Here is a 51,558-nt window from a genome sequence, read left to right as displayed (position 1 = left end):
TGAGCCAGGATCAAACTCTCCATAAAAAGAAATTTGATTAGCTCAAATTGTTTTGCTGGCATCATGTTTGATGTCCAAAATTTTGTTTCGTTCACCAACTCGAGGTTAGCTAGTAAAAACTTTATTGATTACGTTTTGCTTGTTCAGTTTTCAAGGTTCATTTTGCCGCTGCTTTTCTCAACAGCAACTTTTACATAATACCATGTCGTCCACTAGATGTCAACAACTAATTTTCATTTGATTTAATTGTTTTTCAGTAGCTGTCTTAACGACTTGTATAATACTACACTCTTAATTTTAAAAGGTCAACACTTTTTCTAAAAAAACTTTATAATTTTTCACTTCATTGAGAATCTTCCTATATAATGATTAAGAAAACAATTTATTATTAGACTCACAATCTGACGTTAATTTAATGTTTTATTGTTATCTATAATATAATTTTATCATAATCTCTATTAAAAAATTAATTGTTTTTCACTAAAAACAAAAAACTCGGTATAGAAACCGAGTTTTTAAAATGGGAAGAAAAATGGAATTGCTAGCACCATGACAACAAACATAATAATCTGTAATGGCATTCCAATCTTCACAAAATCCATAAATTTATAACCGCCAGCTGTCATCACAAGCGCATTTGTTGGGGAAGCAATTGGTGTGACAAACGCCATACTCGCTGCTACAGCAACAGCAATCATAAATGTCGTGGGACTTGCTTCCATTGCAATCGCGGCATTCATAGCGATTGGTGCGAACAAGACCGCAGTCGCCGTATTACTAATAAACTGTCCAAAAATAGCTGTTAAAATATATACGCCAACTAGTACTCCATACGGTCCATAATCTCCAAGTGCATTAATGATACCATCAGATAAAATAACCATACCACCTGTTTTCTCCAATGCAGTCGCCATCGGAAGCATTGCAGCTACAAGCACAATACTTTCAAAATTCATATTGCTGTATGCGTCTTCCATATTTCGCAAACAACCTGTTAATATCATCAATACGGCACCAATCATAACGGAAATTACAGCAGGGAAAATTTCAAAAGCCATTAACACAATCATTAAAAGCATAATGACACCAGCAATACCAGCTTTACCCGTTGCTGCTGCGACACTCGCATGCTCTTTCGGCTGACCAACAACAACGACATCCTGCGTTTCCCTTGCAAGTAATAAAATTTCATCCCATGCACCTTGCACTAAAATGGCATCGCCAAATTTCAATTTATGCGTCACCATATCTTGTAGTTTATAGCCGCCTCTACGATTAATGCCAATTATATTAAGATTATATTTTTCTCGAAAGCCTAGGGTGCTAACAGTCTTATTAATAAAGCTCGAATTTGGCGTTAATAATACTTCAGCAATACCAAGATGCTTTGATACCAATTCATCAGCCTCTCCTTCGACTAATTCCTGCATCTCTAGACTATAATCCAAAGCAAAGCGACGAATATTTTCTTCCTCACCTTGGACATACAATTCATCTTTGGCATGTATCACACTCGTTGGACCTGCCATTTCCTGATATGTCATCGGTAAAAAATTAATGCCTTCTTGAGATCGTCGGTGAATTTTCATCATACAAAGCGCATATTTGGCCGGAAGCTTTAATTCTGCTAATGTTGCGTCAATAATCGACGAATCCTCTGGGACAAACACTTTAAACAAACGATTGTTTAAATCATACTGCTTAATAATTTTCTTTGGAGATAGTTTATAGTCAGCTTTTGTTTGTGTACGATTTTTTTCATTTGGTAAAAGAATATTGCGCACGAGTACTAAATAGATAATACCGACTATCATTCCTACAATACCGATGGGTGTCACTTCGAAAAATCCTAACTTATTATAGCCTCTATCTACTAATAACTGACTGACAATTAAATTTGTTGGTGAGGCAATTAATGTCATAAGCCCAGAAAGACTCGCAACATAAGAAAGTGGTAGCAAGAATTTCGAAGGACTTTCCTTCATACTAATGGCAATACTAACAACGATCGGCATCATTAAAGCTACAGTACCTGTATTACTCATAAAGGCACCTACCGTCCCTACAATAATGAGCAATAGCACAAATAACTTCAGCTCACTATCACCTGACCATTTCAACAATAATCGCCCTGCCATCCCCGCAAGTCCCGTGCGTAAAATTCCTGCGCCCACAACGAACAACCCTGCAATCATTAAAACTACAGAGTTCGAAAAGCCAGCAAGCGCCTCTGTTGGCGTTAAAATATCTGTAATGACGAATGCTAGTAGTGACACAATCGCAACGAGATCCGCTCGTACTTTATTTGTCACAAATGCAATAATTGTCGCTCCTAAAATAAAAAATGTTAATGTAAGCTGCACTTCTAAGAATTCCTTTCTAACATTAATCATTACGCTAGATGATACACACAACCTTTTGTATATCATTTAGATTTATTATATCTTACCCAAACCTGTAAATGAGAAAGTTCACGATCTTTTCAAAATAAAAGACTCCTCCTTATAACGTGAGATTGATTTTCGTTCCAACTGGGCGCTTTCCTGAGGGCGTCCGATGAGCCGCTTCGCTGCAGGGTCTCATCCGTGACGCTAATCCCCAAGGAGTCGCCCAGTCTCCACTACAATCAACAATTTATCGACGAAAAAACATAAAATAATGCGTATCATTAAACTAATGTTGATCTCCACTCCGAGTTGGTGCTTTCTGCACAAGCTAATCCCGCAGGAGTCGCTACTCTCCGTGAAAAATCAACAGCCCCTCATAATTTATTTAAAAATCCTAAATTGCAACGGGATATGTTTGATAGTTTTCGCGCAAGGAAAGCATAAAAGTTTCTTTCAATACGCTACATGACGAGGTCTCCTCAATAAATTACCATACCGCTTTTTAAAACAAATAGCTTTTACCTACAGTTTGAAGCGCAGTTTAAAACCACACTCTATTATCATGTATCGCCCATACCTAGATTATTTTTGATAAAGATTATGCTCTTTAATATAGTCATAACAAGCGTCAGGCAGTAGATATTTGGGTTCACCGCCCATTGCGAATTCTTCTCGAATATAGGTAGAGCTAATTTCCATCGCTAAGCCTTTGTCAATCAAATGAAATCTTCCATCATCATGATTCCTCAATATTGGAGAACGACTAATTGTTGATAACATATCAATCCCATGCCTTGCCATTACAATAAATTTGTTCTCATCTACTAACACTTCTCCTTTTTTCCACAATCCTGCGCCAATATCAACTAATAAATCAGCTCCCATAATAAAATGAATGTCATCATTAGGGTGCTGTTCTCTAAAATATTTCATCGTATCATATGTGTAAATGTTCCAGCCTTCTTGCTCCATTTCATATGAATCTGCAATAAAACGCTCATCCTTAGTAATAGCCAGCTGCAGCATATTCCATCGATGAGTATTTTCTGTTTTTATTTCCTTGTCCTTTCGTTTATTTGAGCAAGGTAAAAAAATTACTTTATCTAATTTGCAACGATGCGCGACTGTGCTCGCGGTCCAAAGATGAACATTTGTAATCGGATCAAAGGACGATCCGTAAATTCCTATTCTCGCCATCTCTATCCCTCCGTTCTTCTTCTCCTTTTGGTTCTCCATTTATCATCTTTACAACTTTTTCTTTAATAATTAAATCGACGGGATACTTTTCTGGATTCATTGTTCGTTTATACTTACTCCATAGTAGATGTAAATTCTCTTCTATATATACCATCACCAAAACGTGTGGTTGATTTCCGTTCCGACTGGGCGCTTTCCTGGGGGCGTCCGATGAGCCGCTTCGCTGCGCTGCAGGGTCTCATCTGTGACGCTGATCCCCGAGGAGTCGCCCAGTCTCCACTCCAATCAACTATTTACATAGTAGAAGTTTTAACAAAAGTCATCCTCAACTTTTGGTGATGAACCATGGATTTCCTTAAGTGTCGGTTCTTTGTAAAGAATAGATCCATTTACTACAATGTCTTGCTGTAATTCTTTCGCTGTAAAATTCTTCACGAATTTGCTGATATAAGTATGAACAGGGTGAAACATTTTCAAGCGCTTTTCCTCTTGCGGGTTTTCATTGTCTAACGCAATATAATCCCTTCAATTTAAAAAGCATAAACAAGGCACCTCTGCCTTATTTATGCTTTTCGTATTATTCAATTCACTAGCTGATTTTTCAAAAGAATACCATCCTGTACGACAACTCGCCCATTTTTAATTACAGTATTCGTATGATTCATGCCATAGAAATATTGTAACTGCTTATAATTGGCAACATCCAATATAATGACGTCAGCTTGTTTGCCCGCTTCAAGAGAGCCAATTTGATGCCCACGATTAAGTGCATATGCAGCATTAATAGTAGTCGCCGTTAACACTTCCTCTAGTGTCATGCCCATATGCATACAAGCTAAATTCATAATAAAGGGCAGACTCATCGTTGGAGATGAGCCAGGATTAAAGTCAGTTGATATAGCAACAGGTACCCCTTCATCAATCATGAGGCGTCCCCTTGCAAATGGCGCACGTAAGAAGAATGCCGTTCCAGGTAGCAGCACTGCAATCGTCCCGGCTTCAGCCATTTTTTGTATACCCTCATCCGAAGCAACTAATAAATGCTCCGCCGAAATTGCCCCTACTTCCGCGGCAAGCTCTGCTCCCTTATAAGGCTCAATTTCATCTGCATGAATTTTCGGTGTTAACCCCAACGCTTTTCCCGCCTCTAAAATGCGTTGTGATTGCTCTGGCGTAAATACACCTTTTTCACAAAATACATCATTGAATTCTGCAAGATTTAGCTCAGCTACTTTCGGCAACATGTCATGAATGACTACATCCACAAATTCATCCTCACGACCCTTATAATCACGTGGCACCGCATGCGCCCCCATAAAGGTACTAACGACATCAATGTCATGTGTGGCTTGCAGTTCCTTAGCTACCTCAAGCTGTTTCTTTTCAGTTTCCCAATCCAAACCATAGCCAGATTTTGCTTCAACTGTTGTGACACCATGCTTTAAAAACACATCTAAATGATTCATCGTTTTTCTATATAAATCACCAAAGCTAGTTTCTCGAGTCCGCTTTGTTGTGGCATGAATCCCACCACCCGCATTCATAATTTCCATGTATGTGGAACCATTGAGTCGCATATTAAACTCCTGCTCACGTGTTCCTCCATGAACTAAATGCGTATGACAATCAACGAGACCTGGCATAACAACCTTACCTGAGGCGTCAATAACCTCAGCCACCTTGACAAGTTTAGGGAAGTCCACTTCTAGCTGCGCAATGGGCCCTACTGCTATAATGCTATTGCCCTCCATTAAAACACTGCCATTTTCCAGCACCGCAATTTCACGCATTTGTTCTTTTGTACGAGGACCTTGTACGGCACTTTTTAACGTGATCACTTCATTGGCATTTTTGATTAAAATTGTCACTTCGCATCATCCTTTAACATTGGTATACGCACACCTTTGTTCTTTGCTGTATTAATAGCAATTTCATAGCCAGCATCTGCGTGACGCACAACGCCCATTCCTGGATCGGAAATTAACACTCGTGCAATCTTCTCTGCCGCTAACTCAGAACCATCCGCTACTAGCACTTGACCAGCATGCTGAGAATAACCCATACCTACACCACCACCGTGATGAACACTTACCCAGCTGGCACCACTTGCTGTATTGACAAGCGCATTTAGAATCGGCCAGTCTGATACTGCATCAGAGCCATCAAGCATACCCTCTGTTTCACGATTTGGCGATGCAACTGAGCCTGAGTCTAGATGATCTCGACCAAAGACAATCGGCCCTGATAGCTCACCATTAGCAACCATTTCATTAACCTTCAATGCAAAACGATGACGATCACCATAGCCTAACCAGCAAATTCGTGCCGGTAACCCTTGCCATTTCACCATTTTTTGCGCCATATCAATCCAGTTCACAAGACCTTCATCTTCAGCAAACATCTCTTTTGCAAGTGCATCTGTTTTATAAATATCCTCAGGGTTACCCGAAAGTGCAGCCCAACGGAATGGTCCTTTCCCCTCACAGAATAATGGACGAATGTACGCCGGAACAAAGCCAGGGAAGTCAAAGGCATTCGTTACACCCATCTCTTTGGCATAAGCACGAATGTTATTACCGTAATCAAATACTTCTGCGCCCGCCTGTTGGAAGTCAAGCATTGTACGAACATGCTCAGCCATCGTCTCTTTTGCTCTTCGCTCATACGTTTTTACATCACTTTTACGCAGTTCAAGCGCTTCCCCAAATGTCATACCATTTGGAACATAACCATTTATCGGATCATGAGCAGATGTTTGGTCAGTTACAAAATCAGGGATAATTCCTCGATTCAATAGCTCACGATTAACATCCGCACAGTTGCCAACAAGACCAATCGACGCAGGCTCTTTTTGGTCACGTAGTTTATTGACTAATTCAATAGCTTCATCTACTGTCTCCACAAGATAATCACAGTAGCCCTCTTTTATTTTACGTTCAATTCGAGCACGATCTACTTCGACGACTAAAATGACAGCACCAGCCATTTTCCCAGCTAAAGGCTGTGCACCACTCATACCACCCATACCACCTGTAAGGATGAATTTACCGCGTAAATCTGCTGTGCCAAATACTTTTTTACCTGCCTCTACGAATGATAAATACGTTCCTTGTAAAATGCCTTGTGCGCCAATATAAATCCAGCTACCAGCCGTCATTTGACCGTACATCATTAAATCACGGTCCTCCAACTCATAGAAATGCTCCCAATTTGCCCACGCTGGCACTAAATTAGAATTTGCAATCAATACACGTGGCGAATGTTCATGTGTACGGAATACAGCTACCGGTTTTCCTGATTGAATAAGAAGTGTTTCATCATTCTCTAATTCTTTTAATGACGCAATAATTTGCTCATAGCTCTCCCAATTACGCGCCGCTTTACCGATACCTCCGTAAACGATTAGTTCATCTGGATTTTCTGCTACTTCAGGATCTAAATTGTTCATTAACATACGCATTGCAGCTTCCTGCGTCCAACCTTTACATGTTAATTCATTCCCACGTGGTGCACGAATATTTGTTTTAACTACCATTAAAAACACACTCCTTTAAAATAGTAAAAATGCTATTGGTGTTACGATGATTAACGTTAATACGACACGCTCAAACCAAATGAGTAAAATTTGGCGCAATGTCAATGGAATTTCAGATGATAAAATAAGCGGAATAACGGCTGAAAAGAACAGAACTGCCGATATCGATACGACCGCCACAATAAATTTCGTCACAAGTGCTGCCTGTGTGACAACAAGTGCTGGTAAAAATACTTCTGCTAACGATAATGACAGCGCTTTCGCTGCTAAATATGGTTCTGGAACTTGTAACACATATGTGAATGGTACAAAAATATACGCAAGCCAATCAAAAATTGGTGTATATGTTGCAAGTACAAGCCCTAGCAGACCGATTGATAGAATCGATGGAATAACACCCATCGCCATAATGAAGCCATCCTTTAAATTCGCCCATAAAACTTTAGATAAAGGTGGATTTTGCTCAACTGCATCCATCGCTTGACGCCATGCTTCTTTAAAACGGTCCTTCTTTACAATCTTTTCCGGCATCGGCGTCGCGCCCTTATAGTATTCATCCTTCATTGAACGAAGTGGATAAATACGCGCTGTTAACGCAGTGACCACAAATGTTACAACGAGCGACACCCAGAAAAACGCATTCCAATGCTGCATAATATCCAGCGTACTCGCAATGACAACCATAAACGTTGCAGATACAGTCGAGAAACCTGTTGCAATAATCGCGGCTTCCTTCGCTGTGTAGCGACCTTCCATATAAACACGATTCGTTAAAAGTAAGCCAACCGAATAACTGCCGACAAATGAGGCAACTGCATCCACTGCTGAACGTCCAGGTGTTTTAAAAATAGGCTTCATAAACGGCTGTGTTAAAACACCGATGTATTCAAGCAACCCATAGCTTACTAGAAGTGCTAAAAACAAAGATCCAATCGGGATTAGTATCCCTACCGGCTTAATAAGCTTCTCCATTAAATACGGACCGATGCTTTCATTTGCTAGCCATGCAGGTGCTATATTAAAAATTAATAAAATCCCGGCAACCATACCGCCCACTTTAAAAATTGACAATACAATATTGACTATCGACTTATTCCACTTCTTCGTAAGGAATGGATGAACCGCTCCACCTACAAGCATTATGAGTACATATGCAGTTACAAGTAGTGGTGCTTCAGTGCGAATAAAATTCACAATGTGATCAATTAAAATTGTATTCTTACCTTGCCATTCAAACGATATGAAGAAACTGAATATTCCGACCAAACTGCACGCAATCATCTTCATAGCGGAGGAGACTCGGAATTGCGAGTCTTGCCTCAGCTCTTGTTGTTGAAATTCCATCCTATTCCCCCTCGACTGTTAATTAGAATTCCCTGTCAATCCGGACAAATTGAAAGATTTGTTGGATTTCCTATAGGAAATTATCATCTAAGGTTTACATATACTCGTTTAATAGAACATCACTCGTTAATAAATACTGTGAAAGCGCTTCTATTTCATCGCCGATTGGTTGATCCGCTAACAGTGGTGGACAAAATTCACGCACTTTTTCTAAATACTTTCGAGTTGTTGGAGATAACTGCTCTTCCGCTTTGTCTAAATGGATAGCCTGCGATGCACAAATCATTTCTATCGCAATGACACGAGCGGCATTGTGTACGATTTGACGTACTTGGCGCGCTGATGTTGTACCCATGCTCACATGATCCTCTTGGTTCCCTGATGTCGGTATAGAATCCACACTTGAGGGATGTGCCAACACTTTGTTTTCGGATACGATAGAGGCTGCTGTATATTGAGCAATCATTAGCCCACATTCAATACCAGGATTTGTCGCTAAAAATGGAGGCAAACCTTCATTAAGCTGTGGATTAACCATGCGTTCTGTACGTCGCTCCGAAATATTAGCCCATTCACATACACCGACTTTTAAAAAGTCCATTGCTAATGCAATTGGTTGACCGTGGAAATGCCCACCAGACAATACTTCTCCATTTTCTAAAACAATCGGATTATCTGTCGTTGCATTCATTTCAGTTTGCACACGGTCCTGAGCATAGAAAAATGACTGCCATGAAGCACCATGCACTTGTGGAATACAACGTAGTGAATAGGCATCCTGCATACGGATTTCACCTTGCTTTGTCACACGTTTACTTCCATCAAGCCATTTACGGATTCGTCCGCCAACAAGCTCTAATTCCGGGTGTGGTCTTACCGCCAAAAGTGCTGGATCAAATGCTGAAGTAATACCCTTCAGTGACTCAAGCGTTAAACTTGCTGCCATATCTGCTGCTAGCCCAATACGCTCTGCCTCGTTCACTGTTAAAACCCCGATACCCGTCATTGCTTGGGTACCATTTACAAGCGCTAGACCTTCCTTAGCTTGTAGTCGGACAGGCGTTAGCCCAGCTTGCTGTAACGCCGCACTGCCACTCATAATCTCTCCATTAAACTCCGCCTTACCTTCACCTACAAGCACTAAAGCCAAATGTGATAACGGCGCTAAATCTCCACTTGCTCCAACTGAACCTTGAGAAGGTACAATCGGGTGTACTCCCTTATTAATAAATTCCAAAAGCAGCTGCACTGTTTCCAGACGAATTCCTGAAAAACCACGAGCTAGAGCATTCGCACGTAAAACCATCATTGCACGTACAACATCTGTTGGAAACGGCGCACCCACACCAGTTGCATCTGAGCGCAATAAATTTAACTGTAAAAGCTCAATGTCTTCCTCTTCAATCTTTATATTACTCAGCTTTCCAAAGCCTGTATTCACACCATATATCGTTTGCCCCTCAGCTAAACGCTTTTCAATGCGTTCCCTACTTAAACGTATATGCTCCACACTGTCTAGAGAAAGCGCTACCGTGGCACGACCTTCTACAATTTCCCCTATTTGCTGTCTTGTTAATGTCTGGCCATCAAGCTCGATAATAGACTTCATAATGTCATCCCCCTGTTTCCTTAGAGCTATGTAAAAATGCTTTTAATCAATTTCGCTATCGCTACAAAAGATAAATAACAATTACACTAACTACATTGTACTAACTACCTTTTTCAGAAAATAGGGAATTTTAAAAGAGAAAACATGAATTATTTCAGAATTTTTGTTATTTTAATAATATAATAGTATTTTTTTACGAAACTAGATTATTTTAAGGAGGTTTGCAGTTGTGAAATTGTTATTAATCGACAGGGATTCCACTGATCTTTCAGGGATTCGTTGGTTTTTACATACATATTTTCCTGGGGATGTAACTATAGAAATAGGTACAACTATTAATGAGGCACTTCAAAGTATCCAGCAATTCGAGCCTGAGGTGATACTGCTAAATATTGACCTATTCTCAAATAATCGTTTAATTGCACTTTATCGTGTTTTACAAAAACATTCTGGGACTATTTTAGCTATGACGACAGAGCCACTTTTTAAAAATGCATTAAAGGCAATTGATTTACAGGTCGCACATCTCTTCGTTAAACCAATTGATTTAGAAGTATTAAAGCAAAAGCTCACTGCTATTTCCCTTCGGACAACCAAAGCAGAAGCAGTGTATCAAGAAGCAACAGATGAATCCTTTTACTATCAACTATTTTTAGATAGTAAAACTAGTTCCATAGAGACAAATATACATTTCACAATGATCGAGCCTGAGCATTCCGAAATGTTTAACAAACTATACAACTGGCTTCAGCAAACGCCTATTTATTCTAGCATGAGGATTTATCCTTTATCAGAAAAAATTGTATGTTTATTCCAAACAAATGATTTAGAGAAGGATGTTCGTACATTAATGAAGGAATGGCGATTAACGAATAATAGCTCGTTAAATATTGGGGTTTATGATGGGGAACCGACCACCATGAAGAATATGTATACCTTAACAAAACGTGCACTTCATCAAAGCTTTTACGAAGGCTATGGGCATATTTTTTATGCGAGCAAACAATTGGAGACACAGCCCTTCGATCCTTTACTAACACCTGAAGAGCAGCAATTACTAATAAGTAGTTTAGAGGACGGAAATATTGAAGCCGTCAAAGCATTTTTATATCGACTATCTAATGAAGGAATATATTACAAGCAAGATGACTTACGTATTCATCTAACGAGTGTTCTGGCGCAAATTCGGCGTTTTATGCTGAAGTATAAATTACATGAGAAAGCGGCAATTGAGCAAAATTATCGTCAGCTTTTTCATTTAATTATTGAGCATCCTATATTTTATACCATTTTAAATGGCATCATATCATTTACACAAAGGCTGATTGAATTAGCTAATGAGGCTCGAATAGAAAAACGGGCTGACTATGTAGAACTGGCCATAGAAATTATCGACCAGCAATTTCAGGATAGCGGGTTATCATTACCTTACGTTGCTCATAAATTAGGGATTAGTCCCAATTATTTAAGTACGATTTTTTCAAAGAAGCAAGGCCTGCCATTTAAACGCTACCTACAGCAAGTCCGAATTCAAAATGCCACAAAAATGCTTGTAGAAACCGATTTTGCTATTAGTGAAATTGCCGATTTAAATGGTTTTGATGATTCGAATTACTTCATAAAAATTTTTAAACAGCACATCGGAATTACTCCCCATCGTTATCGCAAAACTTAAAAAGACTTTTAAGTAACAAGGAGTTGATTTCCGTTCTAACTAGAAACTTGTGCGAAGCGTAGCGGGTAAAGGCTATATCTTTAAGGGATCTCCGATACCTGATCCCCAAAACTTTCACTGCAATTATTTTCAATTATCATACTCTATTTTCAATAAGAATAAGTAAACAAAAGAATTCATTTTATTCTTAAGCTTCCTCTTCTTCATAACTTATTTTCAAGTAATTCTCGAAAATGTTTTAAAAACTAAATTAGTGGTAAAGGTTATTCATAAGCTATTTAAATCTAGCATATATTTGTAGTTTGTATCTTAATGTAAAAATTCTTTAACAATAATAATTATAATTTACTAGCAATTATAATTTACATTTGTTATAGTTATTGATGAAGAGTTTGACTCACAATTTTTCTTAGGAGGTAAACTAATATGACAAATGAAAATAATCGTAGCCGTCGTTTTACAACAGCAGGTGGTGCTCCAGTAGTAAGCAACCACGATTCTATGTCAGCAGGTCCTCGTGGTCCTCTATTACTCCAGGATGTATGGCTAGTTGAAAAATTAGCGAACTTCAACCGTGAAGTTATTCCTGAACGTCGTATGCATGCTAAAGGTTCAGGTGCATTCGGTACTTTCACTGTAACGCATGATATTACTAAATATACAAAAGCAAAAATCTTCTCAGAGGTTGGGAAAAAGACTGACATGTTTGCACGCTTCTCCACAGTTGCAGGTGAGCGTGGTGCAGCGGATGCTGAGCGCGATATTCGTGGCTTTGCACTTAAGTTCTATACAGAAGAAGGTAACTGGGATTTAGTTGGTAACAACACACCTGTATTCTTCTTCCGTGATCCTTTACACTTTACAGATTTAAACCACGTGGTAAAACGTGACCCACGTACGAATATGAAAAATGCGAATTCAAACTGGGATTTCTGGACTTCATTACCAGAGGCGCTCCACCAAGTAACAATTGTTATGTCTGACCGTGGTATTCCGGCTGGATACCGCAATATGCATGGTTTCGGTTCTCACACTTATAGCTTTATTAATGCTGAAAATGAGCGCGTATGGGTTAAATTCCACTTCCGTACAGAGCAAGACATTAAAAACTTAACTGGTGCTGAGGCTGCTGAAGTAATCAGTAACGACCGCGAATCTTCACAACGCGATCTATATGAGGCTATTGAAAAAGGCGATTTCCCTAAATGGAAAATGTACATTCAAATAATGACAGAGGAACAGGCTCGTGAGTTACCATATAACCCATTTGATTTAACGAAGGTATGGTATAAAAAAGACTTCCCATTAATTCCTGTGGGTGAATTCGAGTTAAACAAAAATGCGGACAACTACTTTGCGGAAGTTGAGCAAGCTGCATTTGCACCATCTAACATTATCCCTGGTATTAGCTTCTCGCCAGACAAAATGTTACAAGCTCGTATCTTTGCGTATGCAGACGCACAACGCTACCGTTTAGGTGTGAACCACTACATGCTTCCTGTAAACGCACCAAAATGCCCATTCCGTTCATTCCACCGCGACGGCGCTATGCGTTTCGATGGCAACCTAGGTTCAACTTTAAGCTACGAACCAAATAGCTATGGTGAGTGGGAACATAATTTAGACTATAAAGAGCCTGAATTACGTATAGACGGTAATGCTGGTATCCACGATTTCCGTGAAGACGACAATAACTACTTCGAGCAGCCGGGTAAATTATTCCGCCTAATGACTGCCGAAGAGCAACAACGTCTATTCGAAAATACTGCTAATGATATGGCACCAGTTGAAGAGTTCATCAAAGGCCGTCATATTCTTCACTGCTATTTAGCTGATCCAGCATATGGCGAAGGTGTAGCAAAAGCTATGGGTCTTTCATTAGAAGGTATGGATCTTTCAAACCCATACGAAAAGCAAGCAACAAACGTTTAATTTTCCATTATTATTGATATCCAATCCAACTTTTTACTCCATGTGAAGGACATCTTCACATGGAGTTTTTTTATATTAATGACAGAACGAAGACTCATCACCATAATGTGTGGTTGATTTCCGTTCCGACAGGGCGCTTTTCTGGGGGCGTCCGATGAAACTAATAAGGCTTGTGCCTAATTTGACACAAGCCTGCTTTACTAATTATTGATAAATTTGACTGCCTGCCTGTTTAAATTCCTCTGCTTTCTCCTTCATACCTTTGTGGATTGCTTCAGTCGTATTTAAGTCACTCTCTTTTGCATAATTACGAATATCCTGTGAGATTCTCATACTACAAAACTTAGGTCCACACATTGAACAAAAGTGCGCAGTTTTTGCCCCTTCTGCAGGCAATGTTTCATCATGGTATTCAACTGCACGCTCTGGATCTAACGAAAGATTGAATTGATCGCGCCAGCGGAATTCAAATCGTGCCTTAGATAGCGCATCGTCACGCTGCTGTGCTCCCGGATGCCCTTTCGCTAAATCGGCAGCATGTGCAGCAATTTTATACGTAATAACCCCTACACGAACATCGTCACGATTTGGTAGGCCGAGATGCTCTTTTGGCGTCACATAACATAGCATTGCCGTACCATACCACCCTATCATTGCAGCACCAATAGCCGATGTAATATGGTCGTAACCAGGGGCAATATCTGTTGTCAACGGTCCTAAAGTATAGAAAGGAGCTTCCTTACACACCTCTAACTGTTTATCCATATTTTCTTTAATAAGATGCATTGGTACATGCCCTGGTCCTTCTACCATCACCTGTACATCATGCTCCCAGGCAATTTGCGTTAATTCCCCTAGCGTTTCTAGCTCTGCAAATTGAGCCTCATCATTTGCATCTGCAATAGAACCAGGACGTAAACCATCACCTAAAGAGAAGGCAACATCATAGGTTTTCATAATTTCGCAGATCTCTTCAAAATGAGTATATAAGAAGCTCTCTTGATGGTGATATAAACACCACTGCGCCATAATCGAGCCTCCTCGAGACACTATGCCTGTTACACGATTAGCCGTTAATGGCACATAGCGTAGCAATACCCCTGCATGAATCGTGAAGTAATCAACACCTTGCTCAGCCTGTTCGATTAACGTATCACGATACACCTCCCATGTTAAATCCTCTGCCACTCCATTTACTTTTTCTAGCGCTTGATAAATCGGCACCGTTCCCACTGGCACCGCGGCGTTACGAATAATCCATTCACGTGTCGTATGAATATGCTTACCAGTAGATAAATCCATAATGTTATCAGCACCCCAGCGTGTAGCCCACGTCATTTTTTCTACCTCTTCTGCAATAGAGGATGACACCGCTGAATTTCCAATATTGGCGTTTATTTTTACGTGGAAGTTACGTCCAATAATCATCGGCTCTGCCTCAGGGTGATTAATATTAGATGGCAAAATAGCACGTCCTGCCGCGATCTCTGAGCGCACAAATTCTGGGTCCATATTTTCGCGTATCGCTACAAATTCCATTTCTGGAGTAATAATTCCCTTTCGTGCATAGTGAAGCTGCGTTACATTTTTACCTTTCTTCGCACGCAAAGGCTTTTTGGATAAATACGGAAAAATATTTTCACTTATTCGTGGATCATCAGCTTTGCGGAATCCATTATCTTCTGGCTTGATAGTACGCCCTTCGTATTCTTCAACGTCACCTCGTTCTTTGATCCATGCACTACATAAAGCTGGCAATCCTTTCGTAATGTCCACCTTATACGCAGGATCAGTATACGGGCCGCTCGTATCATAAACACGTACTGGTGCATTTTCCTCTTCACCAAAGCTTCCTGTCGTTGGACTTAGAGCAATTTCACGCATTGGCACTAAAATATCTGGTTGAGAACCTTCTACGTAAACTTTTTTACTTCCTTCAAAACTAGACATAATCGTAATATTCTTGTCGCTAACTGTTGTCATAAACTACTTCGCCCCCTTTTATATTTATACAAGGACCGAATCTAGCTCACCCCAATAAAGACAAAAGCCGAATCCAAAAAATTTTGGATCCGGCTAAGAATGTAAAGGTATAGTTATTGCAAATACATTGAGTGCAATAATGGTTAACTTTCCCACGCTGGTATGAGCCAGATCAGGTCCAAAGGGTCAAGAAACCTCTATGCGTTTCCCTCTCAGCCTGACTCATCAGACTCCCCTAGTTAATGCTATTAAGTTTGATGATAGTGTAGCAGATATTGTTAAGAGATGGAAGCTTCATTTGTTTTTTTTGCTTATCATCAAAAGTTGGCGACAGCAATTGATCAATTATGCCTCGGCATAATTGCATCTGGATTCGGCATTGTGCTTAGGCCTGCATCTATATTAATTCCTTATCGATCCGTGTTCAGCTGATGCTTGGACACCACTGAAAAGTAACTTAAACCCGAATTGTATCTTACAACCTATAGAGATGGGAGACTTCTACTGAAAGAAGTTTAAACGTAAGCCATGCATATAGGTTGATTGGAGTGGAGGCTGGGCGACTCCTCGGGGATCAGCGTCACAGATGAGACCCTGGAGCGAGCAGCGCGAGTGGCTCATCGGACGCCCCCAGGAAGCTCTGCTCTGCGCGAAAGCGAAGCGTCAGCGACAAATGTTTTAACTGTGCGAAAGCGAAGCGTCAGCGACAAAGCGCCCAGCCGGAACGGAAATCAACCTCACGTTTTGACAATAATCTTTTTTATTCCGAATAGCACCAAACTGTTAAGTAAACAACAGTTCCGCCACATAAATCACAATCGTCACTGTAATACAGCTCACAATCGTTGAAAATAAAACTGTTTGTGCAGCAGTTGCCGATTCTACGTCATATTCTAATGCAAGACTAGAACTATTTCGCGATGTTGGGAACGAACTAGCTATAAAAAGTGATTGTGCCACGACACCATCAAGACCAAGCGCAAAAATGATTAGCAATGCAACGGCTGGCCCTATGACTAGTCGTGTAAAACAGCTAATGAATACTATCTTATTGAACATGGATTTAATTTCAAGTTGCGATAGTTGCGCCCCTAAAGTTATTAATGCTACAGCGATAAAGCCATCTGCCACATGGTCTATCGGAATTCTTACAAACTGCGGAATAGCGATAGTAAAATAGTTCATTGCCACACCAATAATAAGTGCATGAATAATGGGCATTTTGAGGAAGTCTTTCACAATAGACATGCCCGATTTTGTTGAAGAAATTAAATTGTACAAGCCGTAAGTATAGGTCGTCATATTTTGAAATATAACGAGAATGACCTGAATCGCTACGCCAATCGGCTGAGCCACAAAAATCATTTGTGCAACTGGAATTCCATAGTTACCCGAATTAATTAGGACAACACTATTTTTAAACACCGCAGCCTCTGTTTTTACTAAGCCTAGTCCCTTTGCAAGAAAATGACTAAGCACCATTTGGCTTCCGATAAAGAGTAGAATAAATAACGCAACTTCCCCAAGCACAGACAGCTCTATACTCGTTTCATATATATTCACAAAAACTGCTGCTGGCATGAAGCAATATGTAATAAGTTGAGATAACGCCTTTAAATTAAAGCGAAATTTCTTTTGTAAAACTGCACCAAGTACTAGAAGCACTAGAATTGGAGTCACAATTTTAAAAAAAATCATACCGAGATACATCATAGCTTGTCCCCCTTCCCTCTCCTATAGTAGTGCTGTTTTTATGCTTGGTCAATGTACTTCAAAACTAACTCACCACTCATATCAAGGCGTTTTTCCTGAACACACTAAACTAATACAGTGTCTTTAACAACATGGTAAAAGTTACTTTTTAGAACGTTATAGCCCTTGAAATGAGCGTGATTTCCGCACCCAACTACCCAATTTCGTACAAAAAAAACCTGGCACTTCACTTTCATTTTTTTTAAATAATTAAGGATTCTTAAAAACGAACGATAAAGAAAAAGGGACTACATTTCATTTAAGTATAATAAATAGTAAAATATACCCTTTATGTACTAAAACAAAGAAATATATGATATATTATCCATTAAATACAATGATCGGAGTGACTAAAATGAAGAATAAAGTATTAACGACTTTTATGGCAACTGCTATTACAGCAACCCTAGTATCGCCAATGCCCACTGCAGATGCCGCTTCAAGTAATTCACCTTTAAACCACTCAATTCAAATTAATGGGCAGGTAGCTGCAGCCAAAACAAAGGGGCAAACTATTACCATTAACAACATTACTAAAGAGAAAGTACTTACATCCAATGGCCAATTTAAAATTAGCCAGTCGCTGAAGCCCCTCTTTAACACATCGAATAAAACTGCATTGATGGATGCCGAAGCAACAGTAGTAGTGAAAAACGGCGAAATTACGAGCGTTACAGAACTAACATTAACTAAAGCTGGCACTGACAAAAAAGCAGTATATTTTGATGGTGGTGACGCACAGATTGAAGGAAGTCTAACTGTAAATGCGGATTATGTAAAAGTTCAAAATGTAACTATTAAAGATAAGCTTATTGTAACTAATCGTGTGAAGAAGGCAATTACAATTGATGACGTTACTATCGGGGATACAATTACTTTTAAACCTTTATTAACTAGAAATATTAATTGGTTAAATGTCACTTTAAAAGATATTAAATCTCCAGACATTAACTTGGAGCGTACGAAAGTACATGTGACTTCTGACAAGACTATTTCAAAAATCAATGTAGTTGGTAAAGTTACAGCATTTGAAGTTACTGCCAATGTTGATAAGCTTACAATCGATGTTGAGAAAGATTTTAGCCTTTACGGGGAAGGTAAAATTGAGCAAGTGATTGTCAAACACGGGGAAAAGGTGGCATTAGATTCAGGACATCTTATTAACAAGGTACAGGTGGATGATAAAAAAGCCTCTGTAAAATTACCTGTGGCGAATAAAACTGAGCTAAGTAATTTAGTAGCTATACCCCCATACGTTACCGTATCTGTTAATGGAAACGACGTTTTAACAACTGAGAAATGGACAACGCAGGCTGAACGTACAGCATTCGAATATGCCGTAAGTAGCGCAAGAGCGGTAGCTAATAATTCCAACGCCTCTCAGGAACAAATAAACAATGCTATTACACAATACAGGATTTCATTAACCGTTTATCAAGCTGCGCAAAAGAACGGAACAAAATATGTTTACGGTGATAAGTCTTCATTACAATCGATGATTAATTCTATTCAGTATGTAACGGTTTCTTGGAATAATGGTAATGATGTAGCTTCTTATACGCCTTGGACGACTCAAAGTGAGAAGGATGCTCTTACCTCTGCCGTTTCATCCGCTCAGTATGTTGTAAATAATAACTATGCAACTCAGTCTGATATCACAAATTCTATTAGCAATTTAAACTACGCGATCACAGTTTATAAAAATGCACAAAAATATGGTACTTACCAAACTAGTGGAGATAGATCTGCCCTTTCATCGCTGATTAACTCTGTTCAGTATGTTGCAGTATCTTGGAATAATGGTAATGATGTAGCTTCTTATACGCCTTGGACGACTCAAAGTGAGAAGGATGCTCTAGCTTCTGCCGTTTCATCCGCTCAGTCTGTTGCAAATAATACCTATGCAACCCAGTCTGATATCTCAAGTTCTATTAACAATTTAAACTACGCGATCACAGTTTATAAAAATGCACAAAAATATGGTACTTACCAAACTAATGCCGATAGATCTGCCCTTTTATCGCTGATTAACTCTGTTCAATATGTAACCGTTTCTGTTAATGGATCTGAATTATCTTCTTATACAATTTGGACGACGCAAAGTGAAAAAGACGCTCTAGTTTCAGCTGTTTCATATGCTCAAAATGTTGCAAATAATGGCTACTCGTCTCAGTCAGAAATTTCGTCTGCCTATAATTATTTAAATAGTGCTATTTCAACGTATAGAAGTAATCATAAATCCGGTGTAAACTATCGAAATTATGTTGATAAATCTTGGCTAACGTCACTCGTCAATTCTGTTCAGTATGTAAAGACTTCTGCTAATGGAGATGGAACTGACATACCTTATTATGAAAAGTGGACAACAGAAAGAGCAAAACGTGACCTAGAAAAAGCAGTGCAAAACGCTCAATCTGTTGCCAATAACTCCTATGCATCTTCGCACGAAGTGACAGATGCTATTAACAGTTTAGACAAGGCAATCAACATCTATAATGATGTCCAACTTTCAGGTAAACAACGATAAAAATCTTCTATTATAATTTAAAAACAACAGGCTAGAAAATCTCTATGGCCTGTTGTTTCTTTTATATAAGCAATATCGCCTCTGTATAGGTTTTAAAATCACTTAAATGATTCTCGATAATTGCTTGGAGTATATTTAATTCAATAGCTTGATAATCATGCATAGCAATATTTAGGAACCCTACCAAATTCGTTAAATTTTAGCTAATGTATGGTCAATAATGTCGTTTTCCTCAAGATACTTGAATGCTTCACGACTCATTTTAGGCTTATAGATTCTTGCAGTTCTATCCATCATTCTTGCGATTCTATCCACCTTATCCATCTCTATTGAAAAGCGACCTCTTACTTTTCGTATTCCCAAGTACATAAGACACAAAGTGTTTAAAAAAATGCACAACCTATCTACCTATTCACTCAAAATATACATAAAAGAATCCTAATATGATAAAATTGGTTTATCAACATATATTAGGATATTCTCAAGACAATCAAAGATTTCATCTAGGACAAAAATCCTCATGAATTACCATGACACTTGTGAAAAAACCAATTAGGAGGTTTCCCATATTATGAAAAACAAAAGAAAACTAGCCTTCCTCGCCCTAGTTGCGGCCCCTTCACTAATCTATGCTGCACCTACTACGTCAGCATCGGCTGCTGATATTACAGGACAGGTAAAAACTGCTTACATATACGATAATACTTATTACTACAACTCTAAGGTTTCGAATGTTGTTCGACTTATTTCGAATATTAATGATACAACCTCTTCATTCCAAGCAACTTTAGAGACAGCTAGCAAAGCATACGATGAATTGACTGCAACGGAACAACAGTACGTCACGAATTATTCAACGCTGTCCAATCATAAACGGACGAAAGTAGCGTATCGTAAGCTTGCTGATCAAATTGAAGAGAAATTAGCTTCAGTGGAATCGACTTCCGTTAATTACTACCAAAATGTTATGGAAACGAAAACTTGGTACAATACGTTAAATGCAGCGCAAAAGACCTTTGTAAGTGCGGAATCACAAAGAATACTGACATCCTATATCTCACCAAACACATCTATCGATAAAGTGGTCAATAAAATCCAATTATTAAACTCTTCTCGCATTACCTTCCATCAAGATGTAGCTGATGCTAGAGCTGAGCTTAATGCACTACGCAGACATACAAACGTCTCATTACCTGCTGGTGTCGAAAAGATGTTGTTAGATGCTGAACAACTTGTTGTAAAGGATAAGGCAGCAGCTAAGGAAGTGGAAAACGCTATTGCCGCTTTATCGCCTAAAACGTCCACTGCCCAAGATGTACAGACAGTGAAAACAGCCTTCGAAGCTTTAACGCCTGTGCAACAGCAGCTTGTGCCAAACGTCTGGACTTTAGTAGACTTTGTAAATGGAAAATATGATCTACCGACTAAAGGGAACGGGACTAAAACTCCAGTTATATCGGATACTGCAGCCGTACCTGGTAAAATCACAGCTATGACTAGAAACAAAAATACTTATACAGCAAAAATAAACGTTGCAGATTCGGAAAATAGTACAGAGCGCTTCGTTTTAACAACAAAATCCAATATGACTGTTATTATTCCACCACTAGGAACTCTTCTTAATGAGGATACTGGTGTTATGGAAATTCAAATTACACGAAATTTGAATCGTATCACATTCCAGGCAACATTAAATAAAAAACAAGTTGAATTCGAGGCGGATATGGAAATCATTATCAATAACCTATCACCGAATGCCTCTATCGTTCGTACCTATGACTTTGGCGATCAAGAACCTGCTGATTACACAATAGAAGGAAATCGTCATTTCATTCAAACAAAGACATCTGGTTCATTCCTAATCCAACAGTGATCTCCAAATAAAGAAAAAATCATGACCCTCTGCCAATTCGTTGTTAATTGCAGAGGGTTATGTTTACCTCCGACTAATTTCCTTAGCTTTGTGAAAGGAGCAGAAATTTGATCTTCGTAAAAGTCCTCTAGGAGACTCTTTTATCCCCGCTTCCTGTATTCACTTGAATGGCCAGAAGGATATGATCATCTTTACCCACTATTTGTTTTCACACCTTTCTAATTCAAGTCATAGAATTTGTAAATACTATTAATCCCAAACATTTCCAATAACATATTAAAAACAAAAAAGAAGCACCTCCATTTCTAAAGATGCTTCCATTATTTTATTGCTAAAGATCAAATGTGCAAATTTTTTAGCTATACTGGTTTTGTTATTTCTTTTTCGTTAGCCAGTTTGTTAATTCCTCAACCTGAGCCAACACAGCTGTTGGGTCGTAATACCATGAGCGCTCCTCTGGCCAAACATAAAGGTGATCATTCTTTACGGCTGGCAAGCTACCCCAAACAGGATCTTTTTTGTACTCTTCCACTGTTCGATTACCATTAGATGTCAAAATAATATAATCGCCTGTATAATCCGCCAACACTTCTTCGGAAATCTCAGCCCACTGCTTTTCCATAATTTCATCTGCTACTTTGACAGGTGGCTTTCGACCAAGTGCCTGATAAACGGGCTGTCCACCACGTCCAAAATTATCACCATAGGCATAATAGGTTTTGCCAGCATCTTCAATAATGGAGAAGCTCGCATCTTCTGGAATTATTGCATCCACCTGTGCTTTGGCATCGGCAATTTTTTGATCATATTGTGCGAGCCACTCCTTTGCTTCTTGCTCTTTGCCAAGTAACTCACCAAAATATGTAAGCTCTTCATGAGCATTCTTCAATTCACCGTAAGGGATGACAACCGTAGGAGCAATTTTACTTAATGCATCATAATTTTCCCCATTGCCGGTAATAATCATATCAGGTTTGAGCGCTAAAATTCTTTCAGCCGATGGTTTTCCATACACACCGATATCTTCTACACCCTTTAATGCTTCCTTTAAATAATAGTTTTCAAGAGTCAACCCAGGAGCTCCCACAGGTTTTACATCTAACACAAGTAAACTAGCGATATATTCCTCTGCTACAATACGCTTCGGATTAGTCGGAATAACAATCTCACCATTTGTAGTCTGCACCGTTTTTGTCTCTGCCTCTTTTTTATCTTGTTCTGCAGAAGGACTAGCTGTCTTTTCTTTTTCTCCGCAAGCCGTTAATATAAGCAGTAATATAAGAAAAAGTGGTGTTATGAAATTTCTATTTTGTTTTAGCAATTTTTTCCCTCCATACGCATCAATTGATAATCATTCTCAATAATTGTAGAAGAATGTAAAATAACTGTCTATGTATGGAAGTGATTTGTTGCCCTGTACTTTTGTGATGTCAGTACTCCCATTAATTTATGTAATTGAGATGCTGTAGATAATGGATCATATCCATAAAATAATTCATACTGATTAATAAAATACACCTGCTTCTTTTGTACAGCCATAAGCGATTGCCATTTTTCTGAGTGTAACACTGTTAAGAGACGCTCTTTTCCGAAATCTTTTGTAGGAAGAGCAGTTATGAATATATAATCAGCTGGAAAATGAACGATTTCTTCAATATCTACTGTTAAATATCCTGTTTGTTCAATATTTTGTGTGATTATCGCATCTGGTCGACTAAAGCCTAAATCTTCGTATAGTATATGACTCCCTCGCCCATGGCTACTATTTAGGCAATATGCTGCATGACTACCTATTTCCCAAACAATAGCAGTACCTCTTGTGCCATGCTGTTGATCAAGAATATGGTTACAGAGAGCTATCTGTTCATCATATTGCTGGAGCCAGCTCTTATATACTTCTCTTCTATCAACAATATTGGCAATAAGCCCAAATTGCTCTCGCCAGCTTAACTGTCTACATGGCAGCTCGAATACAGGTGCTAATGACAGTAAAAATTGTTTTTCCATGCTGCCACTGTAGTTAATAATGACATCTGGACAAGCAGCTGTTATCTCCTGATAATTTGAGGCGATATCATGCTCATAGCCTTTTAATTTGTGGACCGGGCTTACTTGCCTCACACTCTCCAACCAAGGAGAATATACACCTAGTTCGGGTGTAATACCGAGAGCAATGAGGCACGCTGTATGATTTGTATTAAGTGCAACTATCCGTTTTTCCTTCTTGTAATAAGCAGTAGGAGAGACCCCAACCAACTGTTTAAACTTCCGACTAAAATACGTCCCTTCACTGTAACCAACCTCTTGAGCAAGAAGATCTAATTTCGGCATATGCTGGAGTAATCTTTGCTGTGATTTTCGAATTCTCAGTAATGTAAGATAAGCACTGAATGTATAGCCCGTATGTTTGTGAAAAGTGCGAGAAAAATGCTCTGGGCTTACTTGTGCAATTTCAGCCACCTGATCACGTGTTAGCTCTTCATGGAAATACAAATCTATGTAATCAAGTACTTTTTCTATCCATAAATCATCGTGCTTCTTTCGATTATCTAATTCGTTATAAAGTGCTTCTAGTAGCTCCACAAACATTCTTTGAAAATGAAACGGGTTACCAATAGAGGTATTCCTTGAAGCCTTTTGCAATTCTAGAGCTAAATTAATAATTCTATAAGAGCAATTCAAAAGCGGTTTAGCATGATGCAATATGCTTGGCTTTTCATGACCATACGTACGATATTGAATGACTATGCCTCGTAATTTTGACTCTACAGTGATGAGAAAACTTTTTGCATTATCCAAAAGTAAGACGGACCCACGCGATAACTTAAACTCCTTATCATTTACTGGACATAATGCCACGCCTTCAGAAACAACAACAATACAAGGCAAAGAAGACAATTCTTCATGGTCACATATAATGTCCTCTAATCTAGTTATTTGAACAGGATAATAAACTTGTGAAATCGCCATATCTTGTTTACATTTATTTTTCTTCATATAGATGCCATCCCCTAATATACGAAATTATTCACCAGAAACTTATTAATATTAATAGTTTTTCATTCGTACTAGCGACAGTCGATTGTCATTGTAAAGATTTCTTATTATCTCCCTAGGATTCATTCCAAATTTCTCCTTAAAAACCCCCGCAAAATAGCTAGGATTAGCTCAGATGAGCTCCTTTCCCACTATGTATCACTTGAAACTTCTTTAAAATGTAATCAATGTTGTCTAGTTGTATTTCTGCACTTCCTTTTGTTGCAAATAAAAATACACTGGCAGGTAATTGATAGTTTCGCAAAGAGTTATCCTTCTTCATTCTCGTATAACGTATATCCAACACTTTAATAGAGGCTTGATTCCATAAAAAAATATGATGATCCACATTCATGGCATTCACTCATTTCTTTTGTTTGAAGTTGTCAACATAAATCATTATAATTGATAATGATAACTATTATCAATTATTCTAGTGCAAAGGATGAGGTGGATTGGATAATGGAAACGGAGAAAATACATTACATATTTTTTTGCTCCGCTATCGCCTCTTCAATGCAAATCCCCTCTTATCTATATGCACTAATAACGAACCCATCATACTGAGTATCATTACATCAAAACTTTGCCCGCTTTGTATGCTAAACACCTCCCCTTTTTTTCAACATTTCTTAGTCAAAAAATGCGCCGTCATCCCTTCATTAGGACGCTCTTTCATCGCGTTCTTTCAAAAAATTTTCAGATAACTATTGACAATTGTCATAAAACAGGGATAATCATTAATAAAGTTTCCTTAGAGAAACAATATGGAGTTAGAGAAATATTATTATAGAGAGGAATAAAAAATGCGTATGGAAAAAACATTAAAACCACTTTCTGAATGCTCATTCGGAGATTGCTTTTTAATAAAAGAAATTAATATTAAGGGTCCTCTTAGAAGAAGATTATTAGATTTAGGCTTTGTGAAAGAAGCAGAAATCTCTGTTCTTCGTAAAAGTCCTTTAGGAGACCCTGTTGCTTATCGCGTAAGCAATACGACGATTGCATTACGTAATAATGAAAGCTCTATGATTTTGGGCGAAATTGTAAGGGGGAATACAAAATGAGCGTTAATAGAATAGCTTTAGCGGGAAACCCAAATACCGGTAAAAGTACATTATTTAATACATTAACAGGATTGAAACAGCATACTGGGAACTGGCCAGGGAAAACAGTTGTTCATGCAGAAGGATCTTTTGAACACAAAGGACAGCAATATGTACTTGTGGATTTACCCGGGACCTATTCTCTATTTTCCAATTCGGCAGATGAAGAAGTCGCAAGAGACTATATTATTTTTGACCAACCGGATGCAACGATTGTTGTTCTCGATGCAACATCATTAGAGAGAAATTTAAATCTTGCGCTTCAAGTTTTAGAAATGACTAATAATGTCATTATTTGTATCAATTTAATTGATGAAGCTGAGAAAAAAGGGATCCGAATTGATGAACAAAGATTAGCTCGTGAACTAGGAGTCCCAGTTGTAAAAATATCAGCAAGAAATAAAAAAGGGATTAATCGATTGCTGGATACGTTAAATCAACTGGTGAGTGGGCAAATTATCACAACTCCGTATCGTATGAAATATTCAAAAGAAATAGAGGACGCCATTACAAAGGTAGAATCCAAATTAGAAGGTTATTTTGATGATAAATATCCATCGAGATGGGTTGCCCTTCGCTTACTTGATGGTGATGAGGAATTAATCTTAAAACTGCAACACCATAAAAATAATAACCAGCAAGAGGTGAGAACGAATGGAGTCCCAGTCAGTGTTAAATCATAATTCACTTAAGGGTATTTTAGCTGAAGTAAACGAAGTTTCAAATGAGGATATTCGAGATGAAATCGTTAGTGATATTTATACTAAAAGCAAATCTTTATGTAAAAAAGCAGTATCACAGCAGCCTGCAATGTACAGATCTGATAAATTAGATGAAATTTTCACATCCCGCATTTGGGGATTCCCTATTATGCTTCTCTTGCTTGGGGCTGTCTTTTACATTACTATTGCTGGCGCAAACGTACCTTCAGATATGTTAGCAAACTTATTCGGCTATCTAGAGGGTAAGCTAACAATTCTTTTTGAAACATTGCACGCACCAGAATGGCTACACGGTATTTTAATTCTTGGGCTATTTAGAGGTACAGGTTGGGTTATTAGTGTTATGCTGCCACCAATGGCTATATTCTTCCCTATCTTCGCTCTATTAGAAAACTACGGTTACCTACCACGTGTAGCATTTAATATGGACCGTTTATTTAAACGAGCTGGAGGACATGGGAAACAATCATTAACAATGGCAATGGGCTTTGGCTGTAATGCTGCAGCTATTCTATCAACGAGAATTATAGAATCTCCTCGTGAACGAATGTTAGCCATTTTAACGAACAACTTTGTTCCTTGTAATGGGAGATGGCCAACACTTATTTTATTAGCCTCATTATTTATGGTAACTGGTTTTTCAGGTGCAACAGGTTCAATGATAACAGCGGCTATTTTAATAGGATTTGTTATGTTAGGCGTCGTTGTGACATTATCCGTTTCTTGGGTTCTTTCTAAAACGGCTTTAAAGGGTGTACCTACCCATTACACATTAGAGCTTCCACCATTCCGAAAACCAAAGTTTTGGGATACAGTTTTAAGAGCAAGTATTGATAAAGCATGGAATGTACTAAAAAGAGCTGTTATCGTTGCAGCGCCTGCCTCTATTTTAACTTGGGTATTCGCCAATATTTACGTTGGCGATACGAGTATTCTAATGCATTTTGTTAACTTTTTAGATCCGTTTGGTCAGGCTCTTGGTATGGATGGCTTTATTATGGCTGCGTTTATTCTTGGGCTACCAGCCAATGAAATCGTTATCCCTATCCTAATTATGGCGTATTTATCGCAAGGAGCTATGCTAGAAATTGAGGATTTATCGAAGCTAAAACAAGTGTTTATCGACCAAGGATGGACGTGGTTAACAGCTTTAAATATGATGTTATTCTCACTTCTACACTTCCCTTGCGGAACGACTTTAGTCAATATTTATAAAGAAACAAAAAGTGCAAAGTGGACATTTATGTCGTTCTTAATTCCAACGGTTATTGCTATTGGTGTGACATGGCTAACGGCGACAGTTGCTCGAGCGTTTGGTTGGGTATGAGGATGAAAAGGGTGGTCTTAAATAGGCCCCCTTTTTTATTTCTATCTAAAGAATGCTATTAAACTTGCAAAAAAGTCTACCATTTGCCATTCCCATAATAAACACCTTAAATTAATTCACTCAATTTAAGCTGTATTGTGAGTTAGAGATATATCCTCTACAATCGATTAAGATCTCTTATTATTTCCCTAGGATTAATTCCAAATCTCTCTTTAAAAATCTCTGCAAAATAGCTAGGATTAGAATATCCCACTGCACTCGCAATGTCAGTTACATTCATAGTTCCCTCTTGTAATAAAAGAAATGCTTTCTCTAGCCTTTTTTCTCTTAAATATCCAAACACTGTTGTCCCAAACATTTCTTTAAATCCCTTTTTTAATTTGTAATCGTTTAAACCAATTAAACGCGATAACTCAATTAGTGTTGGAGGATTGGACATGTGCTCCATAATAATTGATTGGGCTTGCTGTATTTTTGTTCTATCACTTTTTGAAAACATAACAGGGCTAAGAGAATTATCCAATAGATGAGATCGAAATGTCATAGATAATAGCTGTAATGCTCGACATTCTAGCTCTAAATTGGTCATTTTCTTACTTGCTATAGCATTTAACATTTGCCGAACAATAATTAGGGAAGATGCGTTAATTCTCTCTTGAAATAGTCTATATCTTTTTCCATCAAGAATTTTAGAGAAACTAAAGGATTCCCTACTAGTTTCACCAATTTCACTCATAAAATGATTGAAGGTTGAAATTGGAATACCAATCCCCACCATTTGATAGGATTGATTTTTATGAAACATAAAATTTGCCCCCACTTGCTCTATAAATTGAAGCGAGCATGTTCCTGAAGAAATTTCATATTCTGAACCTGAGATGTAAACACCTCTATTACCTTGTAAACAGAAACTAAGTTCAACCATAGGCTGCTTTGTTACTACTTGCATTTGGTACTCTCGATAAAATGAATAATCAGATATAACCACTTCTAAATCTGGCCGAGGAATAAAACGATGTATAGCTCCTTCCTGCACATTTGGTTGGAATGCAAACGGACATTCTTGTACCTTCAATATTTCCAATGCATGAAAAAATTCACTAAAGTTCTCATGGAAATTAGTATTCAACATGTTCGTCACCATCCTTCGGTTTCAATTGAGAACGATTATCAATCATAACCAAAGTATAGCAAACGAACAGAGATTAAGCTATTCTTCTTTAGTAGTAAGTACCATTGATAATAGTAAACATAAAAAGAAAATAGTAGCTCCAAAACCATAAGCAGTAGCATATCCCCCAGCATATTCTATAAGCCATCCTGCGAGTCCAGGCCCAATCATTTGACCGATAGCGTAAAAGATGGAAATAAAGCCGATCGCTGGCGCCACATATTTTGCCGATACCTCTTGACTCGCCTTCATTTGAATGAGTACAAGGACACCTCCAAGAGACGAACCCCATATAATAGCAGACACGATAAATCCAATTACATTAGGAATTAACAGCGGAAAGGCATCTCCAATAACTGACAAAAATAACGCTCCCATTAATGCTTTTTTCACACCTATCTTATCCGCTAGCATTCCCCATATTGGAGCACCTCCAATTGAAACGATCCCTGCAACAGCATAAATGGAGCCCGCCACTGCATTCGAAATCCCAATGTCCTTCATATAGCTTGTTTGATATAAATTCGGAATAAGATAAACGAGTCCAACAGCAAAATAAATTCCAGCTATAAGGTATAGTTCTTTACTTCTCCAGGCTTTAGTTTTTTCTTGTACAGTACCATTTTCTGCCGTTGATTGCGGTGTCTTTATCACCAAAAATGCAACTAACACGACTATAATTGTGATCACCGTAAATACTAACCATACTCCTCGCCAGCCAAGTTCAGGAAAATGTCGAAGCATAAAGGGTACAAGTACCCCAGACAAGAGCATTCCTACTCCCGCACCACTCATTAGCAATCCCATCACTGCCCCTCTTTTCTTTGGGAAAGAGCTCACTGCTATTGATAATAGAGGTGTATAGACAAGGGCACTACCAGCACCAGCCAAAAATAAAGGTATAGCGGCCCACCAAAAGTTCGTTACAAATATAAGACCTCCAAAACCTACAATAACAAAGCATCCGCCTACCAACAGCACATTTTTCGCCCCAATCCGCAACGTAAGCATCCCAGACAGACCTACTGTAAGTAAATAACCTAAAAAAAGCACCGTACCTAATAAACCTGACTGTGTTGTAGTTAATGACAGCCCTTCCTGCATAAAAGGTAATATAATACCGTAAGCCATACGAGCAAATCCCGTAGTTGTAACGATTAATAGCATTCCTGTTATAACAAATACCCAAAAGTTTTTCATTTCCATTCCCCTTTCATTATTAATGCCTATGACTCTTAAAATAAAGAAACTATTCACTATGTGGATCTTAGATCCCCTTTTCATTTTTTCTATTTTTAGGAATATAGTTATCTTAATTTTTTTAGTTCTACTACTCTACCGATTGACGGATAATAAGGCGGTTTAACGGATTTTATTTTAAACATAAAAAGACACCTCAACGGGATTTGAGGTGTCTCTTCTAGGAAATATACATTTCTATCAGTAATTTTATTCAAAACATTAGACTTGCTTCTTATTGAAAAATGGAAAGCAGAGCAAGCACTACAATTTTATAACGACCAAGTAGATACCGAACGGAAAATTAATTTCTGATGGTAATGATTTGCTATTAAGTCTTTCTTCTCACAGCTAGACGAATTCGTTTGAAATAATTTGAAAGTGTGAATCGATAAATTCATTTTAATATTTTATGGAATTATTAATTAACGTTAAATCTTGTTTAGCATATATGCTTTGACCAATTCAAGAAATGCCTATCAAATATATACAACAGCCTTTGCTAAGATTTTAGCCAGGGGGTTACATCCAAAGTGAAAACCAAGTGGTCTTTATATGACCACTTGGTTTTTGTATGCTTATGGCGTTGTTTGGATGGCAGGGTCCTTATAGCCAACCTTCGCATAAAACTTATGGAAATTACCATACTTATCTTCCAATACAATTGTTACCCAGTCGCCGTTAAAGAATTTGGCTGGATGCGTCAGCTCTTTTGTAATACGAGCAATATTTGTTGCAATTGTTCCTGTTCCTTTTGCTAATGAACTATTTGAACCATGCACAACTGTATCAATTACCTCCGCTGGTAATCTATTTTTAATAACATTAGGATCTGTTCCTGCTGTATCTGATAAGTAGTAGTACTTCAGTAATTCGCCATTTTCATAGAATTGTTGAGCAGAGCCCAGCAAATCGAAAGTAGCTTGAACTTTTCTATCGTCACCTAACGATTCAAGGTAGCTAAGTTTAATTTCCATAAACTTCGCATCCAATGTTCTGTATAGATATTGACCAGTATTAATGAACTTATGTCCTTCATAGCCTGGAATAACAAAATCTCGAGTTTTATCATTCATTGTAACAGTAATTGTTTTATTACCGTCACTTGGTAATTTCGGTTTAATAATGAGTTTACTTTCTTTTGTAGTATCTGTTCCTACTGTATAAGACACAGGTTCGTATTTGTTTGTAACATCAATATCATTACCATTCGTGTCTTTTGTAGTAATCTTCAAGATATCTGCCAAACCAACAACAACTTTATCATCTGTTCCTACAAGGCTTGATTTACCGTTTTCATCACGCATAATCGTTTCACTAAACGTGATTGTAAATGTATCATCATCATTGCGGTAGATAAGTCCTGGATACTTTATATTGTCCATAGGGGACGTCATGCCAATGCTTGGTGGTGTACCATCCGAGTAGAAATCTTGTTTCATCAAGCCCGTTGTTGATCTATCATGGTCATTATATGGATCATTCGCCTTATAAATCGTGAAATTACCATACGTATCCTCTGCTCCGACGTAAACAACATATTCAGTATGTGGCTTTAATGATACGCCTACCGCATCTACTTTCCCCGAAATACCTTTACCTATTTTAGATACAGATGGACTTGCTTTCAGTTTCGTTTCTAAATACTTTTCATCAGCTGGCGCCGTTAATTTAGCGTCTGGATTATCAATTAAATTGCCATCTTTATCTTTAATTCTCTTTTCTACAAACCAGTAATGAACTTTTGCTGTTTCGTTCGTTTCAAAGCTAATCGTTGCTTTTTTATCATCATTTTCTTTTGGTTTAAGATCCAAATCTCGAATTAACGGTGCTTTAACATCTCCAAATACTTCTTTAGGACCTGCAATTTTAGAAAGCTCACCACCACGATCTCTTAGTACCATGTAAACAGAATAGCTGCTAAACGGATCCAGTTTATTTTCTTCAACAGATACAGGGAATTTTTGTGTGGCCGTTTCTAAATCAGCAGTACCTGAGCCACGTTGAATATAAACATCTTTTCCACCAATTTGGAAGTAACCAGATTTATTAGAATCACCGGCAAATTCATTGGTAAAATCACGTTCTGTAATATTATGATCTGTTAAATACTGTTGGAAAGTTTTCGTTTCGCCATTATCGACTACTGTATCTGGTAGTATCATATAGTAATACGTACCGGCCTTATTCGGCTTGAATTCAATTTCTGCTCGACGGAAACCGTCAGATTCATCAGCTTTATTCACCGTATTTTCTATTTTTATAACTGGCATTACAGTATCATCATGTTTATACTCCGCGTAGTTACGGATAGAGTTTCCTGGCTTCACGTTATTTGTGTTTTCAAATGCATTATCCGCTAAATCTTTAACACCTGGTAACACCGTTACACGTAATGTATCACCATTAACAAACCCTGTATCCGATGGAATTGTTAATAATACTTTTTTATCTCCAGGCTTATACTCTACAGCTGATGGTTTAATCCCTTTTTCTCCAGTTACATTGACAATAACTGTACCTGTTAACAAATAATTATTAACGTCGTTAGCACTTTTTGGGTCTAATGCTTCGCTCACAGTTAGCTCAAACTGATTGTTGCTCTTTCTTACTAGCTTTCCTTGTTCCACATATGGAGGAACATTATCAAGCTCGCTCGTTTTAAATTCTTTTGCCACAGCGGGATCTTTTGAATAATTACCTGAATCATCCTTCATCACTACATAAAGTTGGTATTCCGTTTCAGCCTCTAAACCTGTTAGAATTTCAGTAATTCCAAGTTTCCCTGCAACTGCCTTGCCCTTACCTGTTGGTTTAGCAACAATATCTGCTGTTGTTGGATCAGCAGCAGTTGTCTTTTTACGTACGTAGTAGTAATAGTCTCCTGGTTCACTCGCTGTAAATGTAAACTCTGCACGTGTACCACCATGTAGAGGTGTAACTGTTAAAGATTTAACAGCTGGCGGTGTTCCATCTTTCATTTGGAATGATTGCGATTTAATATCCGAAACATTTTTCGCCCCGTCAACAACCATCACATAAACGATATATTCTTTTTTCTCACCTAAATTAGTGATTTTAATAGTGTTTTTGCCATTCACCGCTGCGCCTGTTCCATTTGCCGCATTGTCAGTAGAAATACGATTCACCATTTCTTTTTTCGTTGGTGCTTCAGCGCCTTTTTCACGAACAATATAGTAGTAAGTTCCAACTTTATCTGAAGTAAAGTCGACCTGAACATCACTACCGTTTAGAACTGCTACATTTGTAATGTCGATTAAAGGTTTTGTTTTATCAGCTGGTTTTTGATTATCAATGTCATCTTTATCGACTGGTTTACCATCTGGATCTGTAATAGTGCCAATATTATCTTTATCCTCTAGGAAGTCATCGAAAATATTATTCGGTGACTCGTCCTTCGGTATAATAGCTTTGTCAACATACGTGTAATCGCCAAGATCCACCCAACCATAAACATTATCAACGTACAAAATCCCTACGCGACCGTCTATATAAAGCTCTAAATCAGTAAAGCTATTGTAATTTACCCTGTCGATATTACCAGTTCCGTAAATTGTTATCTTCGTTTCTGTATCGAGGTTTAGTGTGCCAATATTTCCTTGAATCTCAAATTCGCGGACATTCCTAATGATGTCTACACGTGGTAGCTTCATATTTGTTTCGATTTTTGTACCACTTTGAGAGACAACTAGGCGTGATACAGTGCTGTTATAAAATTCAATATGTTTTTCAACATTTTTCATCGTCACTTTATCTTTAGACCAGTTCACAAATGGCTTGTTTTTATCAGGATTTTTGTCAGAATTCTGATCTGTCCAATTTTGAAGATCTGTTGTTGGACCGTTATTTGATGAAGACGAGCCTTCATCAGTTGGATTATCTGGATTAGACCAGTTGATAAATGCCGTATTTGTGCTTGCTATAGGGCCCAGCCATAAAGGTTTATAGTAGGAAACGCCTAATTGTAAAGGTGGACGTACCGTTTCATTAACAAACATTGTGCCAGTCAATGTAACATTGGAAAATTCAATATAGTTCCCATTGACAACGATTGTTGCACCAAAGGACCCATGATTTCCATCAAACTCTAGAAATCTTGAGCTTGTCCCACTAGCGTTCAATGTTAGCTTCGACACAGAGCGAATGGTTTTGCCTGAAAGATCTCCTTCAATAAGTGCACCTTTTAATACCGCAGCATTATCTTCGTTAAAAATATGCGAGAGACTTTTCGGTACTGTGTAAGGCTCACCATTTATGTAGATCTGTTCGTCTTCAACACCTGTAATTTTGAAAGATGTGGCATTGCCCCTTTTCTCTTGTGAACGCACAATAAAGGATGCAATTTGTCCACGTGTTACCGCATTATATGGTGAGAAAGTGACAGGTGTTGTCCCTTCTGTAATCTTTAAATCTACTAAAGTTTGAATATAGATGGCGTTGCTTGTTTGGCTAGTTACATCTTTGAAACTATTGTTGTAATTAGATGCTACCTCAAATTTAAAGCCAAGCACTAATATTTTCGCTAATTGCCCACGCGTAATCACTTCATTAGGCATAAATGTTCCGTTTGAATACCCAGCCATGATTCCTGCATTTTGTAACGCGGCTATATACTTGTAGTATTCACTGCTTTTTGGGACATCTTTAAAATATGGATCTTGTACATTATTTAAATCTAAGTTTAAAACAGTTGCCAACATTTTTGCTGCTTGACCACGTGTTACATTTTGATCTGGTCGAAAGGTTTTATCTGCATACCCACTTATCGCACCTTGAGAGTATAATTTTAAAATATTATCGTAATGGCTTGAATATTGGTCAATATCCGTGAATGGTGAATTAGCCGCAGCGGCCGCTTTTTGTGGTGGTGGCACTACAGCAGCAATCCCACTAGTAGCAAAAACAGTTGCTATAAGTGCTTTATTCACTTTTTGGACTTTTGTTTTATCCATTCCACTCTTCCTTTCATCTATGTATTTGATACGTTCAAAATATCATTTTCATCATACCCTTTATATCGACAGGTATATAGTGAACCTTCATAGATAAACCTAAATTAATGGAAGAAAAACGTTAACAAAATACAGAAATAAATATACGGAAGTTCACCATCATAACGTGAGGTTGATCTCCGTTCCGACTGGGCGCTTTCCCGGGGGCGTCCGATGAGCCGCTTCGCTTCGCTGCAGGGTCTCATCTGTGACGCTAATCCCCAAGGAGTCGCCCAGTCTCCACTCCAATCAACCTATACAATGGCATACGTTTTGTACCAACCTATGTGATGAATCAAAAAACTATTTGGACACTGACACTCTAAGCTATCCAAATTGCACTACTCACCAATCACTTATCTTTTCTCGATTCCTTTCCCTTAATCCAATAAAAAAAGCCAAGGAGCATCGGTGCTTACTTGGCTTTAACGATATATAGGCGTACATCTAGTCGCTTGCGATGTCATAAGGGAAAGGGGGATAACCTTACATCTTGTCAAGTCGATCGAGAGATGTGTCCCGAGTTTACGTATCATTTGAACAGGATATACAAGTCATATGGGAAATGACTTAAAAGTAGCTTGCCCAAATAATCGTTCCATTAATCATGTACCCTAAAAATTAGAAATGTATGCTTATTTTAAAACATTTTTTTATTTATTTTTTTGGCTCTGCTACCATGACTCGATTTCGTCCAGCTTGTTTTGCAAGATACAGCGCATCATCTGCTGCTTCAATCAACTTTTCTGTCGTGTCAGCCATATGTGGATACACTGCAACACCCGCTGATAATGTAACCGGGCGACCACAAGGACTTGTAGTATGTGCCAACATATCGCGGAGTTGTTCAGCAATCTGTGCCGCTTCCTTAGCAGTAGTAGTTGGCAATAACATCACAAATTCCTCACCACCGTAGCGACAGCAAACATCTCCTTCACGAGCGACTGCTTTCATATCCCGAGCCAAAAATTGTAAAACTTTATCACCTACGGCATGACCATACGTATCATTAACACCTTTAAAATGATCTAAATCTAGCAAAATGAGAGCATGTGGCAAATCGTTCTCAAGCCACTCAGCTAGCATCGCATCCATTGTGCGACGATTAGTTACACCTGTTAACGGATCTGTTGTAGATTGATCTTTAAAATAGGACACCTGTCCCTGTAAAAATGTTAAACTTCGAATGAGTGCACTTTTTAAAAAGTGCGCTTCAAAGTACCAACTACGTACAGATTTCAAGCCTTCTACATTTTTCGATTCCATGCTCTCCTCTGTTAAAGTAGCCAATTGCTGTAAGGGATTAGCTATACGTGCTGCCATCCAAAGGACTATAAAAATCGAAATTAGCATAAGCGGAATGGATTTTATAGCTACATCCTGTACTCTATCAAATGAAGGAGCCAATGCTACCTTTAACGGTCTTTGAGCAACTACTCCCCAGCCTGTTAAAGGTACGGTGCTATAACCAGCAAGCATTTCTACTCCTTTAGTATTCGTTACTTGTTGAGCCCCACTTTTCCTAGAAACCACTGCTTGAACAACTTCATTATCAATAGCGATATCATTGATCCGACTTGGGTCCTGATGATAGATAACGCGCCCATCTGAATCAACTACGTACACATATGAACCATCATGATAATAATGCTCTCCGAGTAATTCATTAAAAACATTTCGTTCCTTCAAATAAATTGTCCCAGCTACCATTCCTAAATATTCATTTGTCTCTGAAAATATAGGATACGAGATAAAAATAAGGAGACGCCCTGTAATCCCCTTATAAGGCTTTGAGACAAGAGGTTCCCTTTTAGATAAAGCCTCTTTCGCTCCAGCTGAAGTTAATACTTTACCTTGTACCTCCTCAGATGGTGGTGAAATAGATAATACATGACCTTTTGCATTTGTGATAAGAACAGAGTTAAACATGTTATTTTGCTTTTTCAAACGCTCAGTTTCTTGAATTAATGCATTGCTATCATGCATTTTCGTCTTTATCGCACTCGCGCTATACCTTAAAATTTGGAAGGATTCTTCAAGATAGGAACTTGCGGTTGTTGCTAATTTCTGTGCATATACTCGATTCGTTTCAAGCGAATTTTCTTTAATCGAAGCAACATTCATACGGTAACCGCTCCAAACGCTACCAATGCCTGTTAAGAAAAAAGCAGCCATGGCAACACCCATGATTAAATACTTTAACTTTATCTGTTTTGATTTCATTTTCTATCATTTACCCCTAGTTAATAATTTCTTCTATTATTCTATTTAAGCACAAAAAATTCTTTATTAAGAAAATTTCTCGTATTGAGAGCAAAATATTTGTGAAAAGCAGTACTTTTGAAGTCCCTGTTATAACAAAAGCAAAAATATAGACTTATCATAAAAATTCGAGATGAAAATTTACCTTGTTGATTGGCGTGAAGGCTTGGCGATTCTTTGGGGATTAGCAATAACGGAACGCGAGTGAAGCGGCTCATCGAACGCCCTCAGGAAGCTTTGCTCTGTGCGAAAGCGAAGCAGCGACAAAGCACCCAGCCGGAACGGAAATCAACCCCACGCTTTAATGGTTAGCCATATAGTAGGCAAAGTTCCAGGATTTTAGCATCGTTAATATGACAAAAATATAGTATTTTATATCTATAGAACTTTTATTATTTTGATAGATTTTCATTATAAATTTATTATTAGAAGAGGGTTTAAATATGTTGTTACGTAAAGTAGCTCCAATTATGGTTGGTTTTAGTATGGCTCTATGGACGAATACTGCTCTCAATTCGAATAAGTCAGCTCGTACAAAAATAACAAATACACAAAAAACCTTGTCACTATCCAGCTTTCAAAGTGAATATAAAATGAAATGGCATCGAGTAGAGATGGACTACCCCCAATATTCCCTCGTAGGAAGGCATAACTCCAAAGAGGTCGGAGGATATGAAACACGCGCTGGGCATAGCGTATTTGGTATTCCTATCGGTGCTAATCGAATAGATGTGAATAGAATATACGGTCTTCCACTTAGAGCTATTCACTATCAAAACACAAGCTATTTGCTCGATTACAATGATTGTGACGGTAATACTACACACGGGACCTATTTGATTGATGGTCACTATGTTACTTTTTACTATGATTTACACAAAAACAATATTGTTCGTTCTATTATTTGGATCAATGTCAAAACTGAATTTAGTAAACGTGGTTATTATGGCAAGCCTTCCGATGAACTACGAATAGGCCTTGAAGATTTAATGGTTGAACTTATTAACCATGAGCGGGTTATAGAAGGTTTGCAACCACTCATTTATGACAAAAGATGCAATCCTGTCGCTCGGCAGCATAGTAGCAATATGATCACACACCAATTCTTTAGCCATGAAGATCATAATGGTAATCATTCCAATGACCGCCTCAATGCTGGTAGAGTTAATCACTATTGGTATGGCGAAAATATAGCACAAGGTCAGCCCAATAGTATATTCGCCCATGAAGCTCTGATGAATTCAAAAGGACATCGTATAAATATTTTAAGAAAAGAATTTACACATATTTTTGTTGGTGTCTGCTTCAAAGATAACGGTGCGCCTTATTATACAGTTAACTTTTATTCTAAGTAATTTAATGGTTAAGTTGATGACGATGACCAATATACACAAAAATCTCTATGCAGGAATCTATTGCATAGAGATTTTTTAACCTTATCGCAGTCTGAAATTTGATAAAGAATTTCCATTCTCTCCAATTCCAAAAAATGAGGGTGAAATTTATTAAAACATATGATTTTATAAGTCGATTGGTTTGGACCAAACGAAAACACCCCTTATTATAGAGATCACGCACATTCTGAATTTTTTCACTTTTATCGTTATTCTGACATATAATTTTTTCACTAGATATTTTATAATAAAATTTAACATAGTCAAGCCATCATTTTTTTTGTTATAATACTGATAATTTATCACCACTCTGTATTAATACAGAGGTGATGCATGCTTTTCACAAAATGGGGATTAAGAGAAAAGCGCTACAATGCATTCTTGAATACAGTGTAGCCTACACAAAAAGGGGTTGGGAGATTTGGGTATTTTAAAGGGGTTAAAAATTCTCGATTTTTCTGCATTACTACCGGGACCAATGGCAACAATGATATTTGCTGATCTTGGCGCTGAGGTTATTCACGTTGAATCATCAAAGCGCGTAGATTTAACACGTATTATGCCTCCTTACGACGATGATCATGAGGCGTATATTCATCAACATCTGAATCGTTCTAAAAAGTCATTAACATTAAATTTAAAATCGCCTGAAGCTATAGAAATTGTTAAGTCACTCGTGAAAGAGTACGACATCATTATCGAAGGATTTCGACCTGGTGTCATGCAACGACTTGGCATCGGCTATGAAGCTCTAAAAGAAGTAAACCCTAAGGTTATTTATTGCGCTATTACAGGCTATGGACAAACTGGACCATATAGCAATCGGCCAGGACATGACAATAACTATTTATCATTAGCTGGCATACTTGATTATTCACGTCATAAAGATAAAAAGCCTGTCTCAATGGGTATTCAGCTTGCTGATTTGGCTGGGGGCACGATGCATTCAGCAATCGGAGTACTCGCAGCTGCTTTACATCGTGAAAAAACAGGTGAAGGGCAATATATTGATATAAGTATGACCGATGCTGTATTTTCACTGAATGCTATGTATGGATCTGCCTATATTGGCGGCGGTCGTATACCTCAGCCTGAGCAAGAAATTTTAAATGGTGGAAGCTACTATGACTTTTACAAAACAAAGGATGGCCGATTTTTCTCGGTAGGAAGTCTTGAGCCTCAATTCCGCAGATTACTCTGTGAAGCGCTTGATATTCCTGAGCTCATTGATAATACTTTTAATGATTCATACTACACACAAATTCGTTTTAAAGAAGCTGTCCATGATGCGTTTTTATCGAAGACTTACGAAGAATGGCTTGAAGTATTTAACGAGGATTTCGAGGGATGTGTCGAACCAGTATTAACTTTCCCAGAAGCATGCGAGCATCCTCAGCTTAAGGCTCGTGATATGATTGTTGATATTCCCAAAAGCGACGGTACTACGCAAAAACAAATTGCATCTGCTTTTAAGTTTGACGGTGTTAAGCCTCAGTACAAGCATGTCGGTGCCAAGCTTGGAGAGCATAATAAAGAAGTGTTGTCTTCACTTGGCTATAGTGTCGAGCAAATTGCTGACTTAACGGACAAAGGGATTTTAGAATAATATTGTTAGCCAACTACACGAAATAAAAAAGGTGTCTACTGTTGCAAAAAAACACATTAGACACTTTTTCGTATTTCTAATCAATTATGCCTCGGCAAGATGTTAATTACTCAGTCGTGTATTGTTGCTGTCGCTTCGCTTTCGCACAGAAAAAAACCGTGTTGCTGTCGCTTGCTTTCGCACAGATAAATTGCCACAGGACGTGCGTTCTTAGACTGAGTTCCTCTATTATTTACCGCGGATGTCTTTTGTGCCGATAGCGTAGCGACAGGTACGGATGTTTGTACACCCGCTGAAATAAGTTAAACATATGCGCTTATAAAGACTCGTAGCTTTTCAAAATGGTCATCAATAAGTAAATATTTTTTATAAATTTCCATTAATTTTTCAAACAGCTCATACTGTTCCGTCACAAATAAAACTTTTAAAATATTGAGCATATGCAAGGATGCGCTCAGTGCTACCAAATAGCAAGGTGTTTCTAGCTGACGATAATATCGACGCCATTCTTCCACAGACAAGCCAATATGCTGTAATGAATTATTCACATGGAGAGCAATATCCTGTTGAACGGATGCCTCAATCGCAATAAATTGCTCATTACTATAGTTACCCTGTACTAAAGAGGCATGAATTTTTTTATTGGATGCTAGTACATGTTCCTTTAAAAGCAGGAGCCCCTCTTGATAACGCCCCATTTTCACATAATGATCAAGCAATACTGCATACAAGTTTTCTAAAAAATTAAGTTCATAATTTTTAATAATGGCCGGAGGTGTTGGCTTACGATTCGGCAATAAGTCCTTATATTCCAACAAAATCTCTATCGCGTAATTATTAAGTCGTTCATCTTCTAATAAATACTCTCCGTAGTGAATAACAGTTTCAGGATTATGCTCCTGATGTGCTATATGAAACAGTAGATACGCAATCAGAACTTTTTCTTTCTCTGTCAGTGCATACATCGAATAACGCCAATCCGCTTCAAAGGAAGTAATTAGCGCTTTAACACAACGATAATCCCCTTTCGATAAACGATAGTGCGTTACAATTTGGTAAAGATGTAACTGTTTTTTAGCCAAGCAAGTAGAATTGCGGTTATCCACATAAGTTATACACTTATCAAGAGTTTCCCTGTAATTATTCACAAAGTTATCCACATGTACACAAGTTTTTCTTGTGGATTGCTCAACATGCCCCATCATTTCATGGATAAATGTGAATTGTTCTAATGGTTTGTGGATAAATAGTGAATAAACTTTTTTTATGAAAAGCCAATGCCAAAATTGGGCTTCTTCTTTATAAATCATATGCACAAAATATTCATTGTCAAATTTATACAAAAATATAATTTGTAGTTCGTTAACTGGCATTGTAATTTGCATTCGCTTCCCGAAAATCAGCCAAATTAATCGCTCTAAGTCCATTGTATGCTGTGCAAAAAGCTGCTCAAAAAAGGTTTCCTTGCCTTTTTGCGTATAAAAAAAGGCATTGAGACGTTCATTAACAAATTTAGTATCTAAACCATGGTTATTAAAAAAAGTTTTCATATCTGCTGTTACACGACCCCAATATTTTCGTGCAGTTGAAAACGCAATATTCATCGCTGTTTCCTCATTCACTAAAAATAAACTCGGTGAAAGTGCAGTACCTAGAATTTTCGGGTCTGCTGGTGAATCAATCTCTGCTTCTACCCATTTTGAAAGTAACTTTTCAGCACCCTTTTCACCACTTTGTTTATATGTCATGAATAACTGCTCATCACAATCCAACAACATGCAAATGGAGCCCCCCATCAAATTCAACCAACAAAGATCTTCCCCTATCATGTAAGATACTTGCCTAAAAGTTTAATCACTCTTTCTTCAATATAACAAATCTTATCCAACATATGCTAAAGAAATCGTGATATGGATAAAAGAAATGACAGCAAAAGTATTCGTGTAATATCGACAACTTTAACTACAACGCATAAAAAAAGCCATCTAAAGGTCAAATACCTCATAGATGGGGAAAGATTATTTGCTGTTTAAAAGATGAGCGGCAAATGAGCTCATTGGACAATCACTCATAAGTTGGTAGCCCATTCGTATTGTCACAAATAGCTCATTGCCTACGCCAGCTCAAAGCTAACGCCATAGTACGCACAACTAAAACAGCTATGCATCATTCACCAATACAAACGAGAAAAAGCACTCTCACAACAGTAGACGGGCGACCAACAAAATAGTTACAAAAAAAATCCGTCTATTTTGACGGATTTTTTTCTGCATCGAAAGCACAGCGGCAGATGCAAAAAGCTCTTTACGTCAAATTTGTGAAGGATGTTTTTCTGCACCTAAAGCGGACCGGCAAGGGCAAAAAATTTTCTAATCCGTCCATTTTGACGGATTTTTTTCTGCATCGAAAGCGCAGCGGCAGATGCAATGTTTATCTTTGCGAAGAACAAGACGTTTTTCCGCCACTTGCTTAAACTTTTTCCTCACCAAAATAAAGGATACTTCCGCGTTTCTCGCAGATTATTTATCACTAGACCAAAGAATACGATAATGAGAGCACCAATAAGGACGGGCATTACTAGATAGCTCCATCCATAGCCTCCTAAAATAATAATAATTGGATTCGCTCCTGCTGGCGGATGAATGATTCCTAATAAAGCCATAAAAAAAATGGTTAAACTTACGCCAAGGCTAATTGAGACTATGCTCGTCCCTAATAACGAATACATGGTTAAGCCGACAAAAGCTGAAATCAAATGACCTCCTATAATATTTCGAGGTTGGGACAACGGCGCATTCCAAACGACAAATACAAGTACACAGCTCCCACCAAGTGACCCCATTAACCATGGGGTGCCTGTATAGTTCGTCAACCAAAGCAAGGCGGAAATACATATTAATCCACCGATTGCACCTGTTATCGCATCAGCAAAATTTGTTCGTGAAGGAGCATGTCCCCCACCTTTCATCTTGAATATGTATGTTTTAATAGGGTTTGATTTTTCTTCCTTGTTCTGCAAACGTACGAAATCTGCCATGAGTCACCTTCCTTTCTATTCAAAATTCTATAGAACCGTATCGATTTTTTGTATATTCTAAGCTTGTTTTATTATAACAACTACTAAATAGAATTCAATTTATAAATGTAAAATTTTGGATATAATTTAAAATATGTCTTTCACCATAATTTTTAGCATTATAATCTATTAGAAAGAAAAAGCAAACTATGAAATTTTCTAGTTTGCTTTCTTTTTAGGCTTTTAGGTATGCATTTAATCATATTGTTTTTTCACTGGTTTATAAATTTTCGCTTTTTTTAGTACTGTTTTAGGTACTTGGAAAGTTGCTGTTACAACTCCTGGATGACGACCAATCTCAATCGATCCTGTAATCGTCGCTCGATTCATAACCTCTGGCTCGCTCATCTCAAAAAGCCTTGCAGCACGACTTATAGCATTAGTTGTTGCTTCATTTAATGTTGTTCCAGAGCCAATAATTGATACAGGGAATACTTCCTCCACTTGTTTAACGCCGAATTCCTCAGCAAGCTCACGTGCACGACGTTTTTCTTCCTTAGTAAAAGGTTTAGCCGTATAAGGTAAATCCTCTGTATTTGGCAATAGCACAGGGCCATCCAAAGCTACTTTTTTCAACACACTTACCTGAAGTTGAACAATACCAGCAACATCCGTTGTATGTCCTGCAATTTCTCCGTCCCCTTGCATTGCGTGCATATCACCAATATACACACCACCGCCCGGAACCTTTACTGGACAAATAATTGTTGCCCCCTCACGAACACGGCTTATATCCATATGTCCATCTGTACGATGTGTATCTAATTCAGTCTGCGTAAATGCATATTCATGTGGCGCACCGATTAAAAAAGAGCCAAAGTCACCAGCATTATGGGAATCGGGCATCGCCTTTGAAGGTGTCGTTCCAAGCTGCCCTAAAAAAGGTCGCATTCTTGCCATTACACCAACCAAATCACTTGGTGCTAATGCAACCGCAGGATTTTGCACAGAATTTTCAGGTGTACGCATATAATTTTTAGCATCAAGTGCAATACGGCGAGCACCTTCTCGCCCAACAGTCACACCAATATTACCTTTATGATCTAACGCCATAGTATAGCCATGTGTCATGTTAAAAGGTGATGTTTCTGTATCACATGTCGAACAGCGAATGGCCTGTCGACCTATTCCCTTGACAACTGTACTAGGATGAAGCTTACCACAGCCTGGACACTTTACTGATACGAATGGATCTCCAATGAATCGGTCCAAAATCGCCTCATCATGCCCAGATGCTGTTGCTACTGATGTTACCTGTATTGATTTAATCTTGATAACAATGGCGTCTCCTACCTCTGCCCCTTCTACAAATACAGGCTTCGTTACTTCATGCCCACCACGGATCGTTGGTGTTAGCATCGGGCCCCAGCAGCCTGGCGTCGTATTAGCAATAATTGTTCCACCGTCTTTGACAGGTCCAAGCATAGTTTGTTGTGGATCTAAAATACCATCTATGAACTCATTTACGAATAATGTTTCGACAGCTTGCGGCTGCTGTACAAGATCTTCACTTTGTATTCCTTCTTTTTCTAGCATTTGCAATTCGCTTGTCATTTTTTCGTCACGCCCCTAGTTCTGATTTTATGTATATACTTAAGTTAAAAATGCTCTCCACAAAACGTAGAGAGCTATATTCCTTAATTGTCCATGTATAAATCAAATATGTGTGAGAAATCTCCTTTCTTGTATTTTTCCTTATGGTCAATCATCCAATTATTTGCAAAACATGTAATCTCCTCAAATGATGCAGATAGTGGGACATTGTCATTGCCGATACGACCAATGGATGAAGAAGCAACAGATGAACTCTTTTCTGCCACCTCTAGCTTGTATGCATTTTGCTTTTGCCCATAGCTAATGGCATGCAACGCTTTATATAAATCTTTAATGTCATCGATAAAACGTTTATGAATATCAATTGATAATGGTGTATTGTCGATTGTAAATTTAATTTCGACATCAAGGTCAATAGTTCCTGCTGTTTCGAGGAATACATTACTAATATTATGCATTAGGTAGTCGTAACGACGCAGTAAACGCTTTTTGCTCATCGCGCTCTTACCGTCTACATGGATAATCGCACGATTTGTAAAGCAATAATCATCTGCATCCGTCTTATCATAGTCCTTTCGAGTGATAACTACCCCCATATCTGAAAGTCCGAGCGCGTCTGCTGTTAATTTTTTTAACATTGCTTCCCCCCTTAATGGTTGATACTCTTATTACGCTTTACATCTGTAAAAGTGTCGAAAAGTCTTAGTACTCTTACTAGTACTGACCTTTTCTGGAATCGTTTTAAAAAGTTATGAAAAAGCTCCTGCGATCAATGACACGCAGGAGCTAGAGAGTATTCTAATGTAAAGTTGTTTTCATTCTTCATGAATATTGCCTAAAAATGATTTAAAACCATTGAAATAAATCCGTAATGCATTCCAATAATCGATATCAAAGCCCACCATTGTGTTGTTTGAAGTTTATTATCTGTATTTTGGATTATAATCCCTTTTTGGAAATCTTTGTCATCCTTAACCAATTCATCTAGCGAAATATTATATAGCTCACTTAATAAAATGAGATTATCTAAATCCGGATAACAATTACCATTTTAAAGGTTCATCACCAAAAGTTATGGATGATTTTTGTTAAAACGTCTACTATGTAAATAGTTGATTGGAGTAAAGACTGGGCGACTCCTCGGGGATCAGCGATAGAGGAACGAAGGCTAAAAGCATCACATCCTGTGATAACGCCTTCGTGACCAACATCGTGTTGGCCCGAGACCCTGCAGCGCAGCCGATGTTTTCTGTGCGAAAGCGTAGCGACAGCAACACCAAAAGCGGCTCATCGGACGCCCCCAGGAAGCTTTGCTCTGTGCGAAAGCGAAGCGGCAGCTACAAAGCGCCCAGTCGGAACGAAAATCAACCGCACGTTTTGATGATGATCCATTTTGAAACAGATTGTCTAGAAACATTTAATTTTTGAGCAATGTCTTCTTGTGAAAAACTGTGCTCTTCTCTTTTATTTTTTAAATTCCGAGATAAATTCATCCATCATTCCGCCTATCATTTTTGATACCTTAACTTTACTAAAAATCCCAAAATCAATCGAGAACTCATTGGTTACTTTTTCCGCAACCTAAAGTTGCATCGTTGATTTTAAAGGCTTTTCCACAAAGTTCTAGAGACCTATACGTGTTTAAAAATAAACTTTTCAGCTGAGTATGTAAATCATTATTTTCCCTTTATAGGTAACTAATTGGTCTTAATATTTATTAATTCAAATAATGAATAATGTCTCAATTCCTTTTTCAAGCAAATTTCATTTATAATGAGTCACATAACGTGAAATTTTCAATCGGTAACTTTTATTGCAAAATAATAAGGAATTGCTTATCGTGCTATCACTAACTTATTAGCCATACGCTATTCTTAAAATTCTAATGACGATTGACAATATAAAGAAGAAAGGACGTGTGAACAATGCAAGAACCAACAATTCTAGTAGTGGATGATGAGGCAGATTTAGCAAAGCTTCTAAAAGTCAGCCTGCAAAAAGAAGGTTATAAGCAAATTCATACAGCTGGCTCCATTCAAGAAGCTTGGACGAGCTTTCAACAGACTCAACCCGATATTGTACTTCTTGACGTGATGCTTCCTGATGGTGAGGGCTACGATTTATGTCGACGTATTCGAGAAGTGTCGCATGTGCCGGTGCTTTTCATGTCAGCCAAAAACGAGGAAATTGATAAAATTTTAGGACTTGCTATCGGAGGGGACGATTATATTACGAAACCTTTTAGTCCTAAGGAGGTCGCCTATCGTGTGAAAGCACAGCTTCGCAGAGCTGGTTATCAAACGCAGGAAGCAGTGCCAGTAACTTCAGCGAAATCGATTCAAGTTGGTCCATTCTTGCTTAATGGAGATGAAATGGAGGTACATAAGGACGGCGTTTTATTGGAGCTAACAGCGAAAGAAATCGGTTTGATGGCTTGCTTTATGAAACATCCTAATCGAATTTTAAGTAAAGAAACTCTGTTTGAGCGTGTATGGGGAGAGGACTTTTTCGGCTCAGACAACACTGTTATGGTGCATATTCGACGTTTGCGTGAAAAGGTTGAAAAAGATGCATCAAAACCTAGGTATATTACAACGGTAAAAGGGCTTGGCTATAAATTTGTCGTTCCAAAAGAGGAGCAAGTATGAAATGGAAATTAACAGCTAGATTTCTGCTTTCTGTGCTGTCTATTGTTATTATTGTTATTTTCCTGAATACAGCCATTTTAATTGGTTTTTTCATTTTTCAACAGGTAAATAAATACGATAAAACAACTTCGTATTCAGAGGAAAACTTCGTGCGTGAGTTCCAACAGTATATTGATATAAGTAATGGGACGGTAGCGGTAAGCAAGGATGGACTTCAACAATTGCATCAGCGAAATGCTTGGATTCAATTACTTGATAATAATGGACAGGTCATTGAAGCCCATCTTGCTCCAAAGAAAGCTCCTACACACTATGCGCCGATTGATTTAATTCAAGTTTATAAATATAAAGAATTCGACGTAGATACAACCGTATATGTGGGAAGTAAAGAAAGTATCAGTTATCTTATCGGCATCGAAGGAAGTGGCGTTACTAGATATGTCACTCATTTTTCTGGTTCTTCCGTATTACAGTTTATTGGTAAGTTTGGTTTGCTCATTGTCCTTGCTGATTTATTAGTAGCTACGCTCGTTGGCTGGCTTTTCGGTCGAACGTTGACCAAGCCCCTACACGCAATGATTGAACGTATTCGTCATTTAAAAAATCATGAGCATGTTTCTAGTAAAATGCCAGGTGGTGTGTACAAACCTGTTTTCGAGAATTTAAATGAAGTATCAAAAGAGCTTGCCGCACACGAGCAGGAACGTAAAAGATTAGAAATGATGCGTGAGGAATGGATCAGCAATGTGTCACACGATATGAAAACACCTCTTGCTTCGATTCGTGGTTATGCGGAGCTACTGAATGATGGAAAATTGACTGCTGATGAACAAAGAGACTACGCTCACATTATCGAAAAACAATCATTGCATATGCAAGATTTACTCGATGATTTAAATTTAACTATGCGCTTAAGACATCAGCAGCTTCCGCTCAGCTTAACCGAAGTAAATATGGTGCAATTTATTCGTGAAATCGTTATAGATACACTCAATACCCCTCAATATGAGGAAGCCAATATTGAGTTTAATGCAACTAACGATGTCATCAAGCATCACATTGACGAGCACTTTATGCGACGAGCGATAATGAATTTTTTACACAATGCATTGCTTCATAATCCTTCTGATGTATCAGTTACTATTCTTGTTGAAGATCATTCAATTACGATTTCCGATAACGGTAACGGCATTTCCGCCGAAGATCTTGAACATATTTTCGAGCGCTATTATCGAGGGACAAATACTGAGCAGACACATGGTACTGGGTTAGGTACTGCTATTGCTAGAGATATTATTGAAGCGCACGGTGGAACTGTAACAATTACCTCTGAGGAACAACAAGGTACAGCTGTCAGCATTCAATTTCAAGTAGAAAAAAAGGAGTAGCCCTAAACTAGGGACTACTCCTTCTTCTTATTTCTTCATTAGCTCCTGTACTTTTGCAGGTAGCTCATGGAATTTTACTTCATCATATGATGAAACTTCTGTTTCTTTTTTTACATAAAGCTTTAAGTATGCATCATGACGTAAATTTTTCTGAGCTGAAAACTTCAATGTTTTCTCTTCACCGTTCTCGTCATAAGCAGGTAGCTCGTACCAATATGACTTCCATATTTCTCCGTTACTTGCCTTGAATTCCTCCATTTCACCATCAGTAGTGATATGAACATAGTATGCCTCTTTATTTAAACGGTTAAAATCTACGGTCATTAGAACAACAAGACCTGCGACGAACAATAAGAACAATGCTCCTATACCTAAGAAAACCTTTTTCATATTAATTCCCCTGTCTAATAATTTTATAGAATGAACGAACTGTAAAGATATAATATACGCCGTAAATTGCTGAATACGCAATCATCCACAGTATTACTGGTTTAGTTATATCCATATTAAATAGCTGTGAAAAGGCTAGTAGCGCAAATGCACTATGTGCTATGCCAACAACGAGTGGTGCACTAAAGATAACGGCAACCTGCCCTGCAACTGTTTTTAATATTTGTTTTTTGTTAACTCCGATTTTATTTAAAATTGCATATTTAGGCTGATCTTCCTCTGCCTCAGTTAAAACTTTAAAGTAAATAATACTTCCTGTCGCTGCTAAAAATACTAATCCTAAAAAGCTTCCTACAAACAATAGTGATCCTACAGTAGCTAAACCATCCTCATAACTTTGCGGAACACTTGAAAACCCTTCTTGCTGTTCAGTAGATAGTTGATTGTAGATTTCCTTTGAAATAGCCTGCTGCTTTAAGTCATTATCCATACCAACTACCTGCATTTTCACATCTTCTGCATTAGTTGCAGCGAACACTTTATCATTTACAACGAGGACTGTACCAGCTGGAATAAAGTTTAATACACTCTCTGTATACATTTTATCAACATGGAATGATTCCCCGTTCTCTAATTTAAATTCTTCACCGGTAAAATCATGTGAAAAACGTTCATCGAAGCTTGTATCAAATAAAACTGTTGCACCATTTGCAATGTGCAATTGTTCATCTTTCCCCTGCAATTTTGCTAGACGATTATAGTCGGATTCCTTTAATAATGTATATTCAAAATACGAAAATTCATTATCCACACGTAATTTTTTCACAGAAAGCGATTCGTTGTATAAGACGTCTTCTTGAGAAAATTTTACCGTATCGCCCTTCCACATAAATGTGTTAGGTAGCGCATGACGTACACTGGCTTCGGCATTGTAATACATACCGAAAACGCCACCACCTGCTGTGATCGTTGTCGCACTTAAAATAGCGATAATAGAAAGTGATTTAGCATTTGCTCGAATACGGTACAATAATTGTGATACACCAATTAAATTCAAGCCTTTCCATGACCAAGAAGTTGCTTTTTTCAACGCCGTTAACACAAATACGCTAACACTATGGAATAATAAATATGTCCCTGCAATTGTCATACCTATAACCATTAGTGGCGTACCTAGAATTGTGAAGAATCTCCAAATTTTACTCGTAAAGATATCTGAAGACGCTGTATAATACCCAAATGCAAGTAGCGCTGTCCCAAGTATAGCTGCTATTAATGATGCACGCGGAATTTTCTCTCCTTGCTTCTCAGCATGGAACAGGTCAATCAATTTAAATTGATAGATGACACGATAACCTTGTAAAGATGTGAATAAAAATAGTAGTGCAAAAATCCATGTTGTATTTACTAGAGCCTCAGGGGAAAATGTTAAACTTCCTACAACCTCAAAGCCCATTAAACGTACTAAGATCATTAATAAACCTTGTGACATAAAGAATCCAAGAACAATTCCTAGTACTAGGGAAACAAAACCGATCACTAAATTCTCAAAAAAGAGCATTAAGCCGATTTTCTGCTTACGCACACCTAATAGCGAGTAAAGTGCTACTTCCTTTTTACGTTTTTTCATAAAAAACGAATTGGAATACGCCATAAAGATGACGATAAAGAATAATAACACAACAGATGATCCACTCATCAATCCTTTAATTTGCCGTGAAAATTGTTGTGAGGCTAAAATATCATCATTATATTTTAATGTCACAAACGTAAAGTAGATAACGATACTAAAAACCATCGAAGCGATATATAA

The 51,558-nt window shown here is 38.0% G+C and carries 34 protein-coding genes, 2 pseudogenes and 1 riboswitch (1 of these 37 cut by a window edge); of the genes and pseudogenes, 11 read left to right on the top strand and 25 right to left on the bottom strand.

The genetic code is table 11. The features are described from left to right. Positions 1-515: 515 nt before the first annotated feature. The 7 genes and pseudogenes from ACIPKN_RS21350 to hutH all read right to left on the bottom strand — a co-directional run bounded on the left by ACIPKN_RS21350 (position 516) and on the right by hutH (position 10,072). A complete protein-coding gene (locus ACIPKN_RS21350; protein ID WP_400939888.1) occupies positions 516-2,393 on the bottom strand; it encodes an SLC13 family permease in 1,878 nt (625 codons plus the stop codon). A 576-nt stretch (positions 2,394-2,969) separates the two neighbouring features. Further along, positions 2,970-3,584: a nicotinate-nucleotide adenylyltransferase gene (gene nadD / locus ACIPKN_RS21345; protein ID WP_400939885.1), complete on the bottom strand. Its 615-nt coding sequence runs from the start codon at positions 3,582-3,584 to the stop codon at positions 2,970-2,972. A 348-nt stretch (positions 3,585-3,932) separates the two neighbouring features. After that, positions 3,933-4,106, bottom strand: a pseudogene (locus ACIPKN_RS21340) (nicotinate phosphoribosyltransferase); the annotation flags it as partial. A 59-nt stretch (positions 4,107-4,165) separates the two neighbouring features. Continuing rightward, positions 4,166-5,452 carry an imidazolonepropionase gene (gene hutI, locus ACIPKN_RS21335; protein WP_400939882.1) on the bottom strand — a complete coding sequence of 429 codons (1,287 nt, stop codon included), beginning with the start codon at positions 5,450-5,452 and terminating at the stop codon, positions 4,166-4,168. Beyond that, complete coding sequence (gene hutU / locus ACIPKN_RS21330) at positions 5,449-7,119, bottom strand: urocanate hydratase (RefSeq protein WP_400939880.1); 1,671 nt, start codon at positions 7,117-7,119, stop codon at positions 5,449-5,451. The genes hutI and hutU overlap by 4 nt, the downstream gene beginning before the upstream one ends. A gap of 15 nt (positions 7,120-7,134) precedes the next feature. Then, positions 7,135-8,463 carry a YjiH family protein gene (locus ACIPKN_RS21325; RefSeq protein ID WP_400939878.1) on the bottom strand — a complete coding sequence of 443 codons (1,329 nt, stop codon included), beginning with the start codon at positions 8,461-8,463 and terminating at the stop codon, positions 7,135-7,137. A gap of 94 nt (positions 8,464-8,557) precedes the next feature. Then, a complete protein-coding gene (gene hutH, locus ACIPKN_RS21320) occupies positions 8,558-10,072 on the bottom strand; it encodes a histidine ammonia-lyase (protein WP_400939875.1) in 1,515 nt (504 codons plus the stop codon). Positions 10,073-10,301: 229 nt separating this feature from the next. Between hutH and ACIPKN_RS21315 the strand changes: the two genes are divergently transcribed. After that, the gene (locus ACIPKN_RS21315; RefSeq protein WP_400939872.1) at positions 10,302-11,747 is read left to right on the top strand and encodes a helix-turn-helix domain-containing protein; all 1,446 of its coding nucleotides are present in this window, start codon (positions 10,302-10,304) and stop codon (positions 11,745-11,747) included. Between the two features lie 426 nt (positions 11,748-12,173). After that, entirely contained in the window at positions 12,174-13,679 is a 1,506-nt protein-coding gene (locus tag ACIPKN_RS21310) for a catalase (RefSeq protein WP_400939870.1), read from the top strand. A 204-nt stretch (positions 13,680-13,883) separates the two neighbouring features. Here ACIPKN_RS21310 and thiC read toward each other — a convergent pair whose 3' ends face one another. Together thiC and ACIPKN_RS21300 are read right to left on the bottom strand one after the other, a co-directional pair. Further along, entirely contained in the window at positions 13,884-15,662 is a 1,779-nt protein-coding gene (gene thiC, locus ACIPKN_RS21305) for a phosphomethylpyrimidine synthase ThiC (RefSeq protein WP_400939868.1), read from the bottom strand. Between the two features lie 132 nt (positions 15,663-15,794). Next, a riboswitch (TPP riboswitch) is annotated at positions 15,795-15,909 on the bottom strand. 536 nt (positions 15,910-16,445) lie between these two features. Next, positions 16,446-17,375 carry an AEC family transporter gene (locus ACIPKN_RS21300; protein WP_400939866.1) on the bottom strand — a complete coding sequence of 310 codons (930 nt, stop codon included), beginning with the start codon at positions 17,373-17,375 and terminating at the stop codon, positions 16,446-16,448. Between the two features lie 394 nt (positions 17,376-17,769). Here ACIPKN_RS21300 and ACIPKN_RS21295 point away from each other — a divergent pair, with 394 nt between their 5' ends. Next, positions 17,770-19,941, top strand: a complete 2,172-nt coding sequence (locus ACIPKN_RS21295) for an S-layer protein (RefSeq protein WP_400939865.1) — start codon at positions 17,770-17,772, stop codon at positions 19,939-19,941. A 61-nt stretch (positions 19,942-20,002) separates the two neighbouring features. Here the strand turns inward: ACIPKN_RS21295 and ACIPKN_RS21290 are convergent, their stop codons facing one another. Further along, positions 20,003-20,104, bottom strand: a complete 102-nt coding sequence (locus ACIPKN_RS21290; RefSeq protein ID WP_142509584.1) for a hypothetical protein — start codon at positions 20,102-20,104, stop codon at positions 20,003-20,005. 29 nt (positions 20,105-20,133) lie between these two features. After that, the gene (locus ACIPKN_RS21285) at positions 20,134-20,256 is read right to left on the bottom strand and encodes a hypothetical protein (RefSeq protein ID WP_400939861.1); all 123 of its coding nucleotides are present in this window, start codon (positions 20,254-20,256) and stop codon (positions 20,134-20,136) included. A 256-nt stretch (positions 20,257-20,512) separates the two neighbouring features. Here ACIPKN_RS21285 and ACIPKN_RS21280 point away from each other — a divergent pair, with 256 nt between their 5' ends. Next, positions 20,513-21,814 (top strand): hypothetical protein, encoded by a 1,302-nt coding sequence (locus tag ACIPKN_RS21280; RefSeq protein ID WP_400939859.1) that lies wholly within the window; start codon positions 20,513-20,515, stop codon positions 21,812-21,814. Positions 21,815-22,187: 373 nt separating this feature from the next. On the opposite strand, the gene ACIPKN_RS21275 is transcribed toward ACIPKN_RS21280, so the two are convergent. The 3 genes from ACIPKN_RS21275 to ACIPKN_RS21265 all read right to left on the bottom strand — a co-directional run bounded on the left by ACIPKN_RS21275 (position 22,188) and on the right by ACIPKN_RS21265 (position 25,205). Further along, positions 22,188-23,135, bottom strand: a complete 948-nt coding sequence (locus ACIPKN_RS21275) for an ABC transporter substrate-binding protein (RefSeq protein WP_400939856.1) — start codon at positions 23,133-23,135, stop codon at positions 22,188-22,190. 68 nt (positions 23,136-23,203) lie between these two features. After that, positions 23,204-24,811, bottom strand: coding sequence for an ABC transporter substrate-binding protein (locus ACIPKN_RS21270; RefSeq protein ID WP_400939853.1), 1,608 nt, complete (start codon positions 24,809-24,811; stop codon positions 23,204-23,206). A gap of 166 nt (positions 24,812-24,977) precedes the next feature. Next, positions 24,978-25,205, bottom strand: a complete 228-nt coding sequence (locus tag ACIPKN_RS21265) for a hypothetical protein (RefSeq protein ID WP_400939851.1) — start codon at positions 25,203-25,205, stop codon at positions 24,978-24,980. 451 nt (positions 25,206-25,656) lie between these two features. Between ACIPKN_RS21265 and ACIPKN_RS21260 the strand changes: the two genes are divergently transcribed. Genes ACIPKN_RS21260 through ACIPKN_RS21250 form a run of 3 tightly spaced genes read left to right on the top strand, consistent with a single transcriptional unit; the run spans position 25,657 to position 28,005 of the window. After that, the gene (locus ACIPKN_RS21260; RefSeq protein ID WP_400939848.1) at positions 25,657-25,917 is read left to right on the top strand and encodes a FeoA family protein; all 261 of its coding nucleotides are present in this window, start codon (positions 25,657-25,659) and stop codon (positions 25,915-25,917) included. Next, positions 25,914-26,639: a FeoB small GTPase domain-containing protein gene (locus ACIPKN_RS21255; protein WP_400939846.1), complete on the top strand. Its 726-nt coding sequence runs from the start codon at positions 25,914-25,916 to the stop codon at positions 26,637-26,639. The genes ACIPKN_RS21260 and ACIPKN_RS21255 overlap by 4 nt, the downstream gene beginning before the upstream one ends. Next, entirely contained in the window at positions 26,611-28,005 is a 1,395-nt protein-coding gene (locus ACIPKN_RS21250) for a nucleoside recognition domain-containing protein (RefSeq protein ID WP_142509587.1), read from the top strand. Before ACIPKN_RS21255 ends, ACIPKN_RS21250 begins: the two co-directional genes overlap by 29 nt. 157 nt (positions 28,006-28,162) lie before the next feature. Here ACIPKN_RS21250 and ACIPKN_RS21245 read toward each other — a convergent pair whose 3' ends face one another. From ACIPKN_RS21245 to ACIPKN_RS21230, 4 genes are all read right to left on the bottom strand, one after another. Further along, a complete protein-coding gene (locus ACIPKN_RS21245; RefSeq protein WP_400939843.1) occupies positions 28,163-29,137 on the bottom strand; it encodes a helix-turn-helix transcriptional regulator in 975 nt (324 codons plus the stop codon). Between the two features lie 78 nt (positions 29,138-29,215). Next, the gene (locus tag ACIPKN_RS21240) at positions 29,216-30,376 is read right to left on the bottom strand and encodes an MFS transporter (RefSeq protein ID WP_400939841.1); all 1,161 of its coding nucleotides are present in this window, start codon (positions 30,374-30,376) and stop codon (positions 29,216-29,218) included. A gap of 617 nt (positions 30,377-30,993) precedes the next feature. After that, positions 30,994-35,388, bottom strand: a complete 4,395-nt coding sequence (locus ACIPKN_RS21235; protein ID WP_400939839.1) for an S-layer homology domain-containing protein — start codon at positions 35,386-35,388, stop codon at positions 30,994-30,996. A 696-nt stretch (positions 35,389-36,084) separates the two neighbouring features. Next, on the bottom strand, positions 36,085-37,650 hold the full coding sequence (locus tag ACIPKN_RS21230) for a diguanylate cyclase (protein ID WP_400939837.1): 1,566 nt from the start codon (positions 37,648-37,650) through the stop codon (positions 36,085-36,087). 482 nt (positions 37,651-38,132) lie between these two features. Here ACIPKN_RS21230 and ACIPKN_RS21225 point away from each other — a divergent pair, with 482 nt between their 5' ends. Both ACIPKN_RS21225 and ACIPKN_RS21220 read left to right on the top strand, forming a co-directional pair. Next, complete coding sequence (locus tag ACIPKN_RS21225) at positions 38,133-39,044, top strand: CAP domain-containing protein (RefSeq protein ID WP_400939834.1); 912 nt, start codon at positions 38,133-38,135, stop codon at positions 39,042-39,044. A 460-nt stretch (positions 39,045-39,504) separates the two neighbouring features. Continuing rightward, positions 39,505-40,689, top strand: a complete 1,185-nt coding sequence (locus ACIPKN_RS21220) for a CaiB/BaiF CoA transferase family protein (protein WP_400939831.1) — start codon at positions 39,505-39,507, stop codon at positions 40,687-40,689. A gap of 302 nt (positions 40,690-40,991) precedes the next feature. Here the strand turns inward: ACIPKN_RS21220 and ACIPKN_RS21215 are convergent, their stop codons facing one another. The 5 genes and pseudogenes from ACIPKN_RS21215 to ACIPKN_RS21195 all read right to left on the bottom strand — a co-directional run. Then, positions 40,992-42,467 carry a hypothetical protein gene (locus ACIPKN_RS21215; protein ID WP_400939829.1) on the bottom strand — a complete coding sequence of 492 codons (1,476 nt, stop codon included), beginning with the start codon at positions 42,465-42,467 and terminating at the stop codon, positions 40,992-40,994. Between the two features lie 704 nt (positions 42,468-43,171). Continuing rightward, positions 43,172-43,726 carry an HPP family protein gene (locus ACIPKN_RS21210; protein ID WP_400939827.1) on the bottom strand — a complete coding sequence of 185 codons (555 nt, stop codon included), beginning with the start codon at positions 43,724-43,726 and terminating at the stop codon, positions 43,172-43,174. A 234-nt stretch (positions 43,727-43,960) separates the two neighbouring features. After that, a complete protein-coding gene (locus ACIPKN_RS21205; RefSeq protein ID WP_400939824.1) occupies positions 43,961-45,319 on the bottom strand; it encodes an acetamidase/formamidase family protein in 1,359 nt (452 codons plus the stop codon). A gap of 83 nt (positions 45,320-45,402) precedes the next feature. Continuing rightward, a complete protein-coding gene (locus tag ACIPKN_RS21200; protein ID WP_400939821.1) occupies positions 45,403-45,957 on the bottom strand; it encodes a PH domain-containing protein in 555 nt (184 codons plus the stop codon). Between the two features lie 750 nt (positions 45,958-46,707). Continuing rightward, positions 46,708-46,812 (bottom strand): annotated as a pseudogene (locus ACIPKN_RS21195) (helix-turn-helix transcriptional regulator); the annotation flags it as partial. 432 nt (positions 46,813-47,244) lie between these two features. Here ACIPKN_RS21195 and ACIPKN_RS21190 point away from each other — a divergent pair. Together ACIPKN_RS21190 and ACIPKN_RS21185 are read left to right on the top strand one after the other, a co-directional pair. Further along, positions 47,245-47,967: a response regulator transcription factor gene (locus ACIPKN_RS21190; RefSeq protein ID WP_400939818.1), complete on the top strand. Its 723-nt coding sequence runs from the start codon at positions 47,245-47,247 to the stop codon at positions 47,965-47,967. Further along, positions 47,964-49,355, top strand: coding sequence for a sensor histidine kinase (locus tag ACIPKN_RS21185; RefSeq protein WP_400939816.1), 1,392 nt, complete (start codon positions 47,964-47,966; stop codon positions 49,353-49,355). Before ACIPKN_RS21190 ends, ACIPKN_RS21185 begins: the two co-directional genes overlap by 4 nt. Positions 49,356-49,382: 27 nt before the next feature. Here ACIPKN_RS21185 and ACIPKN_RS21180 read toward each other — a convergent pair whose 3' ends face one another. Both ACIPKN_RS21180 and ACIPKN_RS21175 read right to left on the bottom strand, forming a co-directional pair. After that, positions 49,383-49,745, bottom strand: coding sequence for a YxeA family protein (locus ACIPKN_RS21180; protein ID WP_400939813.1), 363 nt, complete (start codon positions 49,743-49,745; stop codon positions 49,383-49,385). Position 49,746: 1 nt separating this feature from the next. Continuing rightward, a protein-coding gene (locus tag ACIPKN_RS21175) for an ABC transporter permease (RefSeq protein ID WP_400939810.1) crosses the window boundary here: on the bottom strand, positions 49,747-51,558 show its 3' portion. Its footprint extends 57 nt past the window's final position; the window shows 1,812 of its 1,869 coding nt (coding positions 58-1,869); its start codon lies off the right edge, out of view — the gene reads right to left on this strand; it ends in the stop codon at positions 49,747-49,749.

The sequence above is a fragment of the Lysinibacillus sp. NPDC086135 genome, from assembly GCF_044746345.1.
Taxonomy (GTDB): Bacteria; Bacillota; Bacilli; order Bacillales_A; family Planococcaceae; genus Lysinibacillus.
This window is presented reverse-complemented; position numbering and strand designations above follow the sequence as displayed.

Bases quoted from the DNA above. Each gene is read 5' to 3' on its own strand.
- ACIPKN_RS21350 (WP_400939888.1), bottom strand. From the start codon at position 2,393: ATGATTAATGTTAGAAAGGAATTCTTAGAAGTGCAGCTTACATTAACA.
- nadD (WP_400939885.1), bottom strand. From the start codon at position 3,584: ATGGCGAGAATAGGAATTTACGGATCGTCCTTTGATCCGATTACAAAT.
- hutU (WP_400939880.1), bottom strand. From the start codon at position 7,119: ATGGTAGTTAAAACAAATATTCGTGCACCACGTGGGAATGAATTAACA.
- ACIPKN_RS21325 (WP_400939878.1), bottom strand. From the start codon at position 8,463: ATGGAATTTCAACAACAAGAGCTGAGGCAAGACTCGCAATTCCGAGTC.
- hutH (WP_400939875.1), bottom strand. From the start codon at position 10,072: ATGAAGTCTATTATCGAGCTTGATGGCCAGACATTAACAAGACAGCAA.
- ACIPKN_RS21310 (WP_400939870.1), top strand. From the start codon at position 12,174: ATGACAAATGAAAATAATCGTAGCCGTCGTTTTACAACAGCAGGTGGT.
- thiC (WP_400939868.1), bottom strand. From the start codon at position 15,662: ATGACAACAGTTAGCGACAAGAATATTACGATTATGTCTAGTTTTGAA.
- ACIPKN_RS21300 (WP_400939866.1), bottom strand. From the start codon at position 17,375: ATGATGTATCTCGGTATGATTTTTTTTAAAATTGTGACTCCAATTCTA.
- ACIPKN_RS21295 (WP_400939865.1), top strand. From the start codon at position 17,770: ATGAAGAATAAAGTATTAACGACTTTTATGGCAACTGCTATTACAGCA.
- ACIPKN_RS21290 (WP_142509584.1), bottom strand. From the start codon at position 20,104: ATGCATGATTATCAAGCTATTGAATTAAATATACTCCAAGCAATTATC.
- ACIPKN_RS21280 (WP_400939859.1), top strand. From the start codon at position 20,513: ATGAAAAACAAAAGAAAACTAGCCTTCCTCGCCCTAGTTGCGGCCCCT.
- ACIPKN_RS21270 (WP_400939853.1), bottom strand. From the start codon at position 24,811: ATGAAGAAAAATAAATGTAAACAAGATATGGCGATTTCACAAGTTTAT.
- ACIPKN_RS21265 (WP_400939851.1), bottom strand. From the start codon at position 25,205: ATGAATGTGGATCATCATATTTTTTTATGGAATCAAGCCTCTATTAAA.
- ACIPKN_RS21260 (WP_400939848.1), top strand. From the start codon at position 25,657: ATGCGTATGGAAAAAACATTAAAACCACTTTCTGAATGCTCATTCGGA.
- ACIPKN_RS21255 (WP_400939846.1), top strand. From the start codon at position 25,914: ATGAGCGTTAATAGAATAGCTTTAGCGGGAAACCCAAATACCGGTAAA.
- ACIPKN_RS21250 (WP_142509587.1), top strand. From the start codon at position 26,611: ATGGAGTCCCAGTCAGTGTTAAATCATAATTCACTTAAGGGTATTTTA.
- ACIPKN_RS21245 (WP_400939843.1), bottom strand. From the start codon at position 29,137: ATGTTGAATACTAATTTCCATGAGAACTTTAGTGAATTTTTTCATGCA.
- ACIPKN_RS21240 (WP_400939841.1), bottom strand. From the start codon at position 30,376: ATGAAAAACTTTTGGGTATTTGTTATAACAGGAATGCTATTAATCGTT.
- ACIPKN_RS21235 (WP_400939839.1), bottom strand. From the start codon at position 35,388: ATGGATAAAACAAAAGTCCAAAAAGTGAATAAAGCACTTATAGCAACT.
- ACIPKN_RS21230 (WP_400939837.1), bottom strand. From the start codon at position 37,650: ATGAAATCAAAACAGATAAAGTTAAAGTATTTAATCATGGGTGTTGCC.
- ACIPKN_RS21225 (WP_400939834.1), top strand. From the start codon at position 38,133: ATGTTGTTACGTAAAGTAGCTCCAATTATGGTTGGTTTTAGTATGGCT.
- ACIPKN_RS21215 (WP_400939829.1), bottom strand. From the start codon at position 42,467: ATGTTGTTGGATTGTGATGAGCAGTTATTCATGACATATAAACAAAGT.
- ACIPKN_RS21210 (WP_400939827.1), bottom strand. From the start codon at position 43,726: ATGGCAGATTTCGTACGTTTGCAGAACAAGGAAGAAAAATCAAACCCT.
- ACIPKN_RS21205 (WP_400939824.1), bottom strand. From the start codon at position 45,319: ATGACAAGCGAATTGCAAATGCTAGAAAAAGAAGGAATACAAAGTGAA.
- ACIPKN_RS21200 (WP_400939821.1), bottom strand. From the start codon at position 45,957: ATGTTAAAAAAATTAACAGCAGACGCGCTCGGACTTTCAGATATGGGG.
- ACIPKN_RS21190 (WP_400939818.1), top strand. From the start codon at position 47,245: ATGCAAGAACCAACAATTCTAGTAGTGGATGATGAGGCAGATTTAGCA.
- ACIPKN_RS21185 (WP_400939816.1), top strand. From the start codon at position 47,964: ATGAAATGGAAATTAACAGCTAGATTTCTGCTTTCTGTGCTGTCTATT.
- ACIPKN_RS21180 (WP_400939813.1), bottom strand. From the start codon at position 49,745: ATGAAAAAGGTTTTCTTAGGTATAGGAGCATTGTTCTTATTGTTCGTC.